Genomic DNA, 57,671 nt, shown 5'->3' on the forward strand with positions numbered 1-57,671 from the left:
TGGCCGCGAGCGCGGCCAGGCAACAGGCCATCATCGCGCCGAACGGTTGACCCATGGCAACGCAGCGCCCGTCAGGGCGCTGCGTTGCGTAAGAGGACGTGCTGGCCTGGGCGAACGCCGCCGGTACCCGCATTGCCAGCATCCACCCGCCCAGCGTGATCGCGGGGCGGGTGGTGCGGCCGTTACTTCCGGGTGCCATCGAGCCAGTTCGGGCCCTTGTTGGTCAGGAAGAACATGTAGACCACCAGAGACACCGCGATGATCGCCGTGACATACACCGCGAACATGCCGACCTGGCCGGTCTTCAGCGCGCCCTGGTACAGCAGCGGCGCGGTACCGCCGAACAGCGAGTTGGCCATCGCGTAGCCAAAGCCCACGCCCAGCGCGCGCACATGGGTCGGGAACAGTTCGGCTTTGACCACCGCATTGATCGAGGTGTAGCCGGTCAGGATCACGAAGCCGATGCCCAGCACCAGGAAGGCCATGAACGGATCGTGCTGGTTGGGCAATTCGGTGATCAGGTACCAGCTGTACAGCACGCCACCGATGCCGAAGAACACCAGCAGGCTCTTGCGGCCGACCATGTCCGACAGCCAGCCGCCGATCGGCTGCAGCACCATCAGGAAGGTCAGCACGCCGAGATTGATCATCGTGCCGGTCATCACGTCATCGCCCGCGAAGGCGCTCTGGATCATCTTCGGCCCGTTGACCGAATAGGTGTAGAACGCCACGGTGCCGCCGGCGGTGATCAGGAAGCACAGCAGCAGCGGACGCCACTGGTTGACGAACAGTTCGCGCATCGAGCCGGAGGCCTTGGCGCGGCCATCGCGGGCGGCATCGATGGAATCGGACTGCAGCGATTCGTCCATGCTGCGGCGCAGCCAGAACACCACGATCGCCGCGACACCGCCGATGCCGAACGCCACGCGCCAGCCCCAGGCGGAGATTTCCGGCTTGCCCCAGAAGGTCAGCATGCCCAGCAGGGTCAGCTGCGCCAGTACGTGGCCGCCGACGAGGGTGACGTAATGGAACGAGGACAGGAAGCCGCGGCGGCCCGGGATGGCGGCTTCGGACATGTAGGTGGCACTGGTGCCGTACTCGCCACCGGTGGCGAAGCCCTGCAGCAGGCGCGCGAACAGCAGGATCACCGCGGCCCAGATGCCGATCTGCGAGGCGGTCGGGGTGATCGCGATCAGGAACGAACAGGCGGCCATCACCGTGACCGACACCGTCAGCGCCAACCGGCGGCCGTAGCGGTCGGCGAAGCGGCCGAAGTACCACGCACCGATCGGGCGCATCAGGAAGGTGGCGGCGAAGATCGCCCACACGTACATCGTGGAGTTCTTGTCGGCGGCCGAGAAGAACTGGGATTCGAAATAGACGGCAAAGACGGAGTAGACGTAGACGTCATACCACTCGACCAGATTACCGGCCGAGCCTTTGAGGGTATTGGAGATGGAGCGCCGCAGGGCGGCCCGTTCGGGGTGTGCCGCAGTGGCGGGGACGGAAGTGCTCATGCAGGGTAGGGGTCCTGGCTGGGAAGCGTTGATTACTCTTGTTACCTTACCGCACGTCAAAAACGGGTGCGTGTCAGGCATCACGGTGCGGCCGGATGAAATCAGCGTGCCAGCACAAAGCGTGCCGCGCCATCGGCAACGGCCTAGAATTCGTGTTCCCCCGCACCGTGGTGGCCCATGGCCGTCCTACCCCCCTCTCCGTCGGCCGCTCCCCGCAGCGGCCTGGTCGTCCTGGCGCTGCTGCTGGTGTACGTGGTCTGGGGGTCCACCTATCTGGGGATCCGGCTGGCGCTGGAGGGCGGCGCACTGCCGCTGACGATGGTCTCCGGCGGCCGCTTCATCATCGCCGGTTCGCTGATGTATGCCGTGTTGCGCTGGCGTGGCTCGCCCGCGCCGACCCGGCGCCAGTGGCGGAACCTGGCGATCATGGGCCTGACCATGCTGGTCCTGGGCAACGGCATGGTGGTGCTGGCCGAGCGCACGGTCTCCTCGGGCCTGGCGGCGACCGCCGTGGCCTCGGTGCCGCTGTGGATGGCCCTGTTCGGCGCGATGCGTGGGCAGAACGCCAGCCGCGGCGAGTGGCTGGGCATCGCGATCGGCTTCCTCGGCGTGGTCTGGCTCAACGCCGGCAGCAGCCTGACCGCCTCCCCGCAGGGCCTGATCCTGCTGCTGATCGCCCCGATCGGCTGGGCCTTCGGCTCGATCTGGGCACGCGGCCTGGACCTGCCCAGCCCATTCATGACCGCGGCCGGGCAGATGCTCTGCGGCGGCGCGATGCTGATCGTGCTCGGCCTGCTCAGCGGCGAACGCCCGACCACCTGGCCCAGCCTGCATGGGCTGCTGGCGGTGGCCTACCTGTGCATGTTCGGCTCGATCGTCGCCTTCACCGCCTACGTGTGGCTGCTGCACAACGTGCGCCCGGCACTGGTGGCCAGCTATGCCTACGTCAATCCGGTGATCGCGGTGATCCTGGGCGTGATCATCGGCAACGAGCACTTCGGCGGGCGTGACCTGCTGGCCATGGCAGTGATCCTGGCCGGCGTGGTGGTGCTGACCCTGGCCCGGACGCGCGCGAAGTGAGCCTGCCCGCACCACACAGCCTGCAGGAGCAGCGCCGCGGCCTGGCGATCACCGCGTTCACCTTCACCCTGTGGGGCCTGGTGCCGGTCTACTGGCACCTGCTCAATGCGGTGCCCTCGCAGCAGATCATCGCGCACCGCATCATCTGGAGCACGGTGCTGGTGGTGGCCTGGCTGCTGCTGAGCAACGGCCCGGGCTGGTGGAAGGCCATCGCGGCGCAGCCACGCGCGCTGCCGACGTTGGCGCTGAGCAGCGTGGCGATCGCGTTCAACTGGGGCCTGTACATCTGGGCGATCAACGCCGGGCATGTGATCGAGACCAGTCTGGGCTACTTCATCAATCCGCTGGTGAGCGTGGTGCTCGGCGTGGTGGTGCTCAACGAGCGCCTGCGCCGCCTGCAGTGGCTCGCGGTGGGCTGCGCGGCGCTCGGTGTGGCATGGCTGACCATCGATGCCGGCAGGCCGCCCTGGATCGCCCTGGGGCTGGCCTGTTCGTTCGGCCTGTACGGGTTGCTGCGCAAGATGATTTCGGTCGACCCGGTGGCGGGCCTCGGGGTGGAGAGTCTGTATCTGTTCCTGCCGGCGATCGGGTTCGCGCTGTGGAGCGAGAACGGGCACGGCGGGGCGTTCTTCAGTGGCTGGGGCTGGCGCAATGATGCGCTGTTGATCCTTGGCGGGGCGGTGACGGCGCTGCCGTTGATCGGATTTGCGTACGGGGTGAAGCGGATTCCGCTGTCGCTGGTCGGAATCCTGCAGTACATCGCGCCGAGTATCGGGTTGTTGTTGGGCGTGTTCTTTTTCCGCGAGCCCTTTGATACGGCCAAGGCGGTGGGTTTCGCTGCGATCTGGACCGGGTTGCTGCTGTTCATCGGCGACGGTGTTTGGCGGTCGCGGGCGGGTGGTGCGTTGAAGCGCTGAAGGCTGAGAAGCCTGAAAGCCTGAAAGCTTGAGCCCTGGTTTGCTGGGCTGCGTGGCCAGGCGGGGTGTGGGTGGGTGCGCGGGACCCGCCGTGAACCCATCCACGGGGGCTCATATGCCGCCATCCATGGCGGCATATGAGCTTACATGGGTGAAGGCGCATTGCTTGCGAGGCACTGCCTCGCATGCGACTGAACGCACAGCCGCCAGCGGCTGGGCCGGGCCGCGGAGCGGGACTTGCAGCGGGTCCCGACAACCCACCCGTGCCCGCCCAAGCCAGGGCGAGTCCAGCACTGAAGGCTGTTGTTCCAAGGAGCTATTGCTCCAAAGAGCTGTTGCTCTTAAAGCCATCGCTCCAGAAGCCATCGCTCCAAAACTGCAACGCAAAAAAAAGACGGCGCCCGAAGGCGCCGTCTTACTTCCACTCGGCGGCTTGGAGAGAGTAAGCCGCAGATCAGAAAGGGGTGATCAGGCAAGCCCGATCAGAAACGCTGCTGGTACTTCATGTACATGTAACGGCCGATATCGAACCCGCCGTAGTACGTGAAGCTGCTGTTCGGCTGGCTGTACATGATCGGACCCTGATGGTCGAACACATTGTTCACGCCCATCGAAACCGTGCCATTCCACGGCAGCACGTAACGCACCTGGATGTCGTGGAAGGTGTTCGAACCCACCTTGTTGACGCCCTGGCGGCCCGTGTACGCCGAGCTGAAGCCCGGATTGCTGCACTCGGTCGTGTACGCGCAGTTTTCCTTCATGCTGGAGTAGTAACGCGCCGTCCAGCCCAGGCCGAAGTTGCCGTACTGATAATCCAGGTTGAGGTTCGAACGCACGCGGAAGTTGCCTTCCCAGCCCGTGTACTGACGCACCGGCGTGGTGTCGACGTTGTCGTTCTTGCGCTCCAGGTAATCCACATACGTGGTGTTCCAGGAGACCGCGAACTTGCCGATCGCCAGTTCCGGCAGGCGGTAACGCACCGAGAGGTCATAGCCGGCGGTTTCCTGGTAGCCGGCGTTGAGCAGCGTACGGTCCAGGCCGTTGACCTGGCCGATGGTGCGGCCCGACTTGGCACGGGTGAAGCGGTCGCATGCGGCATCCACACCCAGCACATAGCACTGGTTGAGCATGTCCGTGGCCGACTCACCGACGATCACGTCGTTGATGCGGATCTTCCACCAGTCCAGGCTCAGGTCCAGGCCCGAGACGAACTCCGGGCTGTACACCACGCCCACGGTCCAGGTCTTGGCGGTTTCCGGCTTCAGTTCCGGGTTGGAGCCCGAGCTGAAGTCCGTGCCACCCTGCTGGCCCGGCACCGTTGCGGCAGTGCCGTCAGCGGCGAGCTGGCGGAAGTTGGCCGGGACACCGTTGGCCAGGCAGCGCGCCAGGACCTGCGGGTTGTTGGCGGCCGCACCGAAGTTGGTATCGCACGGATCGGTGTACGAGTCGCGCGTGCTGGTGGTGCCGCCGTACAGATCTTCCACGGTCGGCGCACGGAAGCCGGTGCCGTAGGTGGCGCGCACCAGCAGGCTGTCGATCGGCTTCCACTTCAGGCCGAACTTGGTGTTCGTGGTCGAGCCGAAGTTGTTGTAGTCCGAATAGCGGCCGGCCATGTCCAGCGACAGCTCACGCGCGAAGGCCATGTCGGCCAGCAGCGGAACCTGCAGTTCCAGGTAGACCTCGTTGAGCGAGTAATCGCCCTGGGTCGGCTGGCCGGTGGTGCCGGCGATCTGGCCGTTGCGGACCATCAGGTCCGGTGAGTAGCTGGCTTCTTCGCTGCGGTGCTCGACACCCAGTGCACCCAGGATGTCACCGGCCGGCAGGGTGAACAGCGAGCCGGAGATGTTCGCGCTGGCCACCTTGGTGGTGCTCTGCATCTTGTCGGTGAAGCGGGTGAACAGGAAGTCCTGCACGTCCTGGTTGCTCATCGAGCCCGGGCCGGTGTAGCCCATCGGCGCCAGCGGGTTCCACGGGGTGCAACCAGCGATCACGTTGCCGACGCTGCCGCAGTGGGCGACGTTGTTGGCATCCAGGAACGACGGGCCGACCGACTGGTTCACGTTCGGCTGGTACATGCTGCCCGTGCCGATGCGCTCGCCTTCATTGCGGTTGTACATGTAGCTGACGTTCCAGTCCCAGTAACGCGAACCAGTGTCGAAGCTGCCTTCCAGGCCCAGGCTGGCGCGCTTGGTGGTCAGGTTGTTCTCGGTGCCGCGCGGCAGCTCTTCGGTACGGTGCGCGAAGGCAACGTCCTGGCCGAACGGGTTGAACGCGCTGTCCTTGGACAGCAGCGCACGCGAACCGGTGCTCTGGTACGGGTAACCGGCCAGCTGCTTGCTCGACTCGCGCTCGCTGTACAGCGCATCGGCGACCAGGCGCAGGTCATCGGTGATGGAGAAGCCACCGTTGGCGAACACCGACTTGCGCTGCAGACCGGTGAGCAGGCTCATGTTGGTCTTGGTGTTGGCGTCGTTGGCCTTGTCGGCCGGCTTGAAGTTGCCGAGCTGGGTCGGATCGCCGCCCGGGCCCACGCTGAGGTTGCGGCCGTTGACGGTCGCATAGCCCCACGGGGTGACGCCGCTCAGGCCGTCGCCGGTGTGGCGCGGGCCGTTCGGGTATGCGGTGAACGCACGCGCGCCGCCCAGGACCGGATCTTCGTCGGTGTACTCGCCACCCACGGTGACCCAGCCACGGTCGAAGGTCTTGCCGAAGGTCGCGCTGTAGGCGGTCTTCTGGCCGTCGCCTTCGCTGTACTGGCCGACGTAGGCGCTGACTTCGGCACCGTCGAAGTTCTTGCGGGTGATGATGTTGACCACGCCGGCAATGGCGTCCGAGCCGTACAGGGCCGAGGCACCGTCGGTCAGCACTTCCACGCGCTCCACGATCGAGGACGGGATCGAGGCCAGGTCGGAGTAACCGCCGGCGCTGACGCCCATGCGGCGGCCGTCGATCAGCACCAGGCTGCGTTCCGGGCCCAGGTTGCGCAGGCTCACGTACATGCCGCCGAAGTCGCGGCCCGATTCCAGCGAGGAGGCACGGCTCATGCTCGGCGAACCGGCGGCGGTGACGTCCTGCAGGATGTCGGCGACGTTGACGTAGCCCTTCTTCTCGATCTCGGCGCGGTTCAGCGCGACGACCGGCTGGGCCGATTCGACACTGGCCTGGCGGATGCGCGAGCCGGTGATCTCGATGCGATCGAGGTTGGTGGTGCCGTCATCGGCACTCTGTGCGAAGGCGGGGGCACTGCAGCTGGCGACAAGCGCGATGGCGATCGCGTTGCGCAGCGGATTGGTCTTCAAATACATCCGTGCGTTTCTCTTTCTCGGTAAAAACATTCGCCCGTTGGGGCGGCGTGGGGAACAACACACCACGACGTGGGGGGCGGGAGTCTAATGACTTTTCAAATTTTTTACTTTCATTTGAAAGCGTAAAAACCGCTGTAAATGAACGATGGCTGACAAAACCACGCATTCAGACGAAACCTTTTTCACATCGTCGTGCAGCGCGAAGACAACAGCACCCTCGCGGTGGGCCGAGGCAGCAATAGCGGCGACGTGCGAGGCAACTTGAGTGCGTGCGGCGTGTCGTCGCAGCGCGCGTACAGCTGCGCGATCGACAGCTAAACGTGCAGTGAACACGCACGCACAAAAAAAGAACCGCACTCTTGCAAGTGCGGTTCCAGACTTGGTATTTAGCGTGCGCGATCACGCGCACGCGCGTTGTTCAAACGTATCGCTCAGGTCTCGCGCAACGCCGTGGTGATCGGCAGTCGCGCCGCGCGCAGGGCCGGGAACAAGCCGCCGACCAGGCCAATGCCCAGCGCCCACTTCAAGCCTGTCCACAGCAGCTGCGGCGACACCTGGAACTGGAACACCACCTGGCTGAAATTGTTGCCCAGCGTGGAAACGGTGTAGTTGTTGAACACCAGCCATGCCACCAGACCGCCGAGCAGGCCGCCGAGTAGGGCCAACAACATCGTCTCCAGCATCACCGCGGTCACCACCGGAACGCCACGGAAACCGATCGCACGCATCGTCGCGATCTCTCGGGCACGCGTGGCCACCGCCGCATACATGGTGTTGAGCGCACCGAACACCGCACCGATCGCCATGATCGCGCCGATCACCGTGCCCAGGATGCTGATCAGCTTGCTCAGGCCACCGGACTGCTTGCGGTAGTAGTCACGGGTGGTCTCCACATCCAGCTTCAGGCGCGGGTCGGCCTCCATGGCCGCCTTGAACTGCTGGAAGCCCGCCGCCCCCTCGGTGCGAACGTTGACCGACTGATACGCACTGCGGTTGTAGGTGGTGGACAGCGTCTGCGTGTCCGACCACAGCTCCGACTCGTGCACATCGTTGGAGGCGAACACGCCCACCACGGTCCATTCCTGCTTGCCCAGCTGCAGGGTCTTGCCGATCTCCAGGCCCTCGAACTGCGCCTGCGCGCCCTTGCCGACCACGATTTCGCGCAGGCCGGGCGTGAACCTGCGGCCGGCGATGATGCGCACGTTGTCGCGCACCGCCCACGCCTGCTCGCCAACGCCGCGGAACTGCACGTTGGTATCGCTGTGGTCGCTGCGCGAGAGCAGGCTGATCACCTGCGACAGCTCGGCGGAGATCAGCGGCTTGCCATCGCTGCCGCGGGCCACGCCGGGCAGGTTCTCGATCAGTGGCACCTGGTCGCGCATGATCACCGAGTTGGTTTCGGCCTGTGAGCCGCCGCGCAGCACGATGGCCACGTCATCGCTGCCGCTGCGCTCCAGAGTGGCCTTGAAGCCATCGCCCATCGCCAGCATCGCCACCAGCACCCCGACCACGCCGGCGATGCCGACCACGATCACCGAGGAGGCACCCCAGCGCTGCGGCAGGCTGGCGATGCCGATCCGCGCTGCTGCCAGCGACAGGCGGCCAGTACGGGTGAGCACCAGCCAGGCGGCCAGCAGCACGGCGATGGCCAGCACCATCCACCACGGCAGCACGATCCACACCACCAAGGCGACCAGCAGCGCCAGCACCGTCACGACGTTCCACATCCATTGCTTGTTCATGGTGGTCTCCTCAGCGCCCGGCCAGTGCATCGACGATCTTCAACCGCTGCGCGCGCAGTGCCGGCAGCAGGCCCACCACGATCCCGATCACCGCCATCAGGCACAGCGCCACCCCCCACGTCTGCGCCGGCACGCCGGGCAGGCTGATCATGCCCTGGCTGCTGGCGCTGATCACCGGCATCACGATCGAGGCCAGGCCCATGCCGATCAGCCCGCCGAGCACGATCAGCAGCACCGACTCCACCATCACCAGCACCAGCACGGTGCCATCCTTGAAGCCCAGCGTCTTGAGGATCGCCAGCTCCGGGATGCGCTCGCGCACCGCCTGGGCCATGGTGTTGCCGGTCAGCAGCACCAGGGTGAAGAACACCGCCGCCATGATGCCGGTGACGATCAGGCCGATATCGGCGAACTGCTTGGCAAAGGCCTGCGAGAACGAGGCCTCGGTCTGCGACTTGGTTTCGTGGTCGGAATTCAGCGACAGCGCATCGATCGCCTGGGCGACGCGCGAGGCGTGTGCGGGGTTCTCCAACTGGACGGTATAGAAACTGACCTGGTTCTTGATGTAATCGTTGGATTCATCGAAGTAGCTCCAGTGCAGCATCAGCTGGTTTTCCGCACTGGCGTTGTTGCGGTCCTTGGCCCGGTAGATGCCGCTCAGCACCAGCGGCCAGTCGTTGCTGCCCTTGCGCGGGAAGATCGTGGCCTGCATCGGAATGGTGTCGCCCACTTTCCAGCCGAAGCGCTTGGCCAGGGCTTCACCGACCAGCGCACCGGTCCGGGTGTTCTTGAACGCCTCGGCCTGCTCGGGCGGCAGCTCGAACTCGGGGTACAGGTCCATGTAGTTGTCCGAGACGGAGAAGCTCGGGAAGAAGTTCTTCTGGTCCTGGTAGATGCCGCCGAACCACATCGCGTAGTTGACCTTGCGCACGCCGGGGGTGGCTTCGATATCGCGCAGCAGCCGCAGGGGCAGGCTCTGGGTGATCGAGAGCTTGGAGGAGACCACCAGCCGCTTGGCGCCTTCGATGGTGTCACCGCCGGAGTTGAACGCCACCCGGACCGAATCGAGCATGCCGAACAGCAGGAAGGCCGCCACCACCGACAACAACGTCAGCAGGGTGCGGGTCTTGCTGCGGAACAGCTGTGCCCAGACCAGCGAAAAGTATTTCATCGCCGCATCCTCCGTCAGTGGGCCGCTGGCGCGTCGGCCAGTTCGCCCTTGTCCAGGTGCACCGTGTGCGTGGCGTACTCGGCGGCCTTGGGATCATGGGTGACCATGATGATGGTCTTGCCGTGCTCGCGGTTGAGCTGCTGCAGCAGCCCCAGGATCTCCTCGGCGGACTGGCGGTCCAGGTCACCGGTGGGCTCATCGCAGATCAGGAAGGTCGGGTCGGAAACGATCGCACGGGCGATCGCCACGCGCTGCTGCTGGCCACCGGAGAGTTCATTCGGGCGGTGGCTGCGGCGGTCGGCCAGGCCGACCAGGGTTAGCGCGATCTCGGCGTTGCGCTTGCGCTGCGCTGCGCCCAGGTGCGTGAGCAGCAGCGGCAGCTCCACATTCTTCTGGGCGGTCAGCATCGGCATCAGGTTGTAGAACTGGAACACGAAGCCGACGTGGTGGCTGCGCCAGGTCGAGAGCTGGCCGCCGCTCATGCGGTCGATGCGCTCGCCTTCGATCTCGATCTCGCCGGCGGTGGGCGTATCCAACCCACCGATCAGATTCAGCAGAGTCGTCTTGCCCGAGCCGGAGGGACCCATCAACGCGACGAAATCGCCCGCCTGGATGTCCAGGTCGATGCCGTGCAGCACCTGCACTTTCTCGGGGCCGCGCTGGTAGGTCTTGGTGATGTTGCGGAGCGAAACCAGGGTGGACATGGGTGGTTCTCCGTGGATCGGTTGGAAAGACGTACGGCGCGTCCGGGCGAAGGCTTCCGGACGCCAGGGGGACGGGCAGCGCTCACCGTGCGCGCCGGGACGGCACGAGGAAATCGCACTTGCCGCGAGCGTGAGCGGCTCGCGTACCGCGTGGGCGCAGGCCGGTGGCGCATTGGCCACCGAGCCCGTTGTCTGTCAGGGGGTTTCGGTGACCTTGCTGCCATCGTGCAGCTCGGCCGGTGGGGTGGTCACCACGACCTCGCCGGCCTTCAGGCCCTGGGTGACCTGGCGATCGTTGTTGAGCGTGGTACCCACGGTGATCGCGCGCTGTTCCACCCGGGCATCGTCCTTGACCACGAAGGCGACGGTCTTCTGCCCGCGCTCCACGATCGCCGAGGCCGGCACGCGCACGCCCTGCGGCCTGGCGGCTTCGGCGGGGCGGGCGCTTTCCAGGAAGCTGACCCGCACGCCCATCTCGGGAACGATGCGCGGGTCCTTGGCCTTCAGCGCCACGCGCACTTTCACGGTGGCCTTGCCGCGGTCTGCAGTGGGAATGATCGCGATCACCTCGGCCGGAATTTTCCAGTCCGGGTAGGCATTGAGGGTGGCTTCGACCGGCATCTTTGGCTGCACCCGGCCGATGAAGGATTCGCCGACCTCGACCTCGATCTCCAGCGAATCCATGTCCACGATGGTGCCGATGCCGGTCCGGGTAAAACCGCCGCCGGCCGACAGCGGCGAAACGATCTCACCCGGCTGTGCGGCCTTGGCGGTAACCACGCCGGAGAACGGCGCGCGCACGATGTTGTTGTCCACGCCCAGATCGGCGATCGCCAGTGAATCGCTGGCCACGGTGGTGTTGCGCTGGGCGGTCTTGAGCTGGGCGCGCAGGGTGTCGCGCTGGGCGATGGCCAGGTCGTACTGGGAACGCGAGACCAGCTGCTGGCCGACCAGTGCCTGCAGGCGCCCGGCCTCGGCATCGGCCTGGGCCACCTGTGCCTGCAGACCGGCCAGTTGGCTGCGTGCGGCCTCGAGCTGCGAGGCCGACAGACTGCGCTGGGCGTTGGCGTCGATCGGGTCGAGCGTGGCCATCACCTGGCCTTCTTCCACGCGCATGCCTTCCTCGATCATCACCTCGCGGACCTTGCCGGTGATCTTGGCCGAGACCGTGGCCATGCGCCGGGCGACCACATAGCCGCTGGCGTCGAGCACCGAGCTGCTTGCGCCGCCCTGCTGGATCGCTACCACCGGGGCGGTGGTCACGGTGATCGGGCGCTCGCGGCCGAACACGAACCAGGCCAGGCCAGCCAACACAATGAGAAGGACGACCGCCAGCGCGATCCAGCGGCCACGTCGCGGGGGCGACGGCGGCGGCGAACCGGCCTTGCGGTCGATACGGAGTTCCTTGAGCAGTTCAGCGGATGCGTTCATCGTGAGTCTGGACGGGGAATCGGGCCGAGTGTGACCGCATCGGCGGCCGAGGGGCAAACCGGCACGGTGGCCGGGTGGTGGACAGCATGCCCGGCGGCCTGGCGCGGCGGCAGTGACAGCTGTCACCTGCATGGGCTGACGACGGCCACTGGGGCCGGGCGGCCCCGGGGGCGACGCTGTGGGTGTCCTCATCGAGTCCACTGCCTTGCCCCTGACCTGCCTTCACGACGTGGAGATCCACCACGGCAGCGCCGCCTGCGGCGCATCGGCTGAAGTGGCATGATCGCGCCTGATCGTCCTGCTTTGGAAACGTCCGTGCCCTCCAGTCGGTTCGCCTCCCTGTTGCGCCCCGCGCCGGACTCGGCCGTGGCCGAGAACATACGGCGCGGCAAATCGCCGTGGGTCGATGCGATCCACCTGCTGTGGACGCTGTGGGTGTTCCTGACGCCGTTGTTCGGCGGCGGCTACACCTGGCGCTGGGCGGCGCTGACCCTGCTGACCTACCCGGTGTTCCTCGTGCTGTACGCCGGGGTGCTGCTGGCGCCGCGCTGCCACGCGCCGCGCTACGCGCTGTCGATGGTGGTGCTGGGGCTGGTGCCGCTGGCGTGGTACCCCTCGGCAGTGAGCTATTTCATCTTCGGCTGCGTCACGCTGCGCGTCTCGCGCCGCAGTGGCTATGGGCGCTATCTGCTGCAGCTGGTGGGATTGAACGCGCTGTTCGTGGTGGTGGGCTTGCTGGCCCATTACCCTTGGCAGGCGCTGATCTGGATTCCGAGCATGGCGATGATCATCAGCCTGGTGGTCAACTTCGAGACCGCCAGCCATGAACAGGATGCGGCGCTGCAGCTGTCCCAGGACGAAGTGCGTCGGCTGGCGGCGACCGCCGAACGTGAGCGCATCGGTCGCGATCTGCACGACCTGCTGGGGCATACGCTGTCCTTGATCACCTTGAAGCTGGAGCTTTCGCGCAAATTGTTCGAGCGCGATCCGGATGGCTCGCGCCGCGAAGTGGCCGAAGCCGAAACGATCGCGCGCCAGGCCTTGGCCGAAGTACGCAGTGCGGTCACAGGGATCCGCGCCAGTGATCTGGCCGCCGAGCTGGCCTCGGCCCGGTTGCTGCTGGAGTACCAGCACGTGCATCTGCACTACGCGCCACCGCCACCGATGCCCGTCGATATCGAGCGCGCGCTGTCGCTGGTCCTGCGCGAGGCGGTGACCAACGTCGCCCGCCACGCGCAGGCGCGGCAGGCGTGGATCACCTTCGAGCAGGACGGGCGCACTTTGTCGATGCAGATCCGCGATGACGGGCGTGGCGGTGCCCACGTGGATGGCAACGGCCTGACCGGCATGCGCGAACGGGTCGCTGCCCTGCGTGGCACGCTGGTGCTGCACGCGGTGAAGGGCGAGGGGACCTCCGTAACGGTCCGCGTGACCTTGCCGGCCGCGACCACGGCGGTGGTGGCGCCTGTGGCGGTGGCGACCGCGCCGTCGCTGCCGGCCGGGGGCGCATCATGATCCGCATCGTGCTGGCTGAAGACCAGGCGATGGTACGCGGCGCGCTGTCGGCGCTGCTCGGGCTGGAGCCGGACATCGAGGTGCTGGGCAGTGCCGCAGATGGCGAGGCTGCATGGCGGATGCTGCAGCAGCTCAAGCCGGACATCCTGGTCACCGATATCGAAATGCCCGGTCTGTCCGGGCTGGAACTGGCGCAGCGGATCGCCCGCCAGGGCCTGCCGATCAAGGTCGTGATCGTCACCACCTTCGCGCGCTCCGGCTTCCTGCGCCGCGCGCTGGATGCCGGCGTCTGCGGCTATCTGCTCAAGGATGCCCCGGCCGAACGCCTGGCCGATGCACTGCGCCAGGTGCAGCACGGCGGCCGCGCGATCGATCCGCAGCTGGCGCTGGATGCCTGGTCGCAGGCCGATCCGCTCAACGACCGCGAGCGCCAGGTGCTGCGCCTGTCCGGCGACGGCCGCTCGGCCAGCGAGATCGCCACCCAGCTCGGGCTCTCGCACGGGACGGTGCGCAACTACCTGTCCGAATGCATCGGCAAGCTCGGCGTGGCCAACCGCATCGAAGCGTATCGGCTGGCGCGGCAGAAAGGCTGGCTGTAGTGCCGGCCGCTGGCCGGCTCTGCACCCTCTCTGTCGAGAACAACGGGAGCCGGCCAGCGGCCGGCACTACCGGGGTGCCAGCGATGCATGCGATCCGATACCACCGACCAACGGTCGGTGGCTACCGGGGATCGGTGTCGGTGGGGGAGGTGCGGCCCGGCCCCTTTGCCATCGCCTGGAACACGCCATCGCGGCGCACCCACAGGTGGAACAGCGCGGCCGACAGATGCATCACCACCGTGGCGAACAGCACATACGCCAGCAGGCTGTGGGCGTTGCGCAACGCGGCATACAGCGCCGGGTTGTGCGGCAGGATCGCCGGCAGATGCACGCCGCCGCCCATCACGATCGGGTAGCCACCGGCCGAAAGCATGCCCCAACCGATCAGCGGCATCGCCAGCATCAGCCCGTACAGCACCCAATGCGATGCATGCGCGGCGGCTGCCTGCCACGCGGGCAGGTCGGCCGGCAGCGGTGGCGGCCGATGGCGCAGGCGGTTGTAGAGCCGCACCACGACCAGCAGCAGGATCGCGATGCCCAGCGGTCGATGCAGATCGATCAGCACCGGCCGCCAGTGCAGCGAGGCAACCATGGTCACGCCCACGAACAGCATTGCCAGGATCATCGCCGCCATCAGCCAGTGCAGGACGCGGGCGAGGAGATTGAAATGGCCGGCATCACGGTTCATCGCGCACCTTCCTTGCCCGTGGCGGCGGGTGCCTTGCCGCTGGCGATTTCGCGCTCGCGGCGGTTGAACGATTGCGAGTACACCGCCGAGCGTGCGGCCAGGATCGGATCATCGGTGCCGGCCACGCCGCTGGGCAGGATCAGCGGATCGTAGTTCAGATCGCGGCAGGCGCCGGTGGCCTGCGGTTGCATGCTGCTCAGGGTCAGCGTGCCGGCCTTCACCTGGCGGCGGTCCTCCGGCCAGACCTGGGAGGGGTCGTTGATCGGGTCGCCGTCGTTGGCGATGGTCACCCACATGTCCCAGCGCACGGGGCCCTGCGCCAGGCGCCGGGCGAACTCCTCGCTGAGGAAATCGTCGTCGGACTGCGCGCGCTGTTCCGGGGTCATGTCCTCGAAGGGCGCCTGTGGCCGCATGCTCCAGCGCACGAAGCGGTGGCTGCCATCGGCGGCGGTGAAGCGGAAACTGTTGACGCCGTTGTAAGCGGTGTTGGCCCAGCTGTTCGACCAGGGGGCGGTCTTGGCCCACTGCTGGAAGGCACGCGCGGACGGGTACTTCTCCAGCACGGCGGCCATCTTCGCCGGGTCCGGTTTGCCGGTGGCCGGGTCCGGGATGCCGGCGCGGGTCTGTTCCAGGAAGGCCTCGGCGGTGGGCACCGCGAAGAACGGGAAACTGTTCATCGCCATGCGCCATTCCTGGCCGTCATCGCTGACCAGCTGCAGCGCCATGCTGCGCACGCGGGCCTTGTTGTCGGCGCCATGCGGGTCGCCGCCGCCGATCGAGAGGCGGCCCAGTACCGGCACCTGGCGCTGCCGGAACACGCGTGCCGAACTCAGCGCTGCCCCTTCGGGCGTACCCTGGAAGACACCGCTGACGCACACGCCCTTGGTGTGCGCACGGCGGAAGCCGGGCTGCGGCGGACCGGTCGCCTCGATGGCATCGGTGAAGGTCTGTGCGGTGACGCGGTCGCGGCCGATCCAGCCGGCCAGCCAGGCAAAGGCCAGCACCAGGCCGCCGGCGATCAGGGCGATCAGGGCGATCCACAGCAGCGGTGAGGGAGGGCGTGGGCCGCCCGGTTCGCGACCAGCGCGGGTGTAGCCGAAGAGCGACATGTCCGGATTCCTGCCTTCACGATGCGTGTGGGGGGGGCGACAGGGGCATGGTGTCAGAACGCGGCGCAGGCCGATATTCACATTTTCGACAACTGTTGAAAACAACGATCCCCGCCGGAGCGGGGATCGTCGGGTTCAGCCGCTGGTGCGCTGCCTCAGACGGCGTAGCGCGTCTTCAGCATCGCCCAGGCCGAACGCAGCGCCAGCGCTTCGCCACCGGCCGGACGGCCCGGGCGTTCGCCGTCGTTCCAGGCGTACACATCCAGGTGCGCCCAGGTCTGGCCCTCGGCGATGAAACGTTCCAGGTACAGCGCGGCCGTGACCGAGCCGGCCATGCGCGAGCCGGCGTTGGCCAGGTCGGCGATGTTGCTGTGCAGGTAGCGCAGGTACGGACGCCACAGCGGCATGCGCCAGACCGGATCGCGCACCGATTCACCGGCCTGCAGCCACTGCTGGGCAAGAGTGTCGTCGTTGCTGAACAATGCCGGCAGATCCGGACCGAGCGCGATGCGGGCCGCGCCGGTCAGGGTGGCGAAATCGAGCACGATCTCCGGCTGCTGCTCGCTGGCGTAGGTCAACGCGTCGGCCAGGATCACGCGCCCTTCGGCGTCGGTGTTGTCGATCTCGATGCTCAGGCCCTTGCGGGTGGCGATCACCTCGCCCGGGCGGAACGCATCCGGACCGATCGCGTTTTCCACCGCCGGGATCAGCAGGGTCAGCTGCACCGGCAGCTGCTGGGCCATGATCAGCCCGGCCAGGCCCAGCGCGTGCGCGGCGCCGCCCATGTCCTTCTTCATGTTGCGCATGCCATCGCCCGGCTTGATGTCCAGCCCGCCGGTGTCAAAGCACACGCCCTTGCCGACCAGCGCAACGTGCGGCTGCCCTGCATTGCCCCAGCGCAGCACGATCAGGCGCGGGGCCCGGTGCGAGGCGCGGCCCACGGCATGGATGGAGGGGAAGTTCTGCTCCAGCAGCGCATCGCCGGTGATCACGTCGATCTGCGCACCATGCGCCGTGGCCAGTTCGCGCGCGGCATCTTCCAGCTGCTGTGGACCCATGTCCTCGGTCGGGGTGTTGACCCAGTCGCGCACGCGCAGGCTGGCGATGATCACATCGCGCACTTCGGCCGAAGGCGTGGCAGCCAGCTGGGCCGGCGCGCGGTTGGGCGTGCGGTAGCGCGCGAAGCGGTAGCTGCCCAGGCCCCAGCCGATCTGCAGCAGGGTCTCGATCTCCGGCGCCAGTGCATCCGCCAGTGTCCAGACAGTGCCTTCCGGCAGCGCGAACGGCGCGTGCGCGTAGCTGTAGACATCCCCCGGGTCGCCAACACCGACGATCGCGCCGGCCAGGCCGTGCTCGCCGGGCAGCAGCACCACGCTGCCACCGCTGCCGTTGAAGCGCTGCGCGTCCAGCCACGCGCCGAGCGCGTCGGATTGCTGCGCACGCCAGCCGGCGTACTGCTCGCGGGTCATCACATGCAGCGGCAGCGCATGCGAGGTGTCGGACGTGAAACCGTTGATCTGGGACATGGGACTCGAGTGCTCCTTGGGCGGCGGCTTACGCGTGCTGGGCGGATGCGTTCGCATCCAGCCAGTCGGCCAGCCCGGTCAGGGTGTCGAACTGCAGATCGGGCTGCAGTGAAGGGTGGGTCCAGGGGTGTTCTTCGCGGTTGATCCAGCAGCCGCGCAGGCCGGCCTGCATCGCACCGACCACGTCCATCTCGGCGTGGTCGCCGACGTGCAGCACGTGGGCAGGGGCCACCGCGAGGCGCTCGCAGGCCGCATGGAAGATGCTCGCTGCGGGCTTGGCCGCGCCGTGCTCGCGCGAGCCGAGCTGGAAGGTGAAATGGTGGGACACGCCGATGCGCTGCAGGTCGGCATTGCCGTTGCTGAGGGCGGCGACCGGCACGCGTGCGGCGATCCGGGCCAGCGCGTCCATCGCATCCGGATAGAACTCGACCTGGTTGCGCGCGGCGTAGAACGCCTCGTAGGCCGGTTCCAGCAGGGCCGGATCGGCGCCGCTTTTCTCCAGCGCCTCGCTCAGCGTCAACCGGCGCAGCGCGCTGAGGTCGTAGTGCAGGTGCGGGTTGTCATGGAAGGAGCGCTCGCGCAGTTCGCGCATCGCCGCCACCGGGTACATCGCGGCGGTGGCGGGGCTGTGCTGGAGCATCCACTCGTACAACACCTGGTCGATGCGGGCGCCGATGGGGGCGAACGGCCACAAGGTGTCGTCGAGGTCGAGGGTGATGGCTTGGACGGGGAAATTCACCCCGCCATTCTACGCCTGCGCGCGCGGGCTTTCATGGCGCGCGCAGGCGCCGAGGTGAGGTGCTTCAGCGCAGGTCGTAGGAGCAGGCGATGGAGGCCTGGCCCTCGTCCTGCCGCACGCTCAGGTCGTGGCGGCCCACTTCCAGGGTGTAGTCGCCGGCTTCGTTGCGCGGAATCTTCGCCAGCGCTGCGATCTGTTCGATACCGGCTGTGCTGAAGTAGGCGGTATAGCTGTCGATGCTGTCCTCGCCGTTGGCACCGTCGTACAGGTGCAGGCGGTTCACTGGCTGGCCCAGCACGAGTAGCGGCGTGGTCAGCGCATACTCGCCATCGGACAGTTCGCCGTACGCCTGCAGCTCGGTCGGCTTGAGCACCTTCGCCAGCGCGGCGAACTGCGCAGGCGTCAGGTGGCGCTTGCAGGTGACCGCCTCGACCAGCTGGCGGCTGGCAACCTCGGCGCTGGGCGGGGTTGCGGCGAACGTCGGTGCGGCGAGGGTGACAAGGCTGGCGAGGGCAAGACAACGGACAGCGAGAGAAGACATCAGGGCCAGGATCCATCCAGAAAAGTGCGGGTATTCTGGCAGCATCGGAGATTGCGCGGGCAGCCTGTCCCGGGCCTGGCAGGCTTACTCCAGCAGCCGCGCCCAGCCCTGCGTGCCGTCCAATCGTGCCAGTACCAGCTTGATGCAGACCAGCAACGGCACCGCCAGCAGCAGGCCGACCATGCCCCACAGCCAGCCGAACACCATCAGCGCCAGGATCAGGATCAGCGGCGAGATCGCCATCTGCCGGCCCAGTACGATCGGGGTCACCACCTGGCCTTCGATGGTGTGCAACGCGAGGTAGCAGGCCGCGGGCAGCAGTGCTTTGAAGGGATCGCTGAACTCCACGAACCCCATCAGCAGCATCAGGGCCACGCCGATCAGCGGGCCGACGTAGGGCGCGAAGTTCAGCAGGGCCGCCACGGTGCCCCATAGCAGCGCCTCCTGCAGCGAGATGCCGAGCAGCAGCAGGATGCCGGAGAACACCAGGCCGACCAGCGTGTTGATCACGGTGATGGTCAGGACGTATCGGGAAACCTCGCGCTCGATCGAGCGCAGGATGTCCGTGGTGAAACGTTGCTGCTGGCGGCTGGGGAACAGCGCGATGGCATGCTTCTGCAGGTTCTGCCCGTAGATCATGAAGAACAGGGTCAACAGCACCACCGCCAGCACCGAGGCGGCCAGGCGTGGCGCGCGGGTCAGCACCTTGTAGGGATCATCGAGCTGGGTGCGCACGATCTGCACGCGGCGGCTGCCTTCGCCACCGGCGACGCGCGCGAAGTTCTCGGCGGCCTGGTTGGCCTGCTGCACCGGCTTGGTCAGGTTCTGCACCTGGCGGGCGACCTTGCGCAGCTGCTGCGGTGCTTCCTGGGCCCATTCCATTGCCGGGCCGACCAGCTGCACGCCGAGCGCGGCGGCACCACTCAGGCCGACGCCGAGAACCAGCACCGCGCCGAGAAACCGGGGAATCCAGATCTTCTGCAGCATCCGCAGGATCGGGTTGCCGACCAGTGCGAAGAACATGGCCAGCAGGATCGGCAGCACCACGTCCTGTGCCGCCCACAGGGTAAAGGCCACCGCCAGGGTGGCCAGGATCACCAGCGACATCGGCGCGCGCGGGCGCGGCGCAGGCGGTGCGACGACGGCTTCGGCAGAAGGGGGAACCGGGACGCTCATTCGGATCGCACACGGGAAAGGAGCGCCATTATTGGGCAAGCCGGGTGCGCATGGCGTGTGGGGTACGTGCAGACGAAGAAAGGCCCCGCGGCGGGTGCCGCAGGGCCTTCGGATGTTGCTGCCGACCGCCCTGCGATCAGCGTTCGGACAGGTCCGTGGCCGCTTCGGCCGGTTGCGGCTGATGCGGCGAGGCCGGTTCGGCACGCCGTTCCGGGTTGAGCCGTGGCGTTGCCGGGGGCGGTGCCGGTGCCGGTGCGGCCTGACGCGGGGCCTGATCGGCCGCGTCATCCACCTTGTCTGCGGCCTGCTCGGCGGTATCGGCCGCTTCGCTGGCCTGCATCGAGGCGAACGCGGCCTGGGTGCTGGCGACCAGATTGGAGACCGAGCCGATCATCTGCAGCCATCGCGCGCCCTGCACTTTCGCACCGAGACCGGTCGGCTCCAGCTTGCCGGCCAGGAAGCCGCCGGCGAGACCGACGGTGATGATCCGCAACGGCGTCCATCCGGCCCGCCAGACACTGCTGAGGGTGAACCAGCTGCTGCGGGTTTTCTCGACCCGCACCGCCACCACCAGCTCGGCGCGCTGCACACGTTGCCGCAACGCTTCGAAATTCATCGCTTCACCCCCGTGGTATCCACGTCGGCATCGGGATCTTCATCGCTGGGTTCGTCATACAGACCCAGCCGCGACAACTGGCGACGCGTGGCATGCATGCCGGTATGGCGGAAGAAGAACGACACCCGCCACATCGCGTAGCCGGTGACCAGCAGGCTGACGATCGACGTGATCAGCAGCGAATGGAACCAGGACAGTCCCCAGCGCTGCATCAGGGCGATCAGCGTACCGGCCAGCAACAACCAGGCCGATGCACCGAACACGATCGCCACGCCGGCCCAGGCCAGTGCCCGGCCAAACGCGCTGCGCGCCAGCGCGAAATCGGCCGAAGCCAACCGTCGCAGGGAGCGCAGCGTGTGCTTGGCCGAATCGACTGTCTCACGGCCGGCCTCACCGACCTGACGGATGCTCTCGTCCAGGCGTGGTGCTTTTTCACCGCTGTCCGGTGGCGGGGTATCCGCGCCACCGGGAGCGGTCGACTGGGCTTGATCGCTCACGCCGCTGCTTACTTGTCGCCGCCGCTACGGGCCAGCTTGGCGATGATCCAGCCGGCCGCGAAGGCGACGCCGAAGGAGGCCAGCGGGCGCTCGCGGATCAGTTCAGCGGCGCTGTCGACCAGGTCCTTGCCCTTGTCCATCAGTGCATCGACCTGTTCCTTGGCGGCGGCACCACCGAACTCGGCCGCGGCCAGGCCGGACAGCGCGGTATCGGACAGTTCGGCCTTGACGTTGGCCTTGCCGATGCGCAGCTCGTCACCGGCAGCACCGGTCGCGCCCTTGATGGCACCGCCGGCAGCGGTGGCGGCCGACTTCAGGTGCGAGCCGGCTTCGCCCAGGTGTTCCTTCAGGTTCTCGGTATTGGTGGGGCTCATCGTGTTTCTCCTGCTATGCGATGGGGAAGGTGACCGCGGACGATCCGACGGCAACGAACACAAGGTAATAGCACCGGCCGGGTGTAAGCCACGTTACGGCTGCCGCCGCGTTCAGCGCATCACCAGCTGGCCACCGCCGTTTCCACGGATGATCCGCAGCACCAGCTGGGCCGGACGCTGCTGGAAGTTGGCACGCCAGCTGGCGAGATCGGCAAACTCACCTGCCGTTGCCGCGGTGATCACATCGCCCTGCGCCAGCCCGGAGTTGGCGGCGCGGCTGCCGCGTTTGACCTCGCTGACCAGCACGCCACTCACGCCGGCCTGGCGCAGCGACTCGGGCAGATCGACGAAGGTGGCACCGCTCAGGCGCGGGTCGAGCGATTCCCCGGCGACCGCGCGCGCCTGCTCCTTGAGCGTGGCCTTGATCTGCAGCGGCTTGCCCTCGCGGCGCACGTCCAGGGTCAGCGTGCTGCCGACCGGCTGCAGGCCTTCCACGTTGTGCAGCGCCTGCGCGCTGTCCACCCGCTGGCCATTGGCCGACACCACCACATCGCCCGGCTTGAGGCCGGCAGCGGCGGCACCGGAGCCGGCCAGCACGCGCGTGACCAGCGCGCCGCGCGTCTCGGTCAGGCCCAGGCCCTGCGCGATCTGCTGGGTCAGGTTCTGCGCCTCGATGCCGAGCGTGCCACGCACCACCACGCCGTGCTTGACCAGCTGGTCCACGACGTCGCGCGCCAGGTTGGAGGGGATTGCCAGGCCCAGGCCGATATTGCCGGCCATGCTGCCCTGCGGGTTGAAGCTGGCCGTATTGATGCCGACCAGCTGCCCCTGCAGATTGACCAGCGCACCGCCGGAGTTGCCCGGGTTGATCGAGGCATCGGTCTGGATGAAGTTCTGGTAGCCCAGCCCGCGGATGCCGCTGCGCCCCACGGCCGAGACGATGCCGGAGGTGACCGTCTGGCTGAAACCGAACGGGTTGCCGATCGCCACTACGAAGTCGCCGACGCGCAGCTGCGCGCTGTCGCCGAGCTTGATCTCGGTCAGGTTGCCGGTCGGAATCCGGATCAATGCGACATCGGTATCGGCATCGGAGCCGATGAATTCCGCCTTGACCGTGCGCCCATCGGCCAGGGTCACCTGCACGTCGTCGGCGTTGTCGATGACGTGGTGGTTGGTCAGTACCAGCCCCTCGGCGGCATCGATGATCACACCCGAGCCCAGCGATTCGTTGATGCGCTCCTGCGGCACCTCTGGGAACAGCCGGCGGAAGAAGGGATCGTTGAAGTAGGGGTTGCGCACCCGTACCACCTGCTTGGTGTTGACGCTCACCACGGCCGGCATCACCCGTTCCAGCATCGGTGCCAGCGACGGCACCGCCTGGCCGGCGACCGCTGCGGGCAGCGCGGCCGTGGTCGGGATCGTATACGCGGCCGGCGCCGCCTCGGCACGGTTGTCCAGGTGCGCATTGATGGCCGTGGCAGTGAACCCGCCGAAGGCAGCGGCGAGGGCGAGCGTGAGCAGGGTCGGGAGCGGTCGCATGGTCCGGCGGTTCCGTGTCGGAGGGGACGGGTCAGGTGAGAACACGTATACGGTAATTCAACCTGAATGAGTGTGTCCGCTACCGGCTAAACCCTGGATGAAATTCATTGCCGGCGACGTCGCGCCGCACGACGGATGGGCGCCGGCAGCCAGGGCGATGTGTGCCGCTGGCCACCTGCAGAGCGGGTGCGCCACGATACCCGCGGCAGGGGAAGACCGTACCGGCAGGCGCGTCCATCGGCCGCGCCCGCGCCATCCAAACCAGCGCAAATACGCAGTACGAGGGCACGGAATGGATCAACTACGACGATCCATCATTGCATCGCCGGGCGCGGCGGACATGCGCATCGAGACACATCGCATGCATCTTCTGCGGGAACGCCGATGCTGTTTTCAAGGGGTTTCGTGCACGCGGCCGGTGCATTGCTTGCTGCCGCCGATGAGGGTGCTACTGTCGGCTTGGCACGTGCATCGCATCAAGACCGTTCCACGATGGACCGCGCCGGTATAGCATCGCCAGCGATTTGACTAACCAGGCCCCTTAGGAGGCACTCAATGAGCAACGGTAATGGTGTGACCACGGTTCTCTCGCAGACCGTCGAAGATGCAAAAGAAACCGCCACCAACGTCGGCGAGACCATCGCACACGTAGCGGAAGATGCAGTGGCTTCGGTCAAGAAGACCGCCAAGCGCGCACGCAAGGCTGCCACCACCCAGGTCGCCAAGGTCAAGAAGGCCGTGACCAAGGTCGAGAAGACCGTCGCCAAGAAGGCTGACAAGGCGGCCAAGTCGGTCGGCAAGACCCTGGCCACCGCCAAGCAGAAGCTGGAAGCGGCCAAGAAGAACGCCAAGGCCGAAGCCACCGCGATCAAGAAGCAGGTCGCCAAGAAGAAGGCCACCGCTGAAAAGGCCGTGACCAAGACCACCAAGGCTGCCGGCAAGAAGGCCACCACCGCCAAGAAGGCCGTGACCAAGAAGGCGGCTGCTGCCAAGAAGACCGTGACCAAGAAGGTCGCCACCGCCAAGAAGGCCGTCGCCAAGAAGACCGCGACCGCCAAGAAGGCCGTGACCAAGAAGACCGCCGCCGCCAAGAAGACCGTCGGCAAGAAGGTCGCCGCTGCCCGGACCGCTGTTGCCAAGAAGTCGGCGACCGCCAAGAAGGCCGTGACCAAGAAGACCGCAGCGGCCAAGAAGGTCGCCGGCAAGAAGACCGCCGCCGCCAAGAAGACCGTCGGCAAGAAGGTCGCCACCGCCAAGAAGGCCGTCGCCAAGAAGGCCGCCACCGCCAAGAAGGCCGTGACCAAGAAGACCGCAGCGGCCAGGAAGACCGTCGGCAAGAAGGTCGCTACCGCCAAGAAGGCTGTGGCCAAGAAGGCCCCGGCCCGCAAGGCTGCCCCGGCCAAGCGTGCTGCGGCCAAGCCGGTTGCCCGCAAGGCACCGGCCAAGCGCGCGCGCAAGTAAGTCGTCGTAACGTGCTGCTCCTGCCTGAGGGCGGGAGCGGCATGGTCGGAGCCATGCACTGGGCTCATCCCCAACTCAGACACGTGGGCGGGGTAATCATCCCCTCATGGGGAGACAGGGCGCCCCGAAGGGCACCCCGGTAACATCAGCGCGCCGCGATCGCGGCGAACTCGCGCATCAGGTGCTCGCCGTCATACACCACCTGGATCTGGTTGCTGCCCTTGTCCAACCGCTCGCCATTGACGAATACGTCGGTCTGGATGCTGTAGCGCCCCTGCGGCATGTTGGACGGGAAGGTCACGGTGAAGGTGTTCTCGTACGCACCGCTGCCTGCACTCTCGCTGGCGACTTTCTCGGCGGTTTTGAAGGGTTCGGACTGGCCGGGTTCGTAAATCCGGATCTGTTCCTTGACCTCGCGGATCGGCTGCTGGCGGCCGCTGACCGCTTCGATGTTGGAGACGATCTTCAGCGGTTCACCACGCCGTACGCTGTTGCCGGGGAGGCTGGTCTGGTAATGCACGACCTCGGCAGACTCCGGCAGCTGCGAGTAGCGCGACCGGTAGTCCGACTCCACCTGGGCCGCGCTACGGGTGCGGCGGCTTTGTGCGTTGATCACGAAGCAGGCGGCGATGCCGGCCGCAGCGCCGACGTAGGCACCTTTCTCACCATTGACCAGCGCGCCGGCGCCGGTGCCCAGCGCGATCGCGCCCAGGCACTTGCCCCAGTCCGATCGGGTCATCTGATTGCCCGTGGTGCAGCCGGTAAGCGTGCCGGCGGTAGCGAGGCCGATCAACAGCACCTTGCCGAGCGAGGCGGGGGCGAAATAGTCCTTTTTCATGGTCAACACCTGGTGTGAAGTGGGGCGGGCATCATTCGATGGTGGTTTCGCGCATGACACGGTCGCGCTCCGCCTTTGCTTGGCGGATGAGCGACCGGGCAGCCGCTGAGTCGGGATTGACCTGCAGGGCCGATTCGCCCAGGGCTACGGCGACGTCGTAGCGGCCTTGCTGCAGTTCAACCCGCGCCTTGCTCAGCAGGCCTGCTTCCGGCGCCGCTGCCGGTGGCAGCGAGATCGTCGGCGCTTTGGGCGGGTAGCTGTTGTCAGGTTGGCGCAGGTCGGCCATGTCTGAGGCGGTGCCCGCGTCTGGGCTGAAGCTCACCTCCAGCTGCATCGTGCTTGCATTCGCCTGTCCCTCCCGGATGGCCGGTAGATAACGCCAGCGACGCGCTGCTTCCAGCGCAGCACGGTCCAGCGACCGCACCCGACTGGTGCGCATCACCGAAATGGCCGTCGCGGTGCCATCTTCGGCAACATCGATGCTGAGCAGAACGGTTCCGCGTGCCCCGGTACGCACTGCATCCGGCGGATAGCGCACGGGAGCGCGCTCGCGCGATGCGGCATCCACCTGTGCAGACCGGTCCGGGATCGACGAAGGTGGGGGGGGCGCCTGGGCAACCTCAGTGTGGAGGGGTACCTGTGCGGCGGTTGGCGCTGGAGCCGGTGCCGGTGTCGCTGCGCGGGTCGGGCGCGCGGGCTCGGCCTGCTTGGCAAGGTCGGCTTCCAATGCAGTCACCCGGACCTGCAGATCGCGCCAGTTCTCTTCACCCGGAAGATCGCGCTGCATGCCCAGCAAGGCGACGCGTGCACAGGCCAGGTCTGCCCGCGCGAGGCATGACTCCACAGCCGCACGATGCGCTTCGATGCGGCCGGCAGACACCGTTGGCGACGTACCTCGATCGCGCAGGAAGATCGCCCAGAACAGCCCGCCCAGGACCAGGCAGACCAGGACCAGCGGCACGCGTGAGCGTGGTCGTGGGCTCGGCCCGGGAGCGATCGGCGCAGGCGCGATCGGCGCGGGAGGCGCAGGTGGCCTGGTCGAGCGCTTGGGTCCCGGCGCAGATGCCGGTTGCGCAGCGGAAGGCGGAGGCGCTGCAGGGGCCGGTGGAGGCACGGATTCCACCACTGTCGGCGCCGCTGGCGAGGGTGTCGCAGGAATCGGGGGCGGCGGCATGACCGCCGCCGGGGCTATGACCGGCGGCGCCACGACCGCGGGCGCGGATACCCCACAGAACGGGCAGAAGCGTACCTGCCCGGGCAGGGGCTTCATGCACTGGTCGTTGACACAGATCGAGGCGGTGGCGCTGGCGTCAGTCATTACGGCGATACAGCCTCAGTACCCGGTGGGCGGCGGCGGGGGAGCCGGCGGTTGCGGGGCCGATGGGGCGGTGAACAGATGGCCCAGTTCCGGCAGTGCACCGGCCGCGCTCCACTCGATGCCTTCGCGCCAGAGCAGGCTGTTGCGGTTGATGTTGCCGGTGCCCACGAACTGCTGCAGCTGCTGGACCGTATATGGTCCCAGCGACTGGTTGTTGTAGCCGACGTAGTAGCTGTAATCGACCATCGGCGGCGGTGGCGGGGGTGCCCCGGGCAGGCTGCCCTGCGGCGGAGGCGGTGGTACCGCGCCCGGGGCAAGCCTCGCCGCGCTCGTGCCCGCAATGGACGTAACGCCAAGCATCTGGGCGAAGGCATCACTTACCTGCCGCTTCTCGCCCCGGTCGGTGGCGACCTCGTCAGCATAGACATCGGCCGAAGAGCCGGTAACCGGCTGCGTCCAGGCGTCGAACAATGCACGGGCGCGCTCTTCGATCCGGTCGGCTTCGTCACCGGCGGCCTGCACCAGCTTCTGCCGATAGTCGGTGGCCAACATCTCACTCAGCTTGTAGGGGAAGCGCTTCTTCAAGCTTTCGCGACCCTGCTGGTCCTCCTGCTTGATCGGCTTGTATGCCACGGTGGCGTAATGCCGGAACAGCTGGGCCAGCACAGCCAGCTGCAGCGGGTCGCGCACGTTGGCCGAGCGCTGGCGCAGCTGTTCTTCGATGTTGCGTTTGTCATTCCCGTCCAGGCCACTCTGCCGCACGGAGAATTCATCGCCGATGCTGAACCCGTCGCCTTCCAGCGTGATCTCATACTTGCCATCGGCACGGCGCTTGAGCACCCCCAGGCCGAGGGCATGCAGGTATATCCTGAAATCCTCAGCGAACTGCCGGTACTGGCCCTGAGTGAACTGGATGGGCTGCACGAACTGGCTGACCCGCTTGTGGATGTGCAGCGGAATACGGGCCGCCTCTTTGCGGTAAGCCGCCTGATAGGTCGGCAGTGGCGTGAGTGCCGGAACCGGGAAGCCAGACAACTCGGTGAAGCAGATCAGCTTGCCCGGAATGCCGGATTCGACGAAGTCGATCTGGCTGGCGGTCATGCCGGTGCCCTGCGGTACGGCCTGCTCCAGCATCGCGCCGTACTGGCGCCGGAACAGGCGCGCATCCTTTACGCCGACCAGGCAGGTGTAGCGGTCCTTGGAGATATCAAATCCACCGTTGAGGTTCAGCGGCACCCATGGCATCGCACGCTGAAGCAGCAGGCGGAACGTCTCGCGCAGCTGCTCGGGCGTAAGCGCGGCCAGCGCCTGCATCAGCGGATCGGTCTGGGTTCGGGCATCGACCTGGGGCAGCTGTGCCACGGCCTTGTTGCGCAGCTTGCCCAACACTTCCTGCGCGCCGTCGTCGCTGAGCAGCTTCTGGAACAGCGTCTGGGAGCCACCGAAGTCCTTGAATGCTTCCTTGGCCCATTGCCTGAACTCGGCCGGATCGATTGCCGGCTGCTCTTCGTCCTGCGGTGCCTTGAGCGCGATCAGGGTCGCATGCTTCTCGGCGATGGCCGCCTCGATCTTGCCGATGTCACGCTCGACGTGCAGCAGCAGGGACTCAACCGACTGGCGACCGTCCTGCAGGCGCCCGACGAAACCACTCCAAAGCGGGCGACCGTGGGCATCGACAGCTTCCTTGACGCCGAGCCAGCCCGAGACGTCGCGCAGCAGGTTGGCGGCTTCGCGCGAAGCGACCGAGCGCACGTAGAACAGCAGGCTGTCGCGGATCGTTTCCTTGATCTGCGCCAGTACGGTCTCGGCCTGCTTGTCCTTGCCGCTGATCCGCGCAAGCAGACCCTTGCCGGTGGTCTCCTTGAGGCGTTCGAACTCGCGCGCAAGCTCGGCGTTCTGCAGCCTCTCGGAAATCTCGGCGAATCGCTGCGCATTGCGTTCCAGCGCAGGAACGATGCCGGTACCTTCGTTCTCGAGCCGGTCCTTGATCATTTCCACCAAGGCCAGCGTGTAGTCCAGGCCACCGCGCTCGTCATCGTCCAGGCGCCGGAAGATCTGCGCCGGCAGTTCAGCCTCATCGGTAATCGACAGCAACACCCGCTGGCGATTCTCCTTGATGCGGACTTCGTGGTTGCGGTCGGCGCTGTCCACCCGGTTGCCCTTGGTATCGCGCTCAAGCTGCTTGATCACATCCTGGACGTGCAGCGGCCATTGGTCGCGGTCAGCGCTGCCGTGCATCAGCTGCTGGAAGGCATTCTCGACTTTCTGTTCGATCTGCGCACCGATGCTGGCGTCGCCGGTCACTTTCAACAGATCATCAGCGACCTGGTAGTGCGTGAACTCACCGTTGAGCGTGGCAAGATCGCCGCGGGAGAGGAACTGCGGAATATCCGTAAAGGTGCGTGGCACGATCGCCAGCTGCTCACGCAGGAAATCATCGCGTTCTTTATCAGTGGGGCGGTTGCCCGGGGCCTGGATATTGGCGATGCCGAAGAACGCCTTGAGCATCGCCTGCACCTGGCGGTTCATGCGTACGTTCTGGCGCGCTTCCACCTGGGTATCAAGCACGGCCTGGCCGACGCCGGAGTAGCTCGCGGTGAAACGCAGTTCCGTATCGTCACCATAGTCCTGCGGCAGCGGAACCGAATAGGCGCGGATCTTGTGCTGGTTCTGGTTGACGGCCACAGAGCGCTTGCGGTTGGCGAAGTCCTGGGAGGTGAAGTCGGTGAAGAAGACATCCGAGAGCATCTCGTAGATGTCTTCCTGTTCACTGGTCTTGGCCATCGCCACGTTGGTGTTGTCGACGATGTACACATCGTCGTACGGGCGACTGTCGATGTGCAGGTTGTCCGAGGCATCCCAATGCTTGACCAGGACATTGCCGCGCAGTGCAGTCTCAAGCTCCATCAACGCGGCGTAACCGTTGGCCTGGATGCGGTCGGGGTTGGTGGTGGTGATGAAGCCGCCGGGAAGGACCATGTACAGGTCGACCTTGCCCTCGACATTCTTCTCCTTGAGGATCGCCTTGGCCAGGTAGCCCATGTCCAGGAACGAGCCGGAGCCCGTGCCGCCGGCCGCCGAACCGGTGATGACCACCCGCACCTTGCCCGGCTCCACTTCCAGTCCCAGCTTCTTGAGCTTGTCCGCACGCGCGCCGATGTTGCTCAGCAGCGTCTCGATCTTGTCGCGCAGCTTGTCCCGGATCACTGGATACTTGTCGAAGAAGTACAGGCGGGACAGCGCACGGATCTGGCCTGCGCCTTTGCTTGGATCCACGCCCAGCAGGCGGATGCGCTCGGGCGTGAGCGGGAACCACTCAGCTACTTCCCGATGACGCCGCAGCTCGTCGTCGGACTGGGTGTACTTGTTGAGGTCCAGCCGCTCGATGATCTTCTCTTCTGGAGTGAAGGCGACCTGCTCGGCCAGTACGTCGGTCTTGACCGACTTGCCGTCCTGGGTGACCTCACCGGCATCCAGATCGAAGTTGATGAACTGTGCCACCGGGAAGTCGGCGACGTTCTCGACCTTCGCGTTGCCGCCCCAGATCGCATTGAGAATGCGGCGGCGCAGACGGATGTTGACCTTCATGCCGGTGCCGCCGAGGGCGATGAACAGCGTCGGACGGATCTTCTCGGTTACCTGCGGCGGCTGACCGGGCAGGGAGGTACTTTCGGTGGCATCGTTCATGCGGCGGACCCCTGGATCAACGCTTGGCGGAGAAGGTGGCGAGCCAGGCGATCAACGACACGCCGGCCAAGGCGCTCATCGGCACCAGATACAACGGCGCCAGGAACCGCCCGGCGTTGACGAAGGCCAGCACGGTCACCGTGGCGACCGCCATCAGACCGATGAACAGGAACCAGCCCGACGCATTGGCACGACTCGGCGCGACGCGCTCCTTGACCCGCCAGTTGGCATACGCGTTCTTCACCACGAAGAACACCACGGCCAGCACCAGCAGCACCACACCACCAATCAGCGCATCGCGGCTGCTGGTCTGCTCGCCGACCTGGATGTCCCAGTCGCCGGTGAAGGTCGCAGTCGGCTGCTGCGTTCCCGCGGTCGTCGCCGGTGCGGTCTGTTCGGACGGCGTGGCGGTGGCCGGCTGGTCGGTCACTGGCGCTGGGAGGGAACTCTTCTGGCTCATGCTCTGTCCTTGGCGGTGAATCGTTTAGTTGATGCGGATGGATGTATCAGGTTGGGCCCAGCTCACGCGAGGCTTGAACGCGCCGCGACGGACCGTGGCAACATGCGTGCCGTTGGCATCGCGCACCTCGGTAGTGGTAAACGGTTTGAGCCGCAGGTGCTGGGGTTGATCGTCGATCCAGACCGTTGCTTTGCGCGCGCCGGTCACCAGCACGAGAAACAGCAACGCCCCGATCAGGGCGAGCAGGCCGCCGCCATAGACCACCACGGCAGGCCACACCGGGTACTGCACCCGAAGCAGCAGCGGGACCCGTGTGACCGAGGCATTGGCCGTGACCGGAGGAAGGAAGACCTCCGGCAGCGCATCCCCCGGGAAGAGGTCGGCCATGTGCGCGCGGAACTGCGGCGATACTTCCAGCTGCTGGTTATCCAGGTGGATATCGATCGCCCCGCGCCGTTCATAGCCGCTGCGTAGCAACACCTCACGCGACCACTGCGACGGCAGGGGGGGCAGCGACAGGCGCAGGGTCAGCGGATCACTCTGTTTGCCTGGATCCAGCGCCTGCAGCGAGTGCGTGGACATCTCGCCCTGCAGGCCGATGGCTGGCGGCGTCACCAATGACGTGTCAGCGCTGACGATACGGTAGGGATTGAACAGATTCTCGAACCGGCCCTGCACCTGTGCAGTGCGCACCTGCGTGCTGGCGTCGAACGACAGCACGAGGGTGTGGCCGTCGGGGGCGAGGCCAGCGGCGATGCCCGGCGAATCTTTCACACCCGTCGGGCTGAAGCGCACGGCCGCTTCGTTCAGTGGCTTCAGGCGCACATGTCCCTCGGGAAGCAGTGCGGTCAGGGCTGGTTGCGCGAGTATCGCGTCCAGCGCGGCCGAGGCCGGTTCGCCGTAGGCCAACGCGTACAGCATCAAACCGTTGGCGCGGTAATGCTTGCCCTGTACCGGCATCTTCAGCGGAAACGCAGCGATCCGGCTGATGACATCCTCACCATGCAGCAGCTCGTAGAACTCGCGATTGCGAGCCACGACCTCGGTACTGTTGTTGGGGCTGTTCTTGTTGTTGGTGACGATCCAGATGATGCCCGGGCGGCCTTCCAGGCCCACCTCGATCGCACCGAGCAGCGCTTCCTTGAAGTCGGTGTCGGCCAGTGCGCCGCTACCTTTGTGCGCCATCTGCAGGCGCGTCATCGCCTGGGCGAGCCCCGGGTGGTTGCCCGGTCCGCGATACACCCACTCCGGCGAGGGGTGGGTAGCATCGGACTGGTTGAACGCGCCCACCACGACCTCTCCGTGGCCAGCCGCATCCTGCGCCAGCTGCGTGACAAGCGGCTTGAAGGGCGACTCGGCATCGACGTAGAACGGCTCCATCCAGCCAGAGTTCTGCACCAGTACTGCCTGCCGCAGTTCGGTGGCTCCGACGCTCATGCCCATGCTGCTCGCCAGCAGCACCGCGACGCCCAGCAGGCGATTCAGGACGACGTCGTTCATTGCGGCAGGCTCCAACGCAGCAGGGTGCCGCGCGCGTCTACCCAGAGCCACAGTGCCTCATCGTGGACGAACCACTGCGCATTCCAGGGCGAGGGTGTGTCCATGGCATAGGTGTAGGCATGACCGCCGATCCGCTCCAGGCAGAACGTGGCATGCACGGTCGCCTGACTCTCGAAGAATGACAGCAGGCTGCGCTGCTGCGGCAGCGGCGCGTGGAGCGACAGCATCAACCCCGGTTCGACGACTTCCAGGAACGGATAGACCACATGGGTCACCGAATACAGGTCATGGTCGAACTCGTCCCACGGGCGCTCCAGGCGGACGTTGAACTGAAAGCTGGTTCGGCCGGTGCTGGTGGATCCGCGTGGCGCGGGGCGTTGCTCGGGCAGCACGGTGTCCAACCGGGTGAGCAGCCACTTTTTGTCCCGGGTGTCATACAGCAGCTGCCAGAAGCCTTCGCCGTCGCGATACGGTGGACCCAGAACCGGGGTGGCCTGATAGCCCTCGGGCCAGCTCTGCCACCGGGTGTAAACGTCCCCCTGGCCGTCCAGGCGCACGCTCAGCACGCCCTGCGTGCCGATCCAGAACAGGCTGCGGTGCGCTGGATCGCTGATCGGCGCAGCAAGCAGTTGCAGGGGCGCGTCAAGCGTCAGCACCAACTGCTGCCATGCCTCACCGGTGCGGCGGATCGCAAGGCACCATTGGCCCTCATGTTCCTGTGGCACGAAGGCGGCATCGTCCAGCAGGCCGGGTGCACCCAGGGACCGACCCACCGCGCGATCAATCTGATAGCTCAATGTCATTGCGTCGACGCTGACGCAATCGGCACCTGAATCAGTCGCCATGATCACCTCATGGCCATCGTCGTGCGGCAACGTCAGTGTAGCATTCGCCCATGTTTCAAGATGGCTGCGGCCGAGTGAGGCCCCGCGCGGTGTCAGCGGCACCCAATGGCGGTGACCGTGCTGCCAAAGCGACAGCTGGCCAGAGCGGCTCGCCGCGAACAATCCATTGCGATGGCCACCGGCGCGGCTGCTGAAAAAGAACAGGCCACTCGGCTGCGGTGACTTGATCACCTCGGCGGCGTCCTGCATGGACTGGCCACTTCGCTGCCATTGATCGAACAGCGCCTGAAGCGTCGAGGGGATCGGTTCCGCCGCGGAGGCGCTGCAGCTGCGCCCCCCATCATCCCCGCCAAACGGTGTTCGCCACTGCTCAACCGGGCGCCGCTCAAGCGGCTGGCCGGTAAAGGGAGAAAACCGGAAGCTGCCCGGGAGATAACCCCCCTCGGGCACGCGATACGCGCCAGACAGATAGTCCAGATCGCTCAGTGATGTTGGAGGCACGGCAGCGTCGATGGCGACCAGAGAAAATCCGGTTCCATTCTGCACCCACGACTCATTATCCAGGTGCCAACGGACACCTCGCTCTGCTCCGGCGGCCACGCCGTCCCCCTGTATCCTTTCGCGGGCAAGGATATCCTAAAGTCAACGGCATGGAACAAACGCATGCGAATGGTGCCTGTAGGGAAACTCCTGACGTGACGCATTTGGCTCCAAGCCGCATTATCGCCCGCGCATGAAGGAATATGCCTGCAGAAAGGCAGCTGTCGCAGGGCATCACGCATTGGACGCATCAGGGGATACGCAGTGAAGAAAATTCTGTGGGGTGTACTGTTGGTCGTGCTTGCCGGCTGCCAGCAGGGTCGGGCGATCCGCCTCGACCTGATGGCGATGGAGTTCCGCTCCGAGTGTTTCGGTGCAGGCGCGACGACAAAGTGCGTTGCCATGCGCGTCAAGTACAACGTCGCTGCAACACAGTTGATGCTTGATCGGCTGGAAGACGAGTTCGCAAAGATTCCCGATCCGGACCCCCAGGCCTATGCTGCTGCCAGGCAGGCACTTCAGCGGGTGATCGATCGCAACGAACAGGATCGTCCCGGGTGGTGGCGGCGTATCCTGATGAACAACATCGAGGTGACCTACGGTCTGGCGGCGGGTCAGTTCCTGGTGACGCCCAACGAGCTTTCGGAACTTGCGGCCGTGGCTGCCGAGAACGAAAAGCGACGGCGCAAAGTGGCTGCGACCGATAGCCTTCCCGTGGAAGCAGCCGCGCCAGAGGTGAGCGACGTCACCCTCCACACCGATGCGGCGGCGACCACAGAGGGGTTTGACCTGGACTCGGAATCCGCCGATCCCCTTGATGCGCCAGCCGGGCCGGAAGCCATTGAGCGAATCGCAGTGCAGGCAGCGCCTGCAGATGAAACCGGCTATGCCGGCATGATGGCGCGCATGGCGCGCGAGGCTGAGCAAGCGACGGCCCGACCGAGTTTCGACTGCGCCCGGGCGAGCCATCCTGCCGAACACCTGCTATGCAGTGACGCCAGCCTGGCAGCCATGGACGTTCGCATGGCTCGAGCGTATGCCGATGCACCTGCATGTGGGACGGACCGCGCTGCATTGCGCGCCGATCAGCGGCAGTGGCTGCAACATCAGCGCAACCAGTGCAGCGACGCCTCCTGTCTGGAAGACGCCTATCAGGCCCGGATCGCACAACTGGAGCAGTACTGCACGGGTTGAGCACGGCGCAGCCTTGACGATTGCGGGCGTATCGTCCTGCTAGTCTGGACGCCGACTTCTGGAGGCATTCCATGCGCGGTCTCGACTTCACCTCCTGGCAGGCCATGCTCTCCACCCTGGCTGGGCTGGCGATCATCACCCTGATCGGTGTCGGCATACGGCTGCTGGTCATGCAGACCATGCAGCAGCGCCGCGAGCGCGAGAACCGGCAGATCAACGAACGACTGCGCACGCTGATCGCGGCTTACAAGGTCCTGGGTGGTTCGTTCACCGGCACGCTCGATGTCGATCCTCGCCATCGCCGGGATTTCCGCGCGCTGCCCGACGGCAGCGAAGCCGGCGATGCGCTGCACCTGCCGGCGGAGGCCGAGAACGGTGGCGAGCGTGCGCGGCGGATCCGTGATGCGGTGGAAGCGGCCCTGTCGGACATCGTCCTGCTGGGCACCGACGAGCAGGTGCGCCTGGCCGCCCACGCCGCCAACGAGATGGCCCAGGGTCGCCTTGTTCCCACGGCCGAGCTGGTGGTGTCGCTGCGCGACTTCATTCGTCAGGCGCTGGATCTGGATCCGATCCCGGCCTCGGTCACCATTCCGCGCCAGGGTCCCGCAAGGCCCTCGGCCGGTGCGAAGGGCAAGGGCGATGCGGGTGACAAGGGCGGTGGAAAAGGGGGCGGAGGCGGAGGGATGGGCGGTGGAGGCGGGGGTGGCATGGGAGCAATGGGCGGTGCTGGCATGGGGGGCGGAGCGGAGGATGCCGCCGATACCCATCGCTGAGCGAGGCGCGTCACCTCACGGCGAGGCGGCCGCCCCGATCCGGTAGGGCGGCGGCGTCGCGCCCATCAGATGCGTGACGAAGTAATCCCACATCCGGCGCATGTAGTAATCGTCGTTGCGGAAGAGTTCGTGGTCCTGGTTGGGCAGGTAGAGCAGGTCGTAGTCCTTGTTGGCCAGCGTGAGGGCGCGCGCCAACTGCAGGGTCAGCGCCGGCATCGCGTTCTCATCCAGGTCGCCGTAGACCAGCATCAGCCGACCCTGCAGGCGATCGGCCAGTGCATCGTTGGCCAGCGGCTGGAACAGCGCTGGCACTGCATCCGGTGCTGGGCGCACGGCGGTGCCGTCTGCATAGACCGGCTGGCCGCCGACCAGGCGGTCCATGCCGTGGATCGCGCCGCCGTACATGCCCTGGAAGCTGTGGCTGCCGGCCGAAGCCACGCCGACTTTGTAGAAGGTCGGATGACGCAGCAGCGCACGCGCCGCACTGTAGCCGCCGAAGGAATGCCCATAGATGCCGACCCGCGTCAGGTCCATGCCCGGATAACGTACGGCAAGCGCGCCGATCGCCGCGACGTGATCGTCCAGCTGCAGATCGGCCGCGCTCAGGAAGCTGGCATCGTGGAAAGCCTTGGAACGTCCGGGTGTGCCACGCGCATCGATGCTCACCACCACGAAGCCGAGCTGGGCCAGGCTGGAGCGCGCGACGGGGTTCATCGTCGCGGTGGCGTCGACGAAGCCCACCGGGGTATTGGTGATGTGCGGTCCGCCGTACATGGCATCGATGACCGGATGCCGTCCGTCCTCGCGGTAACCAGGCGGCAGATAGACCGTGGCCTGCAGTTCGGTGCGTCCATCGGCGGCCAGGACACTCACCCGCTGCGGTGGCGTCCAGCCGGCGGCGCGCACGGCGCGGTCGTCGCCGCGCTCCAGTTCCAGCACAACCCGGCCATCGGCCGTTGAGCGCAGCACGCTGACTGGCGGCTGGTCCACCCGCGAGTAGCCATCGACCACGTACGCCGCCGAGGGCGACAACAGGTGGGAGGGACGCCCGCCCATGAGCACACCGGTTCCGCCATCGATCGCATGATCGGCCGCTTCAGGTGTGAGAAGGACCGGCGCCCCACCATCCAGCGACACGCGGTACAGGCGTCGTTGATACGGATCACCCGGCTCGCGCCCGCCCGCAGTGAACAGCACCTGGCGACGCACCTCATCGACGCCGACCACATCGCGCACCAGCCATGCGCCCTTGGTGAGCTGGCGGACCACACGTCCATCGCGTCGATCGACCAGGTACAGATGGCCCCACCCATCGCGCTGCGAGAACCAGACGATGCCGTCGTCGTGCTGCAGGACGTGCACCGCCGGCCGGTTGTAGGGATAGCTGTTGAGCTGCACGCGGGTATTGCTGCGCTCCTCCTGCACGGTGCGCACGCTGCCGGTACTGACATCCACCTCGACCAGACGCAGCCGTGCAGGGTGGTCATAGCGCGCGATCGCCGTATAGACCTTGCCGGCATCGGCCGACCAGCCCAGCACGCCGGCTTCGGTCAATGCATGCCAGCCCGCGGGAACGGGGATGCTGCGTGTGGCGCCATCCACCTCGCTGACGAACCACGCATCGCGGACCTGCTCGACGTCGCCCAGCAGGCCCAGCCGTACTTCGTGCACGACCGGGCGGAAGCCGGTGGCCGGCGCGGTGGCCAGGTAGGGATAGGGCAGGACGCGGCGTTCGTCGTAGCGCACGCCGAACAGGCGCTGGCTGTCCGGAGACCAGGTCACCGCGAACGGTGGTATCTGCATCCGGCCTTCCCGGCGCGGAATGCCGCGCAATGCAAAATCGGGCAGTACCCCATAGCCGTACGAAGGCTCACCATCAAGAGTGAGCGCCCGTCGTTCGCCGTCGGCGCCGCGCCGCAGCCACAGATTGTCCTGCTCGACCCGCACGCTGTGCCGACCGTCAGGCGCAGGCAGGTCGCGCGGATCGACGGCAGGCGATGACTGCACCTTGCACGGCATCGGCAGCGTGCATGCCGCCACCCGCTGTGTGTCCACGCGCAAGGTAATCCGTAGTCCATCGTCGCCGCTGGCGACGCGGTCCACCTGCTGCATGACGTTGCCCGGATCAGCGACCCCGGCAGCCTGCAGCGCCGTACGCATCACGTCGTCGTCAAACAGCGCCGCGCGCGTGGAGCCCACCGGATCGACCAGCACGTAGCCGATGCGGCCATCGTCCTCCTGGCGGGCATACCAGAAGCGGCCGTCCTGCAGCCAGCGCGGCGCGACGCTGGCATTGCGGACCTTGCCGCGCAGCTGCTGGTCGAGCACGCGCTCGGCGCGCTGGTACTGCACCAGGCCCGGCGCCTCGGCCCCGGCCGGTGGGCTGGTGATCGCGGTGACCGCCACGCCGAGAAAGAGCAGACAGTGAAACATCCCCGAACGTGGTGCGGCCATGCGTATCGCTCCCTGATGACGGTCGCCCGGCAGGCGGCATCGTCATCATGGCGCGCGCTCCTGCCAGCCTGGAGCACCGAGCATGCCGGTGCTCCAGCGCGCACTCAAGCGGCGCTGCGGCAGCGTGTGCGCCCCTCGGGGCCCCCGCTTACTGTGTCAGTTCCACCACCGGCACGAAGCCACCGTAGATCATCCGCTTGCCGTCGAAGGGCATCGGATTGTTCTCCGGGTTCATCCGCGGGTCCTCCATCATCTTCTGCATGCCGGCATCGCGGGTGGCTTTGTCCGGCCATTCGATCCACGAGAACAGCACGGCTTCATCGTCCTTGGCCGCCACCGCGCGATGGAAGTCGGTCTGCTTCCCATGCGGGACATCGTCGCCCCAGCACTCGACCACGCGCAGCGCGCCATGCTCGATGCAGATCGCATCGCCCATGTGCGCGTGTTCCAGGAATTTCGCTTTGTTCGCGGTCGGCACGGCAAGTACAAAACCATCGATGTAGGCCATGGCAGAGCTCCAGACGACGCGCCGGGATGGGCGTCTTCAAGACATACGACGAACCGGGGGACGGAATCTCGACACTGCTCCCGCTGGCCTTTGCGGCCAGTGAAGTTGTCCAGACGGGTCATGGCGTGAACAAATTCAGCATCCGATACGTCCTTTCGGGCTGCCTTTGGGACAAATGTCAGAAAAGTCTGAGTCATTGAGGGGAACATTCTGATAGTCCAGCTGACGCATTCAGCTCATGATGGCCTTGCCGGGCAGGACGCCCCACGGCGCCCTGCGGTCCAACGCCCACGGCACGGACCTCGGTGCATCCAGGAGGATGGACGCGTTAGCCGATAACTCCCCAAGAGCGGCTTCCCCAGCGCGTGACGCCCCGAAAGGGCACCGTCGTGACCAGAATCCTTTCCGGCCCCGTTCACCTGCGCGGCGCGCCTTCCCCTTTGCATGACGCCCCCGCGTGATCCCCGCGGCAACGGGCGCTCACGCCGTCCTCGCCTGGAAAAAGTCACGCGCGTATGCCAGACCGCGTCTGAACGCCGCCCCAAAATTCACTTTTGTGGACGCGGTCAACTTCAGGGCGGGTTGTGTCGAATAACGGAGAATTTACATTCCCGATGCAGTCCGGCCTCCATGCCGGGTGCAAGTAGTCCAAGACATAAAGGTGTACCCCCATGAAGACTTCGTTGATTGCTCTGGCCCTGGCCGCCGCCCTCCCGTTCACCGCTTCGGCGGCTGAAGGCCTGTCCTACAACTATGCTGAAGCCGACTACGTCAAGACCGACGCAGATGGCGGCAAGGCCGATGGTTGGGGCGTGAAGGGTTCCTATGCCTTCCACCCGAACTTCCACGCCTTCGGTGAGTACAACCAGCAGAAGACCGACATCGGCGACTTCAAGATCGACCAGTGGCGCGTGGGCGTTGGCTACAACCAGGAAATCGGCAACAGCACCGACTTCGTGGGCCGCGTCGCCTACAACAAGTTCGACCCGAAGGAAGGCCAGGACTTCAACGGCTACAGCGCTGAAGCCGGTATCCGTACCGCCTTTGGCCAGCATGCCGAAGTCTATGCCATGGCTGGCTACGAGGATTACAGCAAGAAGCACGGCGTCAATCCGGATGGCCAGTTCTACGGCCGCCTGGGTGGCCAGGTGAAGTTGAACCAGAACTGGGGCATCAACGGCGACATCAAGATGGATCGCCATGGTGACAAGGAATGGTCGGTCGGCCCGCGCTTCAGCTGGTAATCCCAGCGTGACCGCATCGCCACGCGCCTGACCGGCGTGGCAGGAAAGGCCCGGCATTGCCGGGCCTTTTTCGTGGGCGCGATCCAGGCACGGGGCCCGAGGGATAATGAAGCACCGCCATGGAGATGCCCGATGCCCCCGTCCTCTGATCTGCAGCACCCCCGCCTCGGCTGCGGCGCCGTCATCCAGCGCGCCGATGGCGCGCTCCTGCTGGTCCAGCGCGGGCGTCAGCCCGAACAGGGCCACTGGGGCCTGCCCGGCGGCAAGGTCGATTGGATGGAGAAGGTCGAAGATGCCGTGGTGCGCGAGGTGCAGGAGGAAACCGGGCTGCGCGTCGCAGTGACGCGTTTGCTGTGCGTGGTCGACCACTTCGAGCCGGCATTGGGGCAGCATTGGGTGGCCCCGGTGTATCTGGTGCGTGCGCTCGACGCGACCGTCGCATCGGTGAAAGAGCCCGAGGCGTTGCTCGGGCTGGGCTGGTTCATGACGGATGCGCTGCCGGCGCCGCTGACGCTTTCTGCGCGGAAGGCCCTGGAACACCTCTCGATCGCGAACTGAGCTGCACCGTGGCGGCGCTCAGCGCCGCGCCGCCGCCCCATCGCCGCGCGCCACGGCCTCCACTTCCGCCAGGCTGGTGACAGCGCAATCGCCCGGCGTGGACATCGCCAGCGCGCCATGCGCGGCGCCCAGGTCCACCGCTGCCTGCTCGCCCTTGCCGCCGAGCAGGGCGTGCACCACACCGGCCACGAAGGCGTCGCCACCGCCGACCCGGTCCAGCAGGTCTACTTCGCGTGCGGCGGAGACATACAGTTGCGACCGGGTGCGCAGCGCGCCGGCCCAGCCGTGGCGGGCGGCGTTGGCGGCGTCGCGCAGCGTGAACGCGACCGCCTGCAGCGCCGGGAACTGCGTCATCGCGCGCACGGCGGCTGCCTCGGCCGGACCGACATCCATCGGCGTGTGGCGGCGACCGAGATCGCTCAGGTCCATGCCCAGGCATGCGGCGAACGAATACTCATCGCCGATCAGCAGATCGCATTCGGCGGCGATGGCGCAGTTGGTGTGCCGCGCGGCCTCCGGGTCCGGATGGCTGTTCCAGAGGCTGGCGCGGTAGTTGAGATCGTAGGAGACCGCCACGCCGTGCCGGCGCGCAGCACGCACCGCCGCAATCGCCGTCGCCGCGCTGTGCTCGGACAGGGCGGCGAAGATCCCACCGGTATGCAGCCAGCGCACGCCGTGCTGGCCGAACAGCGCGTCCCAGTCGAAGACCTCCGGCTGCAGCTGTGAGGCCGCCGAGTACGCGCGGTCGGAGATGCCCAGCGGCGCACGCGCCCCGAAACCACGCTCGGTGAAGTTCAGGCCCATGCGGGTGTTGCGGCCGATGCCATCGTAGTCGCGCCAGAGGATCTGGCTGGCATCCACGCCACCGGCCTGGATCAGCTGCTGGGCGAGCAGGCCGAGCTCGTTGCGCGGCAGGGCGGTGAGCACCCCGGTGCGGTGTTCGAACGTGCTGCACAGGCCACGCGCCACGTTGTACTCGCCGCCGCCTTCCCACACGGTGAACTGGCGCGCGCTGCGGATCCTGCCCTCGCCGGGATCGAAGCGCAGCATCACTTCGCCCAGCGCCAGTGCGTCCCAGCGCTGGCCGTTGTCGGGTGCGACAACGAAGGTCTGGGCCGTCATCGTACCGGGCACCCGAGCAGGGCCAGATCGATGCCGTCGGCCATGCGCCGGTAACCTTCATCGTTGGGATGCAGGTGATCGCGGGTGATGTCCTCGGGCAGGTTCTCCGGGTTGGCCGGGTCGCGCAGGATCCGGTCGAAGTCGATCAGACCATCGAAGCCGCTGCGGCCACCGCGCATCCAGGCGTTGAGGGTGGTGCGGGTGGCGGCCGCGATCGGCTCGTAGCGGTCCGAACCACCGAACGGCGTGATCGTGGCGGCGATCGGGCGGATGCCGTTGCTGTGCAGGCGTTCGGCGATCTGCCGGTAGCCCAGCACCATGTCCTCGGCGTTGCGGCCGGGCACGGGTGGGGTGCCGCCGTCGTGGCGGATGTCGTTGATGCCTTCGAACAGGATCACGCGGTCCACGTTCGGCAGCGCGATCACATCGCGGTCCAGCCGCGCCAGCGCGCTGTGGCTGCGGCCATGGTCCATCACCTTGTTGCCGCTGATGCCGGCGTTGACCACCACCACCTGGTCCGGGCAGGCCTGCTGCAGGCGGGCGGACAGCAGTGCGGGCCAGTCGCCGTTGCTGCCGCGGGTGGCGGTGGCGCCTTCGGTGATGGAGTCGCCCAGGGCCACCACGACGATCGGCTTGCGGGTGCGTTCGGCCAGCACGGCCGAGACCACGTTCTGCCGGTAGGCGAGTTTGACCGCATCGCCGACCGTGGCAGCGCGGCCCTCGGCAATGCGCAGCGCGGTACGCCGGACGGCCGGGCGGGTGGCATCCGGGAAGTACACGGTGAGCGAGACGTCGGCCAGCGCCGGTGCGGTGATCGCGACCGGGTCGCTGAGCAGGGCGGCGCCGACCGGCACCACGACATCGCCACGTCCATTGAACGTGACCGGCCTGGCCGCGGTGGCGGTGCCGGTGAGGTGGGCCGAGGCACTGCCGATACGCAGCGGCGCCTGGCCGAGTTCATTGCTGATGCGGAAGCGCAGCGCCCTGGCCGAACTGGCCAGGCGCATGTCCTGGCGCACGGTCTGGTTCGCGAACTGCATCGGGGCCTCGGGGGTGCCATCAAGACGGTCCGGGGCCGGCGAGGCGGTCCAGGCCGGCACCCAGACCTGGGCCTGGGCGGGCAGCGCCGCAGCGCTGGTAGCGAGTGCAAGAGAGAATGCAGTGATCCAGCGCAGCATGGCGGCCCTCCCAGGCGGTCAGCGGGTCAATCAGGAGAAGTAGGTGCCGCCGTTGACGTCGACGTTGGCACCGGTGATGAAACCGGCGGCGTCGGAGGCCAGGTACACCGCGGTATCGGCGGCTTCCTGCGGACGGCCCTGGCGGCGCAGCGGCGTATTGCCGGCCACGGCAGTGCGTACTTCCGGCTTGGTGAATTCATCATGGAAGCGGGTGGCGATCATGCCGCAGCACAGCGCGTTGACGCGGATGCCGCGCGGGCCAAGCTCCTTGGCCATGGCACGGGTGAAGGTCATCACCGCGGCCTTGGCGGTGGCGTAGATCGCCGCGCCGGGGCCACCGCCATCGCGGCCGGCCTGCGAAGCGAAGTTCACGATCGCGCCGCCTTCGGGCATGTGCGGCACCACCGCATGCGTGGTCAGGTAGACCGAGCTCATGTTGAGGTCCATCACCTTGTGGAAGAAGGCCTCATCGATCTCGGCCAGCGGACGGCGCTGGACCATGCCACCGGCGACGTTCACCAGCACGTCGATCTGCGGACCGAACGCGGCCTGGGTCGCGGCGACCATCGCCGCCACCGCCTTGGCATCGGTGACATCGGCGCGATGCACGATCGCGGTGCCGCCGGCGGCTTCGACCTGCTTGAGGGTCTCCTGCGCGCTGGCTTCGTCGTTGGCGTAGTTGATGCACACCTTGGCACCGGCCGCGGCCAGCTTGAGCGAGATCTCGCGGCCGATGTCACGGCCGCCACCGGTGACGATCGCCACCTTGTCCTTGAATTGGGTCATGAAACACTCCTGTGATGCGTTGGGGGAAAGGGAAGAAGGGAACTCAGCGGCGCTCGACCGGGCCGTGGATTTTTTCCACGCGACCGGTGACCAGCCACAGCGCCAGCAGGGAGGCCGGCACCAGGGCCGCCACCAGGATGAAAATCGGTGCGTAGGAGTCGTGGGTCATCGCCGGCACCAGCCAGGTGGTGATCAGCGTGCCGGCCACCGCGGCCATGCCGCCCAGGCCAGCCACCGAGCCGACCGATTTGCCGCTGAAGATGTCGCCGGGCAGGGTCTGGATGTTGCCGATCGCGATCTGGAAGCCGAGCAGCACGAAAGCGATGGTGATCACCGCCCAGACCGGATCGGTGGCCAGCACCGCACCGATCAGCGCCGGGGCCATGATCGCGCCGCCCAGGGTGATCACCACCTTGCGGGCTTTATCCACGCTCCAGCCGGCACCGATCAGACGGCCGGACAACCAGCCGCCGCCGAGGCTGCCGATCATCGCGCCTACGTAGGGCACCCAGGCGAAGATGCCGATCTGCTTGATGTCGAAACCGAAGGTATCGGCGAGGTAGATCGGCAGCCACGACACGAACAGCCACCAGATCGGGTCCAGGAAAAACCGCGAGATCAGGATGCCCCAGGTCTGGCGATGGCCCAGCAGCTGGCGCACGTTCGGTACGTACTCGGCCACCGGCACGGCCGGCTGCTCGGTCGGCGCATCCAGGATCAGTGCACGCTCGGCCGCGCTTACCCACGGGTGTTTGTCCGGGCCGGCGCGGTAGATGATCAGCCACGGCAGCAGCCAGATGAAACCGATCGCACCGATCAGGATGAAGGTCCCGCGCCAACCCAGCCACAGGAACAGCACGGCGATCAGCGGCGCGGAGATGATCGCGCCGATCGAGGCGCCGGCGTTGAACACGCCCTGCGCCAGTGCGCGTTCCCGCGCCGGGAACCACTCGGCATTGGCCTTCACCGCGCCCGGCCATGCACCGGCTTCGCTGATGCCGAGCATGGCGCGCACGATGCTGAAGGACAGGATGGAGTGCGTGACCGAGTGCAGCGCGATCGAAATCGACCACACCGCGATCGAGAGCGCAAAGCCCAGGCGCGTACCGATGATGTCGAACAGGCGCCCGAACACGAACTGGCCGGCGGCGTAGAACAGCATGAACACCGTGACCAGCAGCGCGTAGTCTTCCTTGGTCGCGCCGACATCCTGCGAAATCTGCGGCCACATCACCGCCAGCGCGTTGCGGTCGATGTAGTTGATCACCGTGGCGACGGCGATCAGCGCCACGATCAGCCAACGGACATAGGTGCGGGCCTGCGTGGTGACCTTCATTTGCTGTCCTTGCCGGCGCCGGTGCCGGTATCGAAGCGCTTCCAGCCGCCGTCCCAGCGCCAGCTCTGGCCATCGCCACTCACTTCATGCGATCCGCCCTGGGTGGGGTCGTCGGCGATGCCCAGCGCCAGCCGCTTGCCGCCGGCCAGGTCGAGCACCAGCACATCCGCATCCTTGCCGCGGTAGTGGGTGAGGCGATCGATGCGGCTGTTGGCGCCGCGCACGGTCTCGGCGGTGCCGTCGTACTGGCCATGCGGTTCGAGCACACCGTAGAACGTGGTGGCGGCCTGGCCATCCACGCGCTGCAGCAGCATCGGCTCACGGCGCAGGTTGAACGAGGGATCATTCGCGCCGCTCTCGCCGATCACGGCGCGCGAGGGTGCGGTGCTGGCGAATCGGTAGGTGTAGAAGCGACCGTCCAGCAGCCAGGTCAGGCTGCGCGCATCGCGGGTCGGCTCGCTGGCCGCATCGACCCACACATGCTGGTAGCCGTTGGCCTTGCCCAGCACGGGACGGGCGGCGACGGCGGACTGGGTCTTGAAGCCGACGTCCATGATGTGCCCATTGAAATGCAGCGGCAGGTCATAGCGCGCGGCCTTGCTGCCGGTGACGCGCAGCAGGTCCAGCACCACCGGCTCGCCCAGCGATGGGTGCGAGAGCAGCGCCTGGGTGCGGGTGAAGCTGACCCCGTCGTAGGCGCCTTCCATCCGCGCGGAGGCGATCTGGGTATCGTCGCTGACCGCGAACAGCAGCGGCGTCGGCGCCAGCGGCTGGCCCTTCTTCCAGTCGCCACCGAAGTGGCTCTGCTCGTTCACCACCAGCGTGTTGTGCGCGATGGTCTGCCGGGCCCAGCTGTTGTTTTCCGGCAGGTAGATGCCACCGGCCTTGGCCTCGATGTTGAGGAAACGCGCGGCACCGTAATCGGTGACCACGCGCTGGCCGTTGTCGTAGAACAACCAGTTGAGCTTGTCGAAGTGGCCGTGGCCCATGCCCTGCTTGGTGTTCTTCATCACCAGCGCCTGGCCGTTCTCGCCCCCCATGCGCAGGATTGCCAGTGCGCCTTCGGTGCCGTCCGGGCCATCGCGCAGCAGGGTCGGTACGAAGGCAAACGGCTTGGCCTTGTTCTCCGCCAGCGCCTGGGCCACCTGCAGGCCTTCGGGCGAGAGCAGCACGCGCTTCTGTGTTTTGGCGACCGACAGCAGGCGTGCATCACCGGTCTGCGCGTAGGCGATATCGATGCCAGCCACCAGTTCCTCGGTGTCCAGGCCCTTGTCGAGAATGGCGTCGTTGATCGGGAAGAAGTAGCCGCCGTAGCTGCTCTGCACCAGCGCATCGACCGCCTTGAGCAGCACGCCGTCGCGGCGCTTGAAGATGCCGCGTTGCGGTTCGTTGCGCTCGATGGCGTTGGCGAACAGGATGAACGGGGCCAGTGCATAGCGCTGGTAGTACGGGCCTTCTTCGTAATACCCGTCCGGCGAGAACAGCTGATCAACCTGTTTCAGGAAGCCGGCACTGCCATCGCGCTTGCTGCCCTGCAACGCCTTGTCGACGTAGTTGGTGTCGCGCAGCACGTAGCCGGTCATGCCCACCGCAGCGACCGCCCAGGTGGCGTGGTTGTGGATCTTGTCGAAGTTCTCCGGCGTGCCGGACAGGAAGTCGGCCATCGCGCGGAACACGTTGTCGTCGATCGTCTTGCGGTCGGCGTCACTGAGCGTGTCGCGGATCGCGTCGTAGCCCTGCGCCGCGCTGACCAGCCACACCGAATCGTTGAGGGTCTGCCAGAACAGCCGGCCGGGAATCTGGCCGCGGCCCTGCGGGTGCGCGCCCAGGCCCGGGTAGAGCTTGGCGTAGCCCAGCAGCAGGTCGCGGGCGAAGGTGGCATAGGCCTTGTCGCCGGTCAGCCGATACAGCGCGCCGGCGGCCTGGATGGCCTGGTAATTGCGCTTGTGCTGTTCGTGCGTGTAACCGCCGCCCTTGTCCTTGGGCACCGGCACGTCGATGCCGGCCTTCATCATCGCGCGCACGCGCTGTTCGGCACGCTGCTGTTCCTTGGCGAACAGTGGCGAGCGCGCACCCTCGGCACGCATCTGCGTCCACTGCGCGGCGGTGACCAGCACCGGTGCGGTGGCGGACGCCGCGGGCGCCTGCCGGGCGGCGGGTGCGGCCTGCGCAGCGGGCAACGCGGCCCCGCCAAGCGTGGCGGCGAGCAGCAGCATCAGGGGCGGGGCGTAATTCATGGCAGGGCCTCAACAGGGGTATCGGACAGCAACGGCGCGGTGGCCGTCAGCGGGTTGTCGCCCATGCGCAGGGTCGGTTCCCCGACGCGATGGCTGAAACGGATGCGGCCGCTGCGGTCGAAGCGGTTGTCGCGGATGCTGGCGAACTGCACGCCATGCAGGCGCAGGCTGGTGTCATCGGCCACCCCTGCCTGCTCGAACTGGTTGCCGTGCACCTGCAGCGCCGGACCGAAGGTGCTTTCGTCGGTGCCGCCGCGATACAGGTTCACCACCGGCCCGCCGATGCGGCGGAACGTGGAGTCCAGCAGATCCACCTGCTCGGCGTTGTAGGTGCCCAGGTCATCGGTCTCGGCGGCCGCGGCGATCACACTGCCGGTGATGTCCTCCACCGTGACGTTCGAGAGCGCGATCCGCGCGGCCAGGCTGCCCTTGCCGGTGGCGATCACATCGAAGGCCTTGTTGGCGGTCAGCCCGTGCACGTGGCTGTCTTCCAGCAGGAGCGTGTAGTTGAACGCCTGGCTGCCCGGCGGCACGCGGATCACCGCATTGCCGGCCGCATCCGGTGCGAGCGCACCGTCGATGTCCAGTCGCGCCAGTCGCAGCGAACCGCCCACACTGATCTCGAACAGGCTGGGCCGCGAGAACTGCACGCTGGCCTGGCCACGCGCGGGACCTGCCACGCTCAAGGGATGGTCCACCGCGAGCACCTGGCTCACGGTGTAGCGGCCACACTGCAACTGCAGCCGGTCGCCCGGGGCGCTGGCTGCCACGGCGGCGGTCAGGGTGTCCTCGCCCGGCGCGACCGTGCGTACCGCGCCGCTGTCCAGGGCGGTGGTGGTCAGGGTCTTGGGGTACCAGTCCACGCCGACCTGGTCGCGGGCGATCGGGGCCAGATCGCGCGGGGCCCCGGCATCGAGCGCCGCGGTGGGGTAGAGCAGGCCGTTGGGCGCGCGCTGCAGGGTCAGGGAATGGCCGCTGACACCGCCGGGGAAGCCGGGCGATACGGCCGGGCTCTGCACGTTGCCGGCGAAGGTGATGCCGGAGAGGTCACCCTGCGCGCGCAGCAGCTCGCGTTTGCCATCGCCGATGAAGAGGTTGCCGGCGATGCGGCTGTTCACCGGCATCGCGTTGCGCTCCTCATCCAGCCCCGCGCCGAGCAGCACGGTGCCGACCTGGATGAAGCTGTTGCGTTCGATCACCGCGTGATCGATCTGCTCGTAGCGGTTCAACGGCGCGTCGTGGGTACCGGCCATCACACTCAAGGCCGCGGCGAAGTTGTCGCCGGCGATGCCTTCAAAGTAATTGTCGCGCACGGTCTGGTGGCGGTTGATCACACGCACCCCGCCGGTATGCGCCTTGCCATGGCCGAGGAACACATTGCGTTCGACCCGATTGCCGTGGCCGTGACGCAGCACCAGCGAGCCGCGCGAGTCCTGGAAGACGTTGCCCCGGTAGATGTTGCCGCCGGACTTGTTGGAGACGATCTCCACCTCGCCATCGCACTGCTCGAACCAGTTGTTCTCCACCACGGTGCGCGAGTCCGACTGCGAATCGTGGCTGGTGCCGATGCGCATCGTCTCGCCGCCGTTGGAACCGAGGTTGGGGCGCGGGCCGAACCAGTTGTGGTCGATGCGGTGCTGGTTGTCCAGGCCGCTGGTGGCGTTGCGCACCACCACCAGGGTGGTGCCCGCATTGGTCTTGCCGACCAGCTGGTTGTGGTCGAAGCGGTTGTGCTGGCCGTACAGCGCCACCCAGTGATCGGACTGCTGGCGATCCGGCTTGTTGTAGCGGTCGATCACGATCCCGGTCACCCGGCTGTGGTTGGCCCACTCACTGGCTGACCGCCGGAACGACACCACTTCGCCACCCGGCGCCCAACCATCGCGGAAGACGAGGTTGGAGACCTCCAGGTGCTCACCGGCCAGACGCAGCTGGGACTGGCCGCTGAGAATCCCCTTGCCGGGGGTCTGCGCCGTCAACTTAATTGGTTGACCAATTTTGCCGGTTCCCCGGAAAAGCAGGTCCACGTCGCGCCAGACGCCGTCCGCCAGGATCACCGTATCGCCGGGGGCGAGGGCGCGTACGGCGGTGGCATAGGCAGCAGCGTCGCGCACCAGATAATCGGCCGCCACGGCAGGGAATGCCGCTAGGGACAGGCTCAACAGCAAGGCCTTGGCCATGGGACGCCGCGCCAACGGCGCCTGCGAGTGTTGCAAAGTCACGGGCTTACCCTCCCAGATGGACCGTGGCGACTGACGCGAGCCACGATCCTAACAGGTTGCCGTGCGCGGACGTCAACCACAATCGCATACCACTTTAGGCGCATGTGGTATGTGATTTGCGCATTTTTCTGCTGCGTCCGCACATTAATTCCATGCAAAGTGGTCTGGACGGTGGTGTGGGGTAGACTTTAGTACCAATTCATTGACATTGGTTCATCAGTCGTGAATCTTCCGGATCGAATCCGTGTAATCGGACGATCCATCCTGGGAGGGAGATCACGATGTTGCATGACCGCCGTACGGCCTCACCACGAGGCCTCCGCCGCACCGCGCTGCACAGCGCGCTGTTCTATGCCCTGTGTGCCACCGCGGCCCTGCCGCTGGCCCACGCACAGGACGCCGATGCCCCGGCCTCGCCGCCGGGGCAAGCCACCACGCTGGATCAGGTCCAGGTGACCGGCATCCGCGGCACCATCCAGACCTCGATCGACAAGAAGCGCGAGGAGACCGTGGTCTCCGACGTACTGGCGGCCGACGACATCGGCGACCTGCCGGCGCTGTCCATCGGTGAAGCGATCGAAACCATCACCGGCGCCTCCACCCACCGCGAAAAAGGCGGTGCGTCGGAAATTTCCATCCGCGGCCTGGGCCCGTTCCTGGGTTCGTCCACCTTCAATGGCCGCGAGGCCACCAACGGCAGCGGCGACCGCTCGGTCAACTTCAACCAGTTCCCGTCCGAGCTGATCAACACCGTGGCGATCTACAAGACCCAGCGTGCCGACTTCGTCGAAGGCGGTGTGGCGGGCACGATCAACATGGAGACGGTCAAACCGCTGGAGTACGGCAAACGCACGTTCCAGCTCGATGGTCGCGGCACCTGGCAGGATTACGACGACCGCCTCAAGGACAAGGACGGCGTCGGCTGGCGCGGTACCGCCAGTTACATCGATCAGTTCGACATGGGCAACGCCGGCAAGCTCGGTGTCTCCATCGGCGTACAGGCGCTGGAAGGCAGCAACCCGGAAGAGATGTTCTCCAGCAGCTCCACCTGGGTGGCCTGCGATGGCCGTGAAGTGGTCGGGGCGACGCGTAACTGCACCCAGGTCAACGGCAACCAGGTCGCCAATGGCGTGCCGTACTACCTGGTGCCCAGCAGCCGCATCTATCGCCAGTTCATCGAACACGACAAGCGCGATTCGCAGTTCGCCGCGCTGCAGTGGCGCCCCAGCGACCTGGTGGAAGTGAACCTGGACTACCAGCACTCCAAGCGCGATTACACCGAAGACCGCTCGGATCTGTCGCTGTCTTCGATGATGCGCAACCTCAACAACCGCGTGGTCACCGATGATGGCGCGCTGCTGCACCACACCGGCAGCACCACGGTCGATTCCACCGGCAATTTCCTGGAGCGCCAGGAGGAATACACCGGCGGCGGGCTCAACGTGATCTTCCGGCCGAGCCCGGCGTGGACGCTGTCCACCGATCTGTCCTATTCCAACACCGAGCGCGATCAGATCGAACGCAGCACCCGCCTGCGCGCCGGCCGCACCGACGTCAACGGCAGGCCGGTTGGCGGCATCAAGAACACCCGCTATGTCGATTACACCTACGATTACAGCGGCGATGTGCCGAGCATCACCCTGGATCCGGCGTTCGATGTGAACAATCCGGACAACTTCACCGACTCGGCCCTGGTGCGTCGTCGCCAGCAGCACCGCGAGCACACCATCCGTGCTGGCCGCTTCGATGCCACGTTCACCCCGGAAAGCGGCTTCTTCACCGCCATCAAGGGCGGCCTGCGCCGCTCCGAGGCGACCTACACCGATTACACCGACACGGTGGATGTGACCACCACGAACGTCGCGGCGATCCGCGCCGCCAACCTCGCCTGCCGCCAGGCGTTCCCGCAGGACGATTTCCTGGCCAATGCCAGCGGCAACACCATCGACCAGTGGGCCAGCTTCGACAGTCGCTGCCTGTTCAAGGCGTTCACCGGCGTGGACGATACCGGCCTGAGCGCGGACCTGCGCAACCCGGCCAACAACGATGTCACCGAGAAAACCAGCGCGCTGTACCTGATGGGCGACTACAGCACCGAATGGTTCGGCCTGCCGGTGACCGGCAATATCGGCGTGCGTGGTGTGCGCACCGAAGTGCGCTCGGTCGGCCTGCGCAGCGGTCTGGATGTGATCAACAATCCCGACGGTACCGTGACCCTGGAACCCACCGGCGATTTCACCTCGCAGGTGCTCAAATCCAGCAATACTGAATGGCTGCCCAGCTTCAACGCCGCCTTCGAACTGCGTCCGGACCTGCTGCTGCGCGTCGGTGCGTATCGGGCGATGTCGCGCCCGGACCTGGCCGCTGAAGGCTTTGGCCGCACCTTCAACCTGGGTGAGGTGGATACCGAGTTCAACAGCGTGGGCGATGCGCTGCGCAGCATCACGGCCACCGGCAACCCGCGCGCCAAGCCGTTGATGTCGTGGAACGGCGACCTCTCGCTGGAGTGGTATGCCAACGAAGACACCATGTTGTCCGGTGCGCTGTACTACAAGCAGTTCAACGGCGGCTCGATGCCGGTGATCGTCAACGAAACCTTCGATATCGATGGCCAGAGCGTGACCGTGCCGGTGGAGCAGCTGGCCACCAGCGACCAGAAGAGCGATCTGTTCGGCGTGGAGTTCACCGCCTCGCACAGCTTCTCCTACCTGCCGGGGATCTTCTCCGGGCTGGGCGTGAAGGCCAGCTACAACTACGCCGATTCCAACTTCAAGACCGAAGACCTGCGCCTGGGCGAATCCACCGACCCGGCCACCGGCGTGGTGACCCCGGGCATCGTCGAGCCGGCCAACATCTTCGGCCTGTCCAAGCACGTGGCCTCGGCGCAGGTGTACTGGGGCCTGGGCAGGCTCGATCTGCAGGCGATCTACAAGTACCGCTCCGACTATTACCAGCAGTTTGTCGGTGACCCGTCGCAGAACCGCTATGTGCGTGACAATGGTTCGCTGGACTTCCGCGCCACCTACAAGGTGAACAAGCACCTGTCGCTGTCGCTGTCGGCCAGCAACCTCACCGATGAGCCGCGGGTATCGGATATGCCCATCCTCGGCAGCTTCCGCGAGTACACCACGTACGGGCGGCGGTATTATCTGGGGGTGCGCTACCGCTTCTGAGGTCAGTGGCGCGGTTTTTCCGACCGCGCCGCTCTCTGAAGGCGCGGTCGCGTGTCGGTCCCCAGCCACCTGTCAGCAGGCCTTTGATGATGTCCGAACCCCGTCTGTACCAGTCCATTGCCGCCGAAATCGTCGCGCTGATCGAGAAGGGCGAATTCCCGCCGGGCTCGCGCCTGCCGGGCGAACGCGACCTGGCCGAACGCCTGGGCGTGAGCCGGGTGACGGTGCGCGAGGCGGAAATCGCGCTGGAAGCGCAGGGCCTGATCACCATCAAGACCGGCTCGGGCGTTTACGTGAAGGCCAAACCGTCACAGGCGCCGGGCGCACTGCCCGATGTCTCGGCGTTCGACCTGACCGCCGCCCGCGCGGTGATCGAGGCCGAGGCCGCAGCGATGGCGGCCAGCCGCATCACCGATGCCGAACTGGAGGACCTGGCCGGCCTGATCGCGGCCATGGTCGACCCCAATTCGGGCGAAGCGGCGGCCAGCGAGGCCGACCGCCAGTTCCACCTCTCGATCGCGCGGATCGCCGGCAACCCGGTGGTGGAGCACTGCGTGCAGCTGATCTGGCGGATGCGCAACGAACTGCCGCGGGTCAAGCAGGTGTATGCCAACGTCTGCCACAACGACGATGACACCCGCGACGAGGAACACACCCGGATTCTGGACGCCCTGCGCCAGCGTGATCCGGCAGCGGCGCGGCTGGCCATGCGCAACCACTTCCAGCGGCTGTTCGAATCGATGCTGGAAGCCACCGAGAATGAAGCGCTGGCCGAAATCCGCCGGCGGACCCAGCAGGACCGCGAACGCTTCATGGCCGCGACCGGGCACTGAGCCCGGCGCGCGCCGGCGCGATTACTCGCCCTGGTACTGCTTCTCTTCGACCAGCTGCGAGCCGGCGATGCGGTTGATCTCGTTCTTCACCTTGACCCGCTCGCCATTGGTGCCATAGACACCGCGCGCCAGCTGGATGAAGGCATCGTCGAAGACCTGCACTGCTTCCTTGTCGCGCAGCTGGTCCTGGATCTCCCACATGCGCTCGTTGATCGCCTTGAGCTGCGTCTTCAATGCTTCCAGCCCCGGCTGAGCACTTACCTGCTGCTGCCACAGCGGCCACAGGCCCTCGAGTTCCTTGCGGACGTTGGCGTTCTTGCCGGCATCGGTGATGCGTTCGGCCTTGATTTCCAGGATGGTGATCTTGTCGATCAGCTCGCCAATCGATACCGGGGTCAGGATCGCGTCCACGCCATTACTCGCAACAGGTCAGAGTGGGCATGATACCGCGCACCTCCCGGCGCCACCCTGACGCAGGATTTACAGAAACGTTGCGCCGATCGCGCGGCGGCGCCATGGCGACTTTACGCGGTGCCCGCGGACACTGTCGCTCTCGACGGCGCAGCCGTCATCTGGAGCGGGACACGTGGTGGGTAAACAATCAAAACAGCGCCTGCGCGGCGGCGTGGTGCTGGTGGGGCTGATCATGAGCGGGGCGGCGGCGGCCGCGGTGGACGGCAACGCGACGCTGACTTCGGACTATGTCTGGCGCGGCAGCTCGCAGAGCGACGGCGATCCGGCCGTGCAGGCGGGCGTGAAACTCAGTGCGTCCAACGGCTGGTATGCCTCGGCGTGGGGCTCGGGTGTCTCGTTCCGGCCGGACAACGGCGCGCGCAGCGAGTTTGATCTTGTCGCCGGCTGGAGCGGGGCGGTGACGCCGGACTGGAGCGTGGACGTCAATCTGACCCGCTACGTCTATCCGTCCGCCACGGTCGATCTGGACTGGACCGAGCTCAATGGCACCGTCACCTGGCGGCAGCGCGCCTGGCTGCAGGTCGGCGTCTCCGACAACGCGTTGGCCGGTGGCCATGGCGGCACCTACGCCCAGCTCGGTGCGCGCCTGCCGCTGGGCGAGCAGTGGCGTGTCGAGGGCGCGGTAGGCCACTACTGGCTGGACAGCGCGCAGGCCGATGACTACCTGCATGGCCAGCTCAGCGCCATCTGGAAGGTGCACGGCCCGTGGGAGCTGCGCCTCACCGCGCACGACACCGATGGTGCGGCCAAACGCCTGTTCCCCGGCAACGCAGGCTCGCGCGTCGAGTTCGCGGTACAAACCGCCTTCTGACGGAGCGCCCACCCACCCCGCGCGGTAGAGCCGACCGTTGGTCGGCTGCTCGAGCCAACCTCACTCGATATTCCAGACGTCGGGTGCGAATCCCACCGGGTAGAGCCGACCGTCGGTCGGCTGCCCCAGGCGGCGCGCAATGCCGCCGATCAACGGTCGGCTCTACCGGCGTACTACCGCCACCGTCCACACCGCGATCGCCACCATCGCGACGCCGGCACCGGTCACGCACACGCCGGTCCAGCCGAAGCGATCAAAGACCTGCGCCGAGACCAGTGAGCCCAGCGAGCCGCCGATGAAATAGCCGGTCATGTAGCCGGCATTGAGCCGGTTGCGGGCGTCCGGACGCAGCGCATAGACCACGTTCTGGTTGCTCACGTGCAGCAGCTGCGCGGCCAGGTCCAGCACGATCACGCCCAGCACCAGTGCGATCAGCGAGTGCGTGGAAAAGCCCAGCGGCAGCCACGATGCGGCCAGCAGCACCAGCGCCACGGTCGTCGCCAGCGCCGCCTTGCCCCGGTCGGCCATGCGCCCGGCCACGCCCGCGGCCAACGTGCCGGCCGCACCGACCAGCCCGAACAGGCCGATCGTCGCATCGCTGTAGCCATACGGTTCGGCGGCGAGCAGGAACGCCAGTGGCGTCCAGAAGATCGCGAACATCGCAAAGCTCAGCGCACCCAGCACGGTGCGCAGGCGGAACACCGGTTCCTGCGCGAACAGCGTACCGATCGAGCGCAGCAGCTGCAGATAGCCCAGCCCGGCGGTCTGATGGAAGCGCGGCAGATGCCGATAGAGCATGCCCGTGGTCAGCACCAGCGCGGCCGCGGCGATCCAGTACACGGTGCGCCAGTCGCCCAGCGAGGACAGTGCCCCGGCCACGGTGCGTGCCAGCAGGATGCCGAGCAGCAGCCCGCTCATCACCGTGCCTACGACCTGGCCGCGTTCTTCGGGCCGCGCCAGCGTGGCCGCGAACGGCACCAGCACCTGCGCCACCACCGAGAACAGGCCGGTCAGCGCGGTGCCCACCAGCAGCCACACGAACTGATGGCTGAGCGCGCTCAGCACCAGCCCCGCCGCGGACAGCAGCGACATCACCACGATCAACCGGCGGCGCTCGAACAGATCGCCCAGCGGCACCAGCAGGATCAGGCCCGCCGCATAGCTCAGCTGGGCGACGGTCACCACCGTGCCGGCCCGCGCGAAGGACACGCCGAACTGGCCGGCGATGGTATGCAGCAGCGGCTGCGCGTAGTAGTTGCTGGCCACGGCCACGCCGGTGGCGAAGGCCATCAGCAGGACCTGCCAACGGCTGAGTGGCGAGGGCGCGTCGTTGCTCATGACGGGCTCCGGGAAAGAAGGGGCGCCAGTGTCCGCCTGATGGGCGAAAGGGGGAAATGAAACGTCTTCATCCCATGCATCTGAAATCCAGATGGCTCACCCACGCCAGGCAGTGGAGGCGCGTGGCCCTGCATCGGAGCCACGCATCAACGACGTCTTCAGGCGCCGCGCACGCGCAGGGTCAGGCCCTTGAGGAAATTGCGCAGCATCTGGTCACCGCAGGCGCGGTAGTTCTTGTGGTCCGGCTGACGGAACAGCGCGGACAGTTCCGGCTTGGAGACCGAGAAACCCGCCGCGTCGAACACTTCGTGCATGTCCACGTCCTTCAGCTGGAAGGCGACGCGCAGCTTCTTCAGCACCAGGTTGTTGGTGATGCGCTTTTCCGCCGGGCGCGCCGGCTGGCTCTCGTCGCGGCCGCGGAAATGCACGATCAGGCCATCCAGGAAATGCGCCAGGGTGCGGTCGTCGCAGGGCACGAAGCCTTCCTCGTCTTCCTTGCGCAGCCAGCCGGCCACATCGGCCTTGTCGACCACGAAGGCCGGATCGGCCAGGGCACAGGTGTCGGCGATCATGCCGTCGCTGAGGTCGAGCATGTAGCGGATGCTGCGCAGTACATCGTTGTTGATCATGGGACGTCCAATACCGCCGGCGCGGCTGCGCGGCTGGCGGTCATTTTACCCCGTGCCGGGCGCGCGGCCGGCTGCGACCGGTGGTCGCTGTCATCTGGCTGCCACGAAAGTGACGCACAGTGCCGCGATCAGGCATCGACAGGCAGTGGAGCAGGCAATGCGCAGGTGGCAGGTTCTCGGGTGTGTGGGCATGTTGCTGGCGGCCCCGGCGTGGGCGCAGGCCCCCTATGTGGCGCTGGAGCAGCGGCTGGATCCGCAGGCGCTGGCCGACGTAGGGCTGACCCCGGCCCAGCTGCAGGCCCTGAACCGCCTGCTGCGCCAGGCCCAGGCCGATGCCCCCGCCCCGGTGGCCGTCGCGGCGGCACCTGCCGCAGGCCGGGGTGTGCCGACGCCGGCCCCGATGTTCCCCGGGCTGGACGACGGCCCCATCAACGCCAAGGTCACCGGCCAGGTGGACGGCTGGGCCCCCGGCACGGTGTTCACCCTGGACAACGGCCAGCAGTGGCAGGTACTCAAGGGCGAGATGAAGCTCAAGACCGCCCGCAGCAACCCCGGGATCGTCGTGGTGCCGGGCATCGCCGGGCGCTGGTTCCTGCAGGTGGATGAAGACCTGCCCAAGGCGCGGGTATTCCGCATCCGCTGACGGGACGACCCGTGGCGCCGGTCAGCCGGGTGGCGCCCGGCGCCACACCGGGCGCGCATCGGTGCGAAAATGGTCGGGATCTTCACGGAGTACCTCGATGACCCGTACCGCTCTGATTACTGGCGCCACGTCCGGCTTTGGCGCCGCCGCTGTCCACCGTTTCGCCCAGGCCGGCTGGCGCGTGATCGCCACCGGGCGCCGTGCCGAGCGCCTGCAGCCGCTGGTCGACGCCTACGGTCCCGAGCGCGTGCATGCCGCGGTGTTCGACGTGCGCGACAGCGTGGCGATGGAAGCGGCCCTGGCGGCCCTGCCGGCCGGCTTCGCCGACATCGACCTGCTGGTCAACAACGCCGGCCTGGCCCAGGGCACCGCCCCGGCGCAGAGCGCCTCGCTGGAAGACTGGCGCACCATGATCGACACCAACGTCACCGCCCTGGTGACGCTGACCCATCGCCTGTTGCCGCAGCTGGTCGCGCGCAAGGGTGCGATCATCAACATCAGCTCCGTTGCCGGCGTCTACCCGTACCCGGGCGGCAATGCCTACGGCGGCACCAAGGCCTTCGTCAGCCAGTTCTCGCTGGGCCTGCGCTCGGACCTGCACGGCAGCGGCGTGCGCGTGACCACGATCGAGCCGGGCATGGCCGAAACCGAGTTCACCGTGGTCCGCACCCATGGTGACCAGGCCGCCTCGGACAAGCTCTACACCGGTGCCAACCCGATGAC

48 protein-coding genes (1 of these 48 running past the window's edge) are annotated in these 57,671 nt (G+C 66.7%); 14 read left to right on the forward strand and 34 right to left on the reverse strand.

Annotation, left to right across the window (positions count from 1 at the left end; all coding sequences use genetic code 11):
• Positions 1–182: 182 nt before the first annotated feature.
• Positions 183–1,517: an MFS transporter gene (locus C0R07_RS10630; protein ID WP_019185530.1), complete on the reverse strand. Its 1,335-nt coding sequence runs from the start codon at positions 1,515–1,517 to the stop codon at positions 183–185.
• A gap of 177 nt (positions 1,518–1,694) precedes the next feature.
• On the opposite strand from C0R07_RS10630, the gene yedA reads away from it, so the two are divergent.
• The gene (gene yedA, locus C0R07_RS10635; protein WP_102788864.1) at positions 1,695–2,597 is read left to right on the forward strand and encodes a drug/metabolite exporter YedA; all 903 of its coding nucleotides are present in this window, start codon (positions 1,695–1,697) and stop codon (positions 2,595–2,597) included.
• On the forward strand, positions 2,594–3,514 hold the full coding sequence (gene rarD, locus C0R07_RS10640; RefSeq protein ID WP_102788865.1) for an EamA family transporter RarD: 921 nt from the start codon (positions 2,594–2,596) through the stop codon (positions 3,512–3,514). The genes yedA and rarD overlap by 4 nt, the downstream gene beginning before the upstream one ends.
• Positions 3,515–3,996: 482 nt before the next feature.
• On the opposite strand, the gene C0R07_RS10645 is transcribed toward rarD, so the two are convergent.
• The 6 genes from C0R07_RS10645 to C0R07_RS10665 form a co-directional block, all read right to left on the reverse strand.
• Positions 3,997–6,819 (reverse strand): TonB-dependent receptor plug domain-containing protein, encoded by a 2,823-nt coding sequence (locus C0R07_RS10645; protein ID WP_102788866.1) that lies wholly within the window; start codon positions 6,817–6,819, stop codon positions 3,997–3,999.
• A gap of 84 nt (positions 6,820–6,903) precedes the next feature.
• Positions 6,904–7,152, reverse strand: a complete 249-nt coding sequence (locus C0R07_RS19715) for a hypothetical protein (RefSeq protein ID WP_146027597.1) — start codon at positions 7,150–7,152, stop codon at positions 6,904–6,906.
• A 98-nt stretch (positions 7,153–7,250) separates the two neighbouring features.
• Positions 7,251–8,561, reverse strand: a complete 1,311-nt coding sequence (locus tag C0R07_RS10650; RefSeq protein WP_102788897.1) for an ABC transporter permease — start codon at positions 8,559–8,561, stop codon at positions 7,251–7,253.
• Between the two features lie 10 nt (positions 8,562–8,571).
• Positions 8,572–9,732 carry an ABC transporter permease gene (locus C0R07_RS10655; RefSeq protein ID WP_046274366.1) on the reverse strand — a complete coding sequence of 387 codons (1,161 nt, stop codon included), beginning with the start codon at positions 9,730–9,732 and terminating at the stop codon, positions 8,572–8,574.
• Between the two features lie 14 nt (positions 9,733–9,746).
• On the reverse strand, positions 9,747–10,436 hold the full coding sequence (locus C0R07_RS10660) for an ABC transporter ATP-binding protein (RefSeq protein WP_102788867.1): 690 nt from the start codon (positions 10,434–10,436) through the stop codon (positions 9,747–9,749).
• A gap of 195 nt (positions 10,437–10,631) precedes the next feature.
• Complete coding sequence (locus C0R07_RS10665; protein WP_070474413.1) at positions 10,632–11,867, reverse strand: efflux RND transporter periplasmic adaptor subunit; 1,236 nt, start codon at positions 11,865–11,867, stop codon at positions 10,632–10,634.
• Positions 11,868–12,146: 279 nt separating this feature from the next.
• Here C0R07_RS10665 and C0R07_RS10670 point away from each other — a divergent pair, with 279 nt between their 5' ends.
• Both C0R07_RS10670 and C0R07_RS10675 read left to right on the forward strand, forming a co-directional pair.
• On the forward strand, positions 12,147–13,382 hold the full coding sequence (locus tag C0R07_RS10670; protein ID WP_102788868.1) for a sensor histidine kinase: 1,236 nt from the start codon (positions 12,147–12,149) through the stop codon (positions 13,380–13,382).
• Positions 13,379–13,981, forward strand: a complete 603-nt coding sequence (locus C0R07_RS10675) for a response regulator transcription factor (RefSeq protein WP_046274363.1) — start codon at positions 13,379–13,381, stop codon at positions 13,979–13,981. The genes C0R07_RS10670 and C0R07_RS10675 overlap by 4 nt, the downstream gene beginning before the upstream one ends.
• A gap of 121 nt (positions 13,982–14,102) precedes the next feature.
• On the opposite strand, the gene C0R07_RS10680 is transcribed toward C0R07_RS10675, so the two are convergent.
• The 10 genes from C0R07_RS10680 to C0R07_RS10725 all read right to left on the reverse strand — a co-directional run bounded on the left by C0R07_RS10680 (position 14,103) and on the right by C0R07_RS10725 (position 22,786).
• Positions 14,103–14,669, reverse strand: a complete 567-nt coding sequence (locus C0R07_RS10680) for a cytochrome b (RefSeq protein WP_102788869.1) — start codon at positions 14,667–14,669, stop codon at positions 14,103–14,105.
• Positions 14,666–15,778: a catalase family peroxidase gene (locus tag C0R07_RS10685; protein WP_019185541.1), complete on the reverse strand. Its 1,113-nt coding sequence runs from the start codon at positions 15,776–15,778 to the stop codon at positions 14,666–14,668. The genes C0R07_RS10680 and C0R07_RS10685 overlap by 4 nt, the downstream gene beginning before the upstream one ends.
• A 155-nt stretch (positions 15,779–15,933) precedes the next feature.
• Positions 15,934–17,304, reverse strand: coding sequence for a leucyl aminopeptidase family protein (locus C0R07_RS10690; RefSeq protein ID WP_102788870.1), 1,371 nt, complete (start codon positions 17,302–17,304; stop codon positions 15,934–15,936).
• Positions 17,305–17,332: 28 nt separating this feature from the next.
• Complete coding sequence (locus C0R07_RS10695) at positions 17,333–18,043, reverse strand: HAD family hydrolase (protein ID WP_102788871.1); 711 nt, start codon at positions 18,041–18,043, stop codon at positions 17,333–17,335.
• A 64-nt stretch (positions 18,044–18,107) separates the two neighbouring features.
• A complete protein-coding gene (locus C0R07_RS10700) occupies positions 18,108–18,584 on the reverse strand; it encodes a hypothetical protein (RefSeq protein ID WP_102788872.1) in 477 nt (158 codons plus the stop codon).
• A gap of 84 nt (positions 18,585–18,668) precedes the next feature.
• Positions 18,669–19,760, reverse strand: a complete 1,092-nt coding sequence (locus tag C0R07_RS10705) for an AI-2E family transporter (protein WP_102788873.1) — start codon at positions 19,758–19,760, stop codon at positions 18,669–18,671.
• 136 nt (positions 19,761–19,896) lie between these two features.
• The gene (locus C0R07_RS10710) at positions 19,897–20,376 is read right to left on the reverse strand and encodes a protein sip-5 (protein ID WP_070474429.1); all 480 of its coding nucleotides are present in this window, start codon (positions 20,374–20,376) and stop codon (positions 19,897–19,899) included.
• Entirely contained in the window at positions 20,373–20,873 is a 501-nt protein-coding gene (locus C0R07_RS10715) for a phage holin family protein (protein ID WP_019185547.1), read from the reverse strand. The genes C0R07_RS10710 and C0R07_RS10715 overlap by 4 nt, the downstream gene beginning before the upstream one ends.
• A gap of 8 nt (positions 20,874–20,881) precedes the next feature.
• On the reverse strand, positions 20,882–21,247 hold the full coding sequence (locus tag C0R07_RS10720; RefSeq protein WP_019185548.1) for a hypothetical protein: 366 nt from the start codon (positions 21,245–21,247) through the stop codon (positions 20,882–20,884).
• 111 nt (positions 21,248–21,358) lie between these two features.
• Positions 21,359–22,786, reverse strand: a complete 1,428-nt coding sequence (locus C0R07_RS10725) for a Do family serine endopeptidase (protein WP_102788874.1) — start codon at positions 22,784–22,786, stop codon at positions 21,359–21,361.
• A 555-nt stretch (positions 22,787–23,341) separates the two neighbouring features.
• Here C0R07_RS10725 and C0R07_RS10730 point away from each other — a divergent pair.
• The gene (locus tag C0R07_RS10730) at positions 23,342–24,247 is read left to right on the forward strand and encodes a histone (protein WP_102788875.1); all 906 of its coding nucleotides are present in this window, start codon (positions 23,342–23,344) and stop codon (positions 24,245–24,247) included.
• Between the two features lie 145 nt (positions 24,248–24,392).
• Here the strand turns inward: C0R07_RS10730 and C0R07_RS10735 are convergent, their stop codons facing one another.
• From C0R07_RS10735 to C0R07_RS10765, 6 genes are all read right to left on the reverse strand, one after another.
• Positions 24,393–25,085 (reverse strand): hypothetical protein, encoded by a 693-nt coding sequence (locus C0R07_RS10735; RefSeq protein ID WP_019185552.1) that lies wholly within the window; start codon positions 25,083–25,085, stop codon positions 24,393–24,395.
• Between the two features lie 31 nt (positions 25,086–25,116).
• A complete protein-coding gene (locus tag C0R07_RS10740; protein WP_070474438.1) occupies positions 25,117–26,046 on the reverse strand; it encodes an energy transducer TonB in 930 nt (309 codons plus the stop codon).
• A 372-nt stretch (positions 26,047–26,418) separates the two neighbouring features.
• The gene (locus tag C0R07_RS10750) at positions 26,419–30,090 is read right to left on the reverse strand and encodes a tubulin-like doman-containing protein (RefSeq protein WP_070474445.1); all 3,672 of its coding nucleotides are present in this window, start codon (positions 30,088–30,090) and stop codon (positions 26,419–26,421) included.
• A gap of 16 nt (positions 30,091–30,106) precedes the next feature.
• Positions 30,107–30,550 (reverse strand): hypothetical protein, encoded by a 444-nt coding sequence (locus C0R07_RS10755; RefSeq protein WP_026070152.1) that lies wholly within the window; start codon positions 30,548–30,550, stop codon positions 30,107–30,109.
• A 24-nt stretch (positions 30,551–30,574) separates the two neighbouring features.
• On the reverse strand, positions 30,575–32,050 hold the full coding sequence (locus tag C0R07_RS10760; protein WP_102788876.1) for a hypothetical protein: 1,476 nt from the start codon (positions 32,048–32,050) through the stop codon (positions 30,575–30,577).
• Entirely contained in the window at positions 32,047–33,441 is a 1,395-nt protein-coding gene (locus C0R07_RS10765; protein ID WP_146027598.1) for a hypothetical protein, read from the reverse strand. Before C0R07_RS10765 ends, C0R07_RS10760 begins: the two co-directional genes overlap by 4 nt.
• A gap of 258 nt (positions 33,442–33,699) precedes the next feature.
• On the opposite strand from C0R07_RS10765, the gene C0R07_RS10770 reads away from it, so the two are divergent.
• Positions 33,700–34,629, forward strand: a complete 930-nt coding sequence (locus C0R07_RS10770) for a lysozyme inhibitor LprI family protein (protein ID WP_102788878.1) — start codon at positions 33,700–33,702, stop codon at positions 34,627–34,629.
• A gap of 71 nt (positions 34,630–34,700) precedes the next feature.
• A complete protein-coding gene (locus C0R07_RS19910; protein ID WP_167390357.1) occupies positions 34,701–35,402 on the forward strand; it encodes a hypothetical protein in 702 nt (233 codons plus the stop codon).
• 15 nt (positions 35,403–35,417) lie between these two features.
• Here C0R07_RS19910 and C0R07_RS10785 read toward each other — a convergent pair whose 3' ends face one another.
• Entirely contained in the window at positions 35,418–37,835 is a 2,418-nt protein-coding gene (locus tag C0R07_RS10785) for a S9 family peptidase (RefSeq protein ID WP_102788880.1), read from the reverse strand.
• 169 nt (positions 37,836–38,004) lie between these two features.
• A complete protein-coding gene (locus C0R07_RS10790) occupies positions 38,005–38,364 on the reverse strand; it encodes a DUF1428 domain-containing protein (protein WP_019185562.1) in 360 nt (119 codons plus the stop codon).
• Positions 38,365–39,035: 671 nt separating this feature from the next.
• Between C0R07_RS10790 and C0R07_RS10795 the strand changes: the two genes are divergently transcribed.
• Together C0R07_RS10795 and C0R07_RS10800 are read left to right on the forward strand one after the other, a co-directional pair.
• Positions 39,036–39,608, forward strand: coding sequence for an Ax21 family protein (locus tag C0R07_RS10795; RefSeq protein ID WP_019185563.1), 573 nt, complete (start codon positions 39,036–39,038; stop codon positions 39,606–39,608).
• Positions 39,609–39,740: 132 nt separating this feature from the next.
• A complete protein-coding gene (locus tag C0R07_RS10800) occupies positions 39,741–40,166 on the forward strand; it encodes an NUDIX domain-containing protein (protein ID WP_070474466.1) in 426 nt (141 codons plus the stop codon).
• 18 nt (positions 40,167–40,184) lie between these two features.
• Here C0R07_RS10800 and C0R07_RS10805 read toward each other — a convergent pair whose 3' ends face one another.
• From C0R07_RS10805 to C0R07_RS10830, 6 genes are read right to left on the reverse strand one after another with little or no spacing between them, the layout of a single operon-like run.
• Positions 40,185–41,288: a sugar kinase gene (locus tag C0R07_RS10805; protein ID WP_102788881.1), complete on the reverse strand. Its 1,104-nt coding sequence runs from the start codon at positions 41,286–41,288 to the stop codon at positions 40,185–40,187.
• Positions 41,285–42,466 carry a GDSL-type esterase/lipase family protein gene (locus C0R07_RS10810; protein WP_102788882.1) on the reverse strand — a complete coding sequence of 394 codons (1,182 nt, stop codon included), beginning with the start codon at positions 42,464–42,466 and terminating at the stop codon, positions 41,285–41,287. The genes C0R07_RS10805 and C0R07_RS10810 overlap by 4 nt, the downstream gene beginning before the upstream one ends.
• A gap of 30 nt (positions 42,467–42,496) precedes the next feature.
• Positions 42,497–43,252, reverse strand: coding sequence for an SDR family NAD(P)-dependent oxidoreductase (locus C0R07_RS10815; RefSeq protein WP_019185567.1), 756 nt, complete (start codon positions 43,250–43,252; stop codon positions 42,497–42,499).
• Between the two features lie 43 nt (positions 43,253–43,295).
• Entirely contained in the window at positions 43,296–44,588 is a 1,293-nt protein-coding gene (locus tag C0R07_RS10820; protein ID WP_019185568.1) for an MFS transporter, read from the reverse strand.
• Complete coding sequence (locus C0R07_RS10825; protein ID WP_254427816.1) at positions 44,585–46,825, reverse strand: oligoalginate lyase; 2,241 nt, start codon at positions 46,823–46,825, stop codon at positions 44,585–44,587. Before C0R07_RS10825 ends, C0R07_RS10820 begins: the two co-directional genes overlap by 4 nt.
• The gene (locus C0R07_RS10830) at positions 46,822–49,047 is read right to left on the reverse strand and encodes a polysaccharide lyase 6 family protein (protein WP_254427817.1); all 2,226 of its coding nucleotides are present in this window, start codon (positions 49,045–49,047) and stop codon (positions 46,822–46,824) included. The genes C0R07_RS10825 and C0R07_RS10830 overlap by 4 nt, the downstream gene beginning before the upstream one ends.
• 281 nt (positions 49,048–49,328) lie before the next feature.
• Between C0R07_RS10830 and C0R07_RS10835 the strand changes: the two genes are divergently transcribed.
• Positions 49,329–52,220, forward strand: a complete 2,892-nt coding sequence (locus C0R07_RS10835; protein ID WP_102788884.1) for a TonB-dependent receptor — start codon at positions 49,329–49,331, stop codon at positions 52,218–52,220.
• An 89-nt stretch (positions 52,221–52,309) separates the two neighbouring features.
• On the forward strand, positions 52,310–53,053 hold the full coding sequence (locus C0R07_RS10840) for a FadR/GntR family transcriptional regulator (RefSeq protein WP_019185572.1): 744 nt from the start codon (positions 52,310–52,312) through the stop codon (positions 53,051–53,053).
• Positions 53,054–53,074: 21 nt separating this feature from the next.
• Here C0R07_RS10840 and C0R07_RS10845 read toward each other — a convergent pair whose 3' ends face one another.
• The gene (locus C0R07_RS10845) at positions 53,075–53,464 is read right to left on the reverse strand and encodes a DUF6165 family protein (protein WP_070474487.1); all 390 of its coding nucleotides are present in this window, start codon (positions 53,462–53,464) and stop codon (positions 53,075–53,077) included.
• A 235-nt stretch (positions 53,465–53,699) separates the two neighbouring features.
• Between C0R07_RS10845 and C0R07_RS10850 the strand changes: the two genes are divergently transcribed.
• Complete coding sequence (locus C0R07_RS10850) at positions 53,700–54,338, forward strand: TorF family putative porin (protein ID WP_102788899.1); 639 nt, start codon at positions 53,700–53,702, stop codon at positions 54,336–54,338.
• A gap of 162 nt (positions 54,339–54,500) precedes the next feature.
• Here C0R07_RS10850 and C0R07_RS10855 read toward each other — a convergent pair whose 3' ends face one another.
• Together C0R07_RS10855 and C0R07_RS10860 are read right to left on the reverse strand one after the other, a co-directional pair.
• Positions 54,501–55,676, reverse strand: a complete 1,176-nt coding sequence (locus C0R07_RS10855; RefSeq protein ID WP_019185575.1) for an MFS transporter — start codon at positions 55,674–55,676, stop codon at positions 54,501–54,503.
• A 158-nt stretch (positions 55,677–55,834) separates the two neighbouring features.
• On the reverse strand, positions 55,835–56,305 hold the full coding sequence (locus C0R07_RS10860) for a DUF1456 family protein (protein WP_102788885.1): 471 nt from the start codon (positions 56,303–56,305) through the stop codon (positions 55,835–55,837).
• Positions 56,306–56,495: 190 nt separating this feature from the next.
• Between C0R07_RS10860 and C0R07_RS10865 the strand changes: the two genes are divergently transcribed.
• Together C0R07_RS10865 and C0R07_RS10870 are read left to right on the forward strand one after the other, a co-directional pair.
• Entirely contained in the window at positions 56,496–56,948 is a 453-nt protein-coding gene (locus C0R07_RS10865) for a hypothetical protein (protein WP_102788886.1), read from the forward strand.
• Positions 56,949–57,045: 97 nt separating this feature from the next.
• Positions 57,046–57,671, forward strand: partial view of an SDR family NAD(P)-dependent oxidoreductase gene (locus C0R07_RS10870; protein WP_019185578.1) — the 5' portion only. Its footprint extends 124 nt past the window's final position; only the first 626 of its 750 coding nucleotides appear in the window; the start codon lies at positions 57,046–57,048; its stop codon lies off the right edge, out of view.

Source organism: Stenotrophomonas bentonitica, assembly GCF_002887735.1.
In the GTDB taxonomy this organism is placed as follows: Bacteria; Pseudomonadota; Gammaproteobacteria; order Xanthomonadales; family Xanthomonadaceae; genus Stenotrophomonas; species Stenotrophomonas bentonitica_A.

Excerpts from the sequence above, each read along its gene's own strand:
- C0R07_RS10630 (WP_019185530.1), bottom strand. The coding sequence starts at position 1,517 with ATGAGCACTTCCGTCCCCGCCACTGCGGCACACCCCGAACGGGCCGCC.
- yedA (WP_102788864.1), top strand. The coding sequence starts at position 1,695 with ATGGCCGTCCTACCCCCCTCTCCGTCGGCCGCTCCCCGCAGCGGCCTG.
- C0R07_RS10645 (WP_102788866.1), bottom strand. The coding sequence starts at position 6,819 with ATGTATTTGAAGACCAATCCGCTGCGCAACGCGATCGCCATCGCGCTT.
- C0R07_RS10650 (WP_102788897.1), bottom strand. The coding sequence starts at position 8,561 with ATGAACAAGCAATGGATGTGGAACGTCGTGACGGTGCTGGCGCTGCTG.
- C0R07_RS10655 (WP_046274366.1), bottom strand. The coding sequence starts at position 9,732 with ATGAAATACTTTTCGCTGGTCTGGGCACAGCTGTTCCGCAGCAAGACC.
- C0R07_RS10660 (WP_102788867.1), bottom strand. The coding sequence starts at position 10,436 with ATGTCCACCCTGGTTTCGCTCCGCAACATCACCAAGACCTACCAGCGC.
- C0R07_RS10665 (WP_070474413.1), bottom strand. The coding sequence starts at position 11,867 with ATGAACGCATCCGCTGAACTGCTCAAGGAACTCCGTATCGACCGCAAG.
- C0R07_RS10670 (WP_102788868.1), top strand. The coding sequence starts at position 12,147 with ATGATCGCGCCTGATCGTCCTGCTTTGGAAACGTCCGTGCCCTCCAGT.
- C0R07_RS10675 (WP_046274363.1), top strand. The coding sequence starts at position 13,379 with ATGATCCGCATCGTGCTGGCTGAAGACCAGGCGATGGTACGCGGCGCG.
- C0R07_RS10680 (WP_102788869.1), bottom strand. The coding sequence starts at position 14,669 with ATGAACCGTGATGCCGGCCATTTCAATCTCCTCGCCCGCGTCCTGCAC.
- C0R07_RS10685 (WP_019185541.1), bottom strand. The coding sequence starts at position 15,778 with ATGTCGCTCTTCGGCTACACCCGCGCTGGTCGCGAACCGGGCGGCCCA.
- C0R07_RS10690 (WP_102788870.1), bottom strand. The coding sequence starts at position 17,304 with ATGTCCCAGATCAACGGTTTCACGTCCGACACCTCGCATGCGCTGCCG.
- C0R07_RS10700 (WP_102788872.1), bottom strand. The coding sequence starts at position 18,584 with ATGTCTTCTCTCGCTGTCCGTTGTCTTGCCCTCGCCAGCCTTGTCACC.
- C0R07_RS10705 (WP_102788873.1), bottom strand. The coding sequence starts at position 19,760 with ATGAGCGTCCCGGTTCCCCCTTCTGCCGAAGCCGTCGTCGCACCGCCT.
- C0R07_RS10710 (WP_070474429.1), bottom strand. The coding sequence starts at position 20,376 with ATGAATTTCGAAGCGTTGCGGCAACGTGTGCAGCGCGCCGAGCTGGTG.
- C0R07_RS10720 (WP_019185548.1), bottom strand. The coding sequence starts at position 21,247 with ATGAGCCCCACCAATACCGAGAACCTGAAGGAACACCTGGGCGAAGCC.
- C0R07_RS10725 (WP_102788874.1), bottom strand. The coding sequence starts at position 22,786 with ATGCGACCGCTCCCGACCCTGCTCACGCTCGCCCTCGCCGCTGCCTTC.
- C0R07_RS10730 (WP_102788875.1), top strand. The coding sequence starts at position 23,342 with ATGAGCAACGGTAATGGTGTGACCACGGTTCTCTCGCAGACCGTCGAA.
- C0R07_RS10735 (WP_019185552.1), bottom strand. The coding sequence starts at position 25,085 with ATGAAAAAGGACTATTTCGCCCCCGCCTCGCTCGGCAAGGTGCTGTTG.
- C0R07_RS10750 (WP_070474445.1), bottom strand. The coding sequence starts at position 30,090 with ATGAACGATGCCACCGAAAGTACCTCCCTGCCCGGTCAGCCGCCGCAG.
- C0R07_RS10755 (WP_026070152.1), bottom strand. The coding sequence starts at position 30,550 with ATGAGCCAGAAGAGTTCCCTCCCAGCGCCAGTGACCGACCAGCCGGCC.
- C0R07_RS10760 (WP_102788876.1), bottom strand. The coding sequence starts at position 32,050 with ATGAACGACGTCGTCCTGAATCGCCTGCTGGGCGTCGCGGTGCTGCTG.
- C0R07_RS19910 (WP_167390357.1), top strand. The coding sequence starts at position 34,701 with ATGCGCGGTCTCGACTTCACCTCCTGGCAGGCCATGCTCTCCACCCTG.
- C0R07_RS10785 (WP_102788880.1), bottom strand. The coding sequence starts at position 37,835 with ATGTTTCACTGTCTGCTCTTTCTCGGCGTGGCGGTCACCGCGATCACC.
- C0R07_RS10790 (WP_019185562.1), bottom strand. The coding sequence starts at position 38,364 with ATGGCCTACATCGATGGTTTTGTACTTGCCGTGCCGACCGCGAACAAA.
- C0R07_RS10795 (WP_019185563.1), top strand. The coding sequence starts at position 39,036 with ATGAAGACTTCGTTGATTGCTCTGGCCCTGGCCGCCGCCCTCCCGTTC.
- C0R07_RS10800 (WP_070474466.1), top strand. The coding sequence starts at position 39,741 with ATGCCCCCGTCCTCTGATCTGCAGCACCCCCGCCTCGGCTGCGGCGCC.
- C0R07_RS10805 (WP_102788881.1), bottom strand. The coding sequence starts at position 41,288 with ATGACGGCCCAGACCTTCGTTGTCGCACCCGACAACGGCCAGCGCTGG.
- C0R07_RS10810 (WP_102788882.1), bottom strand. The coding sequence starts at position 42,466 with ATGCTGCGCTGGATCACTGCATTCTCTCTTGCACTCGCTACCAGCGCT.
- C0R07_RS10815 (WP_019185567.1), bottom strand. The coding sequence starts at position 43,252 with ATGACCCAATTCAAGGACAAGGTGGCGATCGTCACCGGTGGCGGCCGT.
- C0R07_RS10820 (WP_019185568.1), bottom strand. The coding sequence starts at position 44,588 with ATGAAGGTCACCACGCAGGCCCGCACCTATGTCCGTTGGCTGATCGTG.
- C0R07_RS10825 (WP_254427816.1), bottom strand. The coding sequence starts at position 46,825 with ATGAATTACGCCCCGCCCCTGATGCTGCTGCTCGCCGCCACGCTTGGC.
- C0R07_RS10835 (WP_102788884.1), top strand. The coding sequence starts at position 49,329 with ATGTTGCATGACCGCCGTACGGCCTCACCACGAGGCCTCCGCCGCACC.
- C0R07_RS10840 (WP_019185572.1), top strand. The coding sequence starts at position 52,310 with ATGTCCGAACCCCGTCTGTACCAGTCCATTGCCGCCGAAATCGTCGCG.
- C0R07_RS10850 (WP_102788899.1), top strand. The coding sequence starts at position 53,700 with ATGAGCGGGGCGGCGGCGGCCGCGGTGGACGGCAACGCGACGCTGACT.
- C0R07_RS10855 (WP_019185575.1), bottom strand. The coding sequence starts at position 55,676 with ATGAGCAACGACGCGCCCTCGCCACTCAGCCGTTGGCAGGTCCTGCTG.
- C0R07_RS10860 (WP_102788885.1), bottom strand. The coding sequence starts at position 56,305 with ATGATCAACAACGATGTACTGCGCAGCATCCGCTACATGCTCGACCTC.
- C0R07_RS10865 (WP_102788886.1), top strand. The coding sequence starts at position 56,496 with ATGTTGCTGGCGGCCCCGGCGTGGGCGCAGGCCCCCTATGTGGCGCTG.